Raw genomic sequence first — 55940 nt, forward strand, 5'->3', positions numbered from 1 at the left:
GCCGCTGGGTGGCGCGGGTCACCTCGTCGCGCCCGCCATAGTTCAGCGCGATCGTCAGGTTCGTGCCGGTGCAGCCCTCGGTCATCGCCTCGGCCTCGTCCATCAGCCCGCGCAGCTTCGCATCAAGCCGCGGCCGGTCGCCGATAAAGCGCACCCGCACGTTTTCCTTCACGAATTCCTGCATCTCTTTCATGATGTACCGGCGAAAGAGGCTCATCAGGCCCGCGACCTCGGTCTGGGTCCGCTTCCAGTTCTCCGTGGAAAAGGCAAAGATCGTCAGGTACTTGACCCCGAAATCAGGACAGGACGACACAATCTCGCGCACCCGGCGCGCGCCGGCATGGTGCCCGAAAAGCCGCGGGCGCCCGCGCTTCTGGGCCCAGCGTCCGTTGCCGTCCATGATGATCGCGACATGGCGCGGGCCCGTGCGGGGCGCTGTCTTGGCCGGGTCGCGGGGCTTTGCCATCTCAGACCTGCATGATCTCAGCTTGCTTGGCCTCAAGCGCCTCGTCCACGGCCTTGATATAGCTGTCGGTCATCTCCTGCACCGCGCTTTCCCAAAATTTCTGGTCGTCCTCGGACAACCCGTCGGCCTTGGCTTTCTTGATCCGGTCCATCCCGTCGCGGCGCACATTGCGCACCGCCACCCGGGCGCTTTCGGCATATTGCGCGGCCACGCGGCTCAGTTCCTTGCGGCGCTCCTCGTTCAGTTCGGGAATGGGCAGCATGATGATCGTGCCGTTCATCTGCGGGTTGATGCCCAGCCCGCTTTCGCGAATGGCCTTCTCGACCTTGTTCACAAGGCCCTTATCCCAGACATTGATCGTGACCATGCGCGGCTCGGGCACGTTGACGGTGCCCACCTGGTTGATCGGGGTCTTCTGGCCATAGGCCTCGACCATCACCGGCTCCAGCATGCTGGCACTCGCCCGCCCCGTGCGCAACGAGGCGAACTCCGTCCTGAGCGAGGCCATCGCCCCGTCCATCCGGCGCTCCAGATCGCCTGTGTCCAGTTCAAAATCATCCGCCATGAATGTTTGTCCTTCTTCCTGCCCGGCGCGTTTCGGCCCTTTTAGCCTCAGCCATGCACCTTTGTATAGGTGCCTGTTCCATCCAGAATCGCGCGGAACCCGCCCGGCTCGTCCAGGCTGAAGACGATGATCGGCAGGCTGTTGTCCCGCGCCAGCGCGATGGCGCTCGCGTCCATCACGTTCAGGTGCCGCGTCAGCACCTCGTCATAGGTGACGTGATCGAACCGCACCGCGTCGTCGTGAATCTTGGGGTCCTTGTCATAAACCCCGTCCACCTTCGTGCCCTTGAAGATCGCCTCGCAGGCCATCTCGTTGGCGCGCAGCGTGGCGGCGGTGTCGGTCGTGAAATAAGGGTTGCCGGTGCCGGCGGCGAAAATGCAGACCCGCTTTTTCTCCAGGTGGCGCACCGCGCGGCGGCGGATATAGGGCTCGGCGATCTCGTCCATGCGTATCGCGGTGATCACCCGGCAGTAGACCCCCAGCTTTTCCAGCGCGCTTTGCATTGCCAGCGCGTTCATCACCGTGGCCAGCATACCCATGTAATCTGCGGTCGTGCGTTCCATGCCCTGCGCGGATCCCTGCAGACCGCGAAAGATATTGCCGCCGCCGATCACCATGCAGATCTCGACGCCCATCTCGTGCACGATCTTCACCTCACGGGCGATCCGCTCGACCGTCGGAGGGTTCAGCCCGTATCCCTGATCCCCCATCAACGCCTCACCGGAAATCTTCAGAAGAACGCGGCGAAACTTGGTGGGCTCAGAGGCGGTATCGGGCATGGAAGGCTCCTGCGGTGGTTCGCTGGCGCAAAATGTCGGAAAAGCGGTCCGGGTTCAATCGTCAAACCGGACAGGGCGGGGAAATTGCCGATAATAACCGGTGTCACGGTCGCGTGCCCTGCCCGGCCGCGCCACACGCCGAAGTTCGTTTTGCGCGCGAGGGCCAATGCCAAAGCCGATCACACCCCCATTCAGCTTCCCTCAAAAACCCTCTAAACCACACCCATGCCGTCCCTGCCCGATATCCCTCATGATCAACCTGTGCTCATCGCCGGGCCGACTGCCTCGGGAAAATCCGCCCTTGCGCTCGCTATTGCCGAGACGGGCGGCGGGCAGATCGTCAACGCAGACGCGATCCAGGTCTTCGCCAATTGGCGCGTGCTCACCGCGCGTCCCACTCCCGAGGACGAGGCCGCCGTGCCGCACCGGCTTTACGGCCACGTGCCAGGCGATGCGGCCTATTCGGCGGGGCACTGGCTGCGCGAGGTGGCGCCGATCCTTCTCTGGGGACCGCGCCCGATCATCGTCGGCGGCACCGGGCTCTACTTTTCCGCCCTGACCGAAGGGCTGGCCGACATTCCGCCCACCCCGACCGAGATTCGGGCCGAAGCCGATGCGATGCTGGCCCGCGAAGGTCTGTCGCGCCTTCTGGCCGATCTTGACCCCGTCACCCTGGCGCGGATCGATCAACGTAACCCAATGCGCGTCCAGCGCGCGTGGGAAGTGCAGCGCGCCACCGGGCGCGGCATGGCCGCGTGGCAGGACGACACGCCGCCGCCGCTACTACCGCTCTCCGACGTTGCGGCCTTCGTCGTCGATGCGCCGAAGGCGTATCTCGACCCCCGTATCGAACGGCGCTTTGACGCGATGTTAAAGGCCGGCGCGCTCGACGAGGCCCGGGCGAATCTGCCCGGCTGGGACCCCGCCCGCCTGTCGGCCAAGGCCATCGGCGCGCCGGAGCTGATCGCCCACCTGAAGGGCGAGCTCGATCTCGACGCCGCGCGCGCGGCGGTTCTCGTGGCGACACGGCAATACGCCAAACGACAGCGCACCTGGTTTCGCGCCCGGATGAAAAGCTGGCGATGGATCTCCGCAGAGACCTTGTGACTTTTGTACATTTTGGCCAAACCGGGGTCTGAACCCTGTACAAATTGTACAAAACTCCTGTTTTTCCCGAGGCTCTCTTGCCCAATCACGCCCGCCTTCTCACCCTCGCTCAATGGACCGGGCCCGCCGCCTGGCGCGCCACCCTGCCCCACAGCAGCGCGCGCGCTGCTCTGGTTTGGATCACGCGCGGGCAAGGTCGCGCGCTCTTGGGCGGACGGCGGCGCGGGCTTGGTGTGCACACCGCGCTCGCCCTGCCCGCACGGACGCTTTTCGCGCTAGAGACCGGCCCGCAAAGCTTTGGTCTTGTTTGTGAATTTCCCGCCGGCTCGGCCTGGCCCATGCCGGACGAGCCGACCCTTCTGCGCGTGCGCGACACCCGCGCGCAGGCCGAACTGACCACACTTCTGGAGACGATGCAGCGCGAACAGAATGAAACGCGCGCCTTTCTCGACGAGGCGCTGAACGCCCAGGCCAGCCTTCTGACCGTCTGGCTGCGCCGCGCGATCCTCGCCCGGCAGGACGATCCCGCCAAGCCTTCGGCGGCCGAAACCCTCGCCGCCGCCTATGCGGCCCTGGTCGAGCGCGACTATGCTAAGGGTCTGGCAATGCAGGATTTTGCTCGCGGCCTCGGGGTCACGCCGACCCATCTGACCCGCATCTGCAAGACATCCTCGGGCATGACCGCCTCGGCGCTTCTTACCGGTCGCATCCTGCACGCAGCGCGCGACCTCTTGGAGACAACCGACCTGCCGGCTAACCGCATCGCCGCCATGCTCGGCTTCCGCAGCGCCGCCTATTTCTCGCGCTTCGTCCAGAAACACACCGGAACCCCCCCAACAACGTTGCGCAAAACGCCGCCGCGCGCCACGATCGCTTGATTTCCGGCGCGGCGCGATGTGAGATGGCTCCAACGCCCCGCGCCCGTGAGCCTTATGCCCCATCCACCGCATCCCGCCCTGTTCGACCTGACCCGCGACCTGCACGCCCGAAAGCTCTCCCGCCGCGAGTTTTTGACCCGCGCCACGGCGCTTGGGCTGACCGCATCCGCAGCCTTGGGTCTCTCAGGCGCGCCGCAAACGGCGCGCGCTGACACCTCCATCGCACGCGGCGGCACGCTGCGTATTCAGCAATTGGTCAAGGAACTGCATGATCCACGGCTCTATGACTGGAGCGAGAAAGGCAATCAAACCAGAGGCTTCCTTGAGTATCTCGTCCAACTGAACCGCGACGGCACGCTGCAGGGAATGCTGCTCGAAAGTTGGGAGGCCAACGCGGATGCCACCCGCTATGTGCTGCATCTGCGGCCCGACGTGACGTGGAGCAATGGCGACGGGTTCACCGCCGAGGACGTCGTGCACAATTTCACCCGGTGGTGCGATACCGCGACGCCCGGCAACTCGATGACGTCGCGCCTGGTCTCGCTGATCGATCCGCAGACCGGACAGATGCGCGCCGAGGCTGTGACAGTCGAGGACGACCTCACACTCACGCTTTCGCTCGGATCGCCGGATATCGCGCTCATCGCGAACCTGTCGGATTACCCCGCCGCCGTCATGCATCGCGCCTATGCCGGAGAGAATCCTTTCGACTTCGGGATCGGCACCGGCCCCTATCGCCCGGTCGAGAATATCCCGGGCACAAGATGCATCCTCGAACGAGACCAGACCCGTGCATGGTGGGGGGCCGAGGTCTATGGCGGACCCTTCGTGGATCGCGTGGAATTCCTCGACTACGGCACCGATCCCTCAAGCTGGCTTGCCGCCGCCGAAAACGACGAGATCGACCTGCTCTACGAATCAGTGGGCAATTTCATAGACGTACTGGACACGATTGGCTGGACCCGCACGGAAACGGAAAGCGCCGCGACAATGGTCATCCGCTGCAATGCGCGCGCCGAGATCGACGGTCAGACGCCGTATGCCAACGCCGCGACCCGCCGCGCACTGGCACTCGCGGTCGACAATGAGATCTGCCTGGAACTTGGCTATGCAGGGTTCGGCGAAGTTGCCGCGAACGATCACGTCAGCCCGATCCATCCGGCCCACGCCGAGATTGGCCCTCCGGAGTTCGATCCGGTCGAGGCCCGGCGGCTTTTGTCCGACGCCGGGATGGCGGATTTCGAGCACGAGCTGATCACCATCGACGACGAGTGGCAGCGCAACACCGGGGATGCGGTCGCCGCCCTATTGCAGGACGCCGGCATAAAGACCCGGCGCACGATCGTGCCAGGGGCCGAATTCTGGCAGAACTGGCAGACCTATCCTTTTTCGGCCACGCAATGGAACCACCGCCCGCTCGACGTGCAGGTCCTGTCGCTGGCATACCGATCGAATGCCGTGTGGAATGAAACCGGCTTCGCCGATCCCGAGTTCGACACGGCCCTCGACCGGGCGATGGCGCTTGGCGATGCTGATAGCCGCCGCGAGATCATGCGAGAGCTGCAAACGCGCATGCGCGATCAGGGCGTGATCATCCAACCCTACTGGCGCAGGCTCTACAACCACCACAACGGCAGACTGGTCGGTGCCGATCGGCATCCGTCAAACGAGATACATGTCTGCGAGATCGGGTTCACGGCCTAGGTCTTCAGGGGCGCTATCAGCTGCCCCAGATGATCTTCACGTAATTCCGGGTTTCCTTGTAGGGCGGCACGCCCCCGTGTCTTTCAACCGCTTTCGGCCCGGCATTATAGGCCGCTAGAGCGAGGCGCCAGCTGCGAAACGTGCGGAACTGCTCCGCCAGATAGCGCGCGCCGCCTTCGAGGTTCTCGTAAGGATCGTGAGGATCGACGCCTAGATAAGACGCCGTGCCGGGCATCAACTGCGCCAGTCCGATCGCGCCCTTGTGCGACCGAGCCCGGGCGTTCCAGCCCGACTCCTGCTGGACCAGCCGCAGGAACAGATCTTCGGGTACGCCGTGGCGGCGTGCGGCCTGACGCGCCATCCCCAGATACGGACCGTTGTAACGTCCCGCAAAGCCTTTTCTCGGCTCGTCGTCCCATTTGCTGGGGGTCTTCACACGCTCGGGCTGTAGACGCACAGACGCTTTGTACTGGTCGCGCGCCCGCGTATCGAGCACCTTGGTCTGGGACTTGAAAATCCGCGATTTACCCTGGGTGGAAAAGATGTCCGCCTGTCCGGCTATGGGCCATGTCATCGCCAAAGCCGTCACCGCAACCGCAAGTCTTCGCATACCACTCTCCACCCGGCCTTTCGCAGATGGGCGGCACTATACCGCGTTCACCTCAAATTGCCAGACCCACGGAGCTGGAAACGCGGTCTCTCAAAATCAAGTCGTTTTTTATCTTTCCTTCACCTCTTTGCGATGGTGTAACCGGAACCAACGCAAGTCTTTCGAACCGATCTGCAAGGAGGCGCCATGGCCGGCTCAGTCAACAAAGTCATTCTCATCGGCAATCTGGGCCGCGACCCCGAGGTGCGCACGTTTCAGAACGGCGGCAAGGTCTGCAATCTGCGTATTGCGACGTCCGAGAACTGGAAGGACCGGAACACCGGCGAGCGGCGCGAAAAGACCGAATGGCATTCCGTTGCCATCTTCAACGAGAACCTGGCCCGGCTGGCCGAACAGTATCTGCGCAAGGGTTCCAAGGTTTATATCGAGGGCAAACTGGAAACCCGCAAATGGCAGGATCAGTCAGGCCAGGACCGGTATTCGACGGAGGTGGTGCTGCGGCCCTACGCCGGCGAACTGACCTTTCTCGACAGCCGCGACGGCGGTGGAGGCGGCGGCAGTTACGGAGGCGGGAGCAGCGGCGGCTATGACCGAGACCAAGGTGGCCCGTCGGACAGCGGCCCGTCGCAGAGCAGCCCGTCGCGCGATTACGACGACGAAATTCCGTTCTGACAAACGGGCACTGCACGACCTCCATAGCCTTGCCTCCGCGGCAAGGCTATTTCCTGTTTCAAGCGCGGGACAACGTTGCGAAAGACCCGGCAGAACTGGAATTGACGCATATTCCCATGCGTCGTGCATTAACAGTGTCTTAGGCTCAGTCAGCCCTAATCTACGGCATGAGCCATGTACTGCTTTCAGAAGATCACCTGATCCCGCCACCTGCACCGGCCGCGCTTCAACAGCATTCAAACTACGGCGCGGCGTTGCGCGCACTTGGGGTTACGGTCAACCAGTTGCAAGCCGACGGCGCGACCGCGCTTCTGGTGCGGCGGCGGATCGGGCCGGTCGGCCTGTCTTGGTTGCCACGCGGGCCGGTCATTGCGCAGGACGGCAACGCCGCAAGACTTCTTGATCACCTGCCGCGTGGAGTATCTGTGGCGATCTCCGAGACCGATCAAGCGCTGAACACCTATCGCGCGGCGGGATTCCGCCCGATCCTTCAACCACGTCAGGTCGCCGAACTGAATCTTACGGCGTCCGTTGCTGCAAGAATGGCCGCTCAGCACGGAAAGTGGCGAAATCGCCTGCGCCGTGCCTTGGATGGCCCGCTTCAGGTGAGCCATCGCCGTTTCGATCCGGTGCGCGATGTGCCGTTTCTTGCCCTCGAAGACGCCCAAAGGCGGGAAAAACGCTACGCTGCCCTGCCCCGGGCTTTCACGCAGGCCTATGCTGCCACTGCGCCAGAAGCCACACGGCTTTTTCTCGCACATCATCACGGAGAGCTTGCAGGTTTCGTCTTGCTTCTTCTGCATGCACCTGTTGCCACATACCACATTGGCTGGACGGGAACCTTAGGAAGACGCCTCGGCGCACACCCGCTCTTGTTGTGGCAGGCGGCAGGTTGGCTTGCGCAGGACGGATTCACGCGACTTGATCTCGGTTCCCTCGATCGCGACATGGCACCCGGTCTGGCACGGTTCAAACTCGGGTTCGGGGCGGCCTCCCGTCCACTCGGCCCGACGCTGTTGCGCCTACGGCGCCTCACCCCGGCCCGTGCCGCCGCCTGAGATCCTTTTCCCTCTGGCCATTCTGGCCCCATGGCGATAGGGGCCGTGCGAAACCAACCGAGGACGCATCGCATGGACCTGCGTAATATCGCCATCATTGCCCACGTGGACCACGGCAAGACCACGCTCGTGGACGAATTGCTGAAGCAATCGGGTGCCTTCCGCACCGGGCAAGCCGTTGCCGAACGCGCCATGGACAGCAACGATCTTGAGCGAGAGCGCGGCATCACCATCCTCGCAAAGGCGACGTCGGTAGAGTGGAAAGGCACGCGGATTAATATCGTCGATACTCCCGGTCACGCCGATTTTGGCGGCGAAGTTGAGCGGATCCTGTCGATGGTCGATGGCGTGGTCTTGCTGGTGGATGCAGCCGAAGGTCCGATGCCGCAGACCAAGTTCGTGACGCAAAAAGCTCTGGCCCTTGGCTTGCGTCCGATCGTGGTGCTTAACAAGGTGGATAAGCCCGACGCTGAACCTGATAGGGCGCTTGACGAATGCTTCGATCTTTTTGCTTCGCTTGATGCCAACGAGGACCAGCTGGATTTTCCGCATATGTACGCCAGTGGACGCTCGGGCTGGGCCGATCACGAGCTTGATGGACCGAGAAAGGATCTTTCGGCGCTGTTCGCCCTCATCGTGAACCACGTCCCGAAGCCCAAGCAGCTTGCGCATGTGGACGAGGATTTCCGCATGTTGGCCACCACCCTTGGTGCGGACCCCTTTGTCGGTCGCATCCTGACAGGACGGGTCGAGTCGGGCCGCCTAAAGGTCGGCGCGACGGTGCAGGCACTCAGCCGCGTGGGCCAGAAGATCGAACAGTTCCGCGTGACCAAGATCCAGGCATTTCGCGGCCTGCAACTGCAAGACATCGAAGAGGCAAGCGCCGGCGACATCGTCACGCTCGCCGGCATGTCCAAGGCGACCGTCGCCGACACCATCTGCGCCTTGGCCGTCGATACGCCCATCGCCGCGCAACCGATCGATCCGCCCACGATTTCCGTCACGTTCGGCATCAACGACAGCCCGCTGGCGGGCCGCGATGGCAAGAAGGTTCAGAGCCGTGTCATCCGCGAACGGCTGATGAAAGAGGCCGAGACGAACGTGGCAATCAAGGTGACCGACACGCCGGGCGGAGAAGCCTTCGACGTCGCAGGACGCGGCGAACTGCAGATGGGCGTGCTTATCGAGAATATGCGCCGCGAAGGGTTCGAGTTGTCTATCTCTCGTCCCCGGGTGCTGATGCGCGAAGGGGATGACGGCAAAATGCTGGAACCTATCGAGGAGGTCACGATCGACGTGGATGATGACCACTCCGGCGCGGTGATCGAAAAGCTGACCGGCCCCCGCAAGGGCGAATTGACCGAGATGAAGCCATCGGGCACCGGCAAGACCCGCATCGTCGCACTTGTGCCGTCGCGCGGTCTGATCGGCTATCACGGCGAGTTTCTGACAGACACGCGCGGCACTGGCGTGCTGAACCGGGTGTTTCATTCCTGGGCGCCACACAAGGGTCCGATCCCCGGCCGCCGCGCGGGTGTTCTTATATCGATGGAATCAGGGGATGCCGTGGCTTACGCGCTCTGGAACCTTGAAGAGCGCGGTCGGATGTTTATCGGCCCACAGGAAAAGGTCTATCAGGGCATGATCATCGGTGAGCACAGCCGCGAGAACGACCTGGAAGTGAATCCGCTCAAAGGCAAGAAGCTGACCAACGTACGCGCCAGCGGTACGGATGAGGCCGTCCGCCTGACCCCGCATGTGCAGATGTCTCTGGAACAAGCGATTTCCTATATCGACGATGATGAACTGGTCGAGGTCACACCCAACGTGATCCGACTGCGCAAGCGGCACCTTGACCCGCATGAGCGCAAGCGCGCGTCGAAATCCGCTTAACCTCAAGGTCCGCGACGACACAGGTCGTCGCGCTTGCCCCGCCGGTTTGGTCACCCCATATATGATCCATGCTGAAGTTCACCCCGATCCTTCTGGCGCTCGCCTATGCTTTCGTAATGTATCATTTCTCGTCGTGGCGCACGCGACGAGAGCTTGACGAGCGATCGACCGAACTTGCCGATCCGCGGCTCAAGGCTCTGACGGACAGGCTTGCGTCTGCGCTCGATGTGCCGCGTATCAAAGTGCATATCTACGAGATTGACCCGGTGAACGGTCTCGCGGCACCTGACGGTCGCATTTTCATAACTCGCGGTTTTTACCGAAAATTCCAGAATGGAGAGGTCACTGGCGAGGAAATGGCGAGTGTCATCGCTCATGAACTGGGGCATGTGGCGCTCGGTCATTCGCGGCGGCGCATGATCGACTTTTCCGGGCAGAACGCCCTGCGAACGGCGTTGGCGATGATCCTGTCGCGATTTCTGCCCGGCGTGGGCGTCTGGATTGCAAACGCGGTGACGTCTTTGCTAGCAGCGCGACTGTCGCGCGGAGATGAATACGAGGCCGACGAATATGCCGCCGCACTGCTGACCAAGGCCGGCATCGGCACCGGGCCGCAAAAATCGCTTTTCGAGAAACTCGAGGCGCTAACAGCATCGCGTGCGGGCGCGATGCCCGCTTGGCTGATGTCGCATCCGAAGACAGAAGAACGCATCGCGGCCATCGAAAAACTGGAAGCCCGCTGGGGTTAAGCCGGTGCTCGGCCTTAATTTAATGCCGGTCGCGCCCTAATTTTTCCGCCATTGCACGTCAGGGTCCGGGCAACGAATTCCCAATTCGAGGCCATAAAATGCAGGCGACAGGCACGACCCAGACCGCGGACCGTTCGGCTCTTCTCATCCCGGCGCTGTTCATTGCGACCATTTTCCTGAGCGCGTCTCTGTTGTTCTTCGTACAGCCGCTTTTTACGAAAATCGTGCTGCCGCAGATCGGCGGTTCGCCGGCGATCTGGACCACGGCGATGCTGTTTTTCCAGACAACGCTTATTGCGGGATACCTTTATGCGCACCTTCTGACCGGCCGCCTTCCGGTGCGCGCGCAGGTCTGGGTGCATCTGGCGGTTTGGGCTGTCGCGCTCGTTTCGCTGCCGCTGGCCATTCCGGCGGCGTGGTCCTTCGATCCCGAAGGCAGCGCCGTCTGGCAGACGCTGCTTTTGTTTGCCGCCGGCGTCGGTCTTCCCTTCTTCGCGCTTTCGGCGAATGCACCGCTTATCCAGTTCTGGTACGGACGCTCCGGCGGGCCGTCGGCTCACGATCCCTATTTCCTGTATGGAGCCTCCAATCTTGGGTCGCTCGCGGCGCTTTTGGGCTTTCCGCTGGTGGCGGAGCCGCTGTTCGGTGCAACCAGCATCGGACTGGGCTGGGCCGCGGGCTATATCGCGCTCGGCGCGTTTCTGCTTTTGAGCGGGTTTTGCGCACAGGGGCCCGCTGCAATTGCCCCGGTGGCCGATCGCCCGGCAGCCGAACGACCGGGGATGCGGCGCATCGCCTACTGGGCCTTCTTGGCCTTCATTCCGTCTTCGCTCATGCTTGCGGTAACCTCGAAAATCAGCCTCGATCTGGGATCGTTCCCACTGATCTGGGTGGTGCCGCTAGCGCTCTATCTGCTCACCTTCGTGCTATCCTTCTCCAACCGTCGACTGATGGGCGAAACGCCTTTTCGCATCGTGACCGCGCTGGTCCTTGTGTTCATGGGCCTCAGCTTCTTCGGTCTTCTTGGGCGCACGCTCGACTGGACGTCGGTGGGTCTACTGATCGTCGGCTTCTTCATCGTCGCGCTTTTCGCGCATCGCAAACTTTACGAGGCGCGGCCAGACGCGGCGTACCTTACCACTTTCTACCTGACCATGTCGGTAGGCGGCGCGCTTGGCGGGCTGTTCAATTCGATCATTGCACCCGTCATATTCGACACGCTTCTCGAAGCAGGTGTCACGGTGGTGCTTGCCGGTCTATTGCTTCTCAAACTGGACGGGCGTGAGATGCCCCTGCCCCGCGCGCTTCTTCGCGGCGCCGCAATCGGGCTGGCGGCGGCAATCCCCGCCAATCTCATCGCCCTTCTGGTCGTGGCTGAGAATTGGACCAGTACGGTTCTCTTTCTGCTTCTGGGCGGGGTGATCTGCTTGCATGTCCTGCGGCGCGATGCGGTGCAGCTTTATGCCGCCACGGTCATGCTGTTCGCTATTGGGGCGCTCCACTTGCCAGAAACCTCTCTGCTGCGCGACCGCAGTTTCTTCGGCACGCATATCGTCGCCGAGGAAAAAGGTATGCGGATCTACGGCAATGGAACCACGGTGCATGGTGCCCAAAGGCTGAGCGACGATAACAGCGCCCGCCCCGAACCGCTTTATTACTACCACGCGAACGGACCAATGGGTCAGGTCATGACATCAGAGCGCGCCGGCGATGCGAGCTCAGTCGGCATCGTCGGGCTCGGTGTCGGGTCGCTGGCGTGCTACGCACGTGACCATCAATACTGGCAGTTCTACGAAATCGATGCGCTGGTGGACAAGGTGGCCCGTACATCCGAGTATTTCCGCTTCGTGAACACCTGCACACCGGACGCGCCCACCCATCTCGGTGACGCCCGTGTTGTGCTCGCCGCACAAGAGGAAGTGAAGTACGACATTCTCGTGATCGACGCCTACAGTTCTGACTCGGTTCCGGTTCATCTGACCACGTTAGAGGCGGTGCAACTCTATATGGACAGGCTGGCCCCCGACGGGGTGCTCGTCTTCCATATCTCGAACCGGTATTACAGGATCGATCGCCCACTTGGCCGTGCCGCTGCCGAACTGGGCCTCGTGGGCCGGTACCAGAACTACAAGGGCAACGCCTCGGTTGATCCGGGCGACACGGCCTCTGTCGTCGTGACCCTCAGCCGGTCGAAGGCCGCACTTGGCGATCTGTCGGAAGACCCAAGGTGGGAGCCGCTGCGCAATGATGGCGGTCGCGTTTGGACCGACGATTTTGCCAACCTCTTGTCAATCATGGAGCGGTAACCAGCGAGGCGGACGCACGCCCCCCGCGTCACGCGACTGCTTTTGCCAACCTCGGCAGGCGCGCTTTCTTCAATAGGGCCCGCATCTCCCACGGCTCACCGGAAAGACGGCGCGCCTCTTGCAGCACGGCCTGGCACACTTGCGTCACCATGTCCGGATGCGCCTCGAATACTTGCCGCAAATAGCCGTCGGGATCAGCCCGACCTATTCCTTCTTCAGCAAGAATATGACGCGGAAAATCCCTCTTGTTGACTGTGAGGATCATGTCAGCAGACCCGGCGATGGCCGCCGCGAGGACATGGATATCGGAAGGGTCCGGCAACCATAGGCGCGCCTCAAGCGAGGGCGGCCAAGTGACCTCGGCCAAAGGCCAGTCGCGCTGCAGCAAGGCCGCCTCCGCCTCGGCCTGTATCACGCCTTCCGGCCCCAGCTTTTGCGCCGCTCGCCGCCATTCCTCTATGATCCGCGCCGACCAGAGTGGTGTGAATACGCCATGTTTCGCGACGCCCAACAGGATCTCCCGCATCACCGTCGGATAGATCACGCAGGTATCGAGCAGCGCCCTCATAGGCGAAAGAACAGCGCCTTGAGGTAGCCGGTTTCCGCCAGTTGAGGATGCAGCGGATGGTCCGGCCCCGCAAAGCCGGTATGGATCAACGGCCCTGTGCGACCCGCCCGCCCAATCCCGCGTACGCAGGCGGTGCGAAACTTGTCCAATGAAGCCGCATGCGAACACGAACAGAGCCCGAGGATGCCACCATCTGCCACAAGACCTGCGGCCAGGCGGGCAACGCGTTCGTAGGCGCGCAACCCTACATCCAGGCTTGACTTGTTCGGCGCGAAGGCTGGTGGATCACAAACTACGAGATCAAACTCGCACCCCTCCTCAGCCAATTGAGTCAGGGTGTCGAAGGCATCTCCACGCCGGATGGAGAATTGCGCAGATCGATCCATGCGGGCTGCCCCTTCGGCGGCCAAGGTCAAAGCGGGCTCGGACCCGTCTACGGCCAGAACATCGCGCGCACCGGCGGCGAGACAAGCAAGACCGAACCCGCCCACATGCGAAAAGACGTCCAGCACCCGCGCACCATGGGACAATCGTGCAGCAAAGGCATGGTTCGGACGTTGGTCGAAGAAGAGTCCGGTCTTCTGCCCCTCAACAAGATCGGCCATGTAGATGGCGCCGTTCATCGGCACGGGAATTGCGGATTGTGGTGCGAAACCTGCCAGAACGGCGTTTTGATCATCGAGGCCTTCCAACAGCCGGGCCCGACCGGAGGCGTTCTTAAGAACGGTGGTCACGCCGGTCACCGCCTGTACCTGCGCGACGAGTTCCGGCAGCATCCGCTCGGACCAGGCCGCATTGGGCTGAATCACGACAGTGTCGCCGAACCGGTCGATCACCACACCGGGCAGGCCGTCACCCTCTGCATGGACGAGGCGATAAAAGGGCGCGTCGTAGAGCCGGTTCCGCAAGGCAAATGCCGCCTCAAGCCGCGCGCGCAGCCAAGCATCGTCGATCACAGCACCTATGTCGAGGTCGAGCACGCGCGCCATTATCCGTGAGGCCGGCGTGACGGCCACGATCGCCAGCGGTTCCCGCGCGGCATCCTCGAGCAGCGCAATCGTACCTGACTCAAGATTCTTCGTGCGGCGGTCGGTGACGAGTTCGTTATCGAAAACCCAGGGGAAACCGTGCCGGATGGCGCGCGGTTGGCTCTTGGGTTTGAGGCGGATGACAGGCAAAGGGGACAGCGTCATGCCGTCCCCTTAAAGCCTTTGATCGGGCCCGAAAAGCTCAGAGTTGGTTCAGCGCGCCGATCAGCCCCAGATTGGTCGCCTGGTATCCGCCCTCGCCCGAAAGCTCGGCCTGAATGACTTGGGCCAGACGCTGAGTGATGCGGTATTTTTGGGTCACGCCACGAGCTTCGGCAGCGATGGCCGCCTGACCACCCAGCCCTTTAAAATCGGCTTTGACGAAATGCGGCTCGCCGAGGGCAACACCGGTTTCGGGATTGCGCAGGACCATGTTGAACTGGATCGCGTGCACGCCGCCGATGGTATAGCGGGTCTTCTCGCTGAGCGCGTGAAAACGCGTGACTTCGACATCAAGAATGACCGGAACGAGGCCCGGCTTCATGGTCTCGACACCTTTGCGCAATGCATTCTCGACGATTGCCTTGACCTGAGCGTGACGGTCGCCGAGAGGATCTTCGCGCCAGACGATGTCGCCACCCGGGTAGTAGCGGTTCGCCTCGGAGACCTTGAGGCTCTTAGGCACGCTCACGCGGATGTCCTGTACGTTGTATGTCAGCTCGACCGGTGCGATATCGACCGCTGCGAGGGGCGCGTTTCGCGTCGCTGTCTCGACCGAGGCGCAACCGGAAACAGCGAGCCCCATCAGGGCGATTGCCATCATTTTCTTGACTGTCATGTTTTCCTCCACGGTCAAAGCCGCCAGATTTATTTGAGGAAACATGCCCGGAAAATAGGGCCGAATTTAGACAAACTCAGTGCGTCACCGTGTTCCTTCGTGATGAAAACGGGTCTGACAGACGCGGTTTTGATCGAAAATTTTTGCTCAAATGTGCAATTTCAGGATGTTTACGCAATTACTAAGTGCGTGTTTTACGTGTGCGAAGACAATTTTCAGGAGCGCTGCAACAGCCCGCTCTACCCAATCGGCTAAGCTCCATGCAAGGCGCGATCAGCCATAACCGCAGCCGAGGTTCGATTGTCTACGCCCATCTTGTGAAAGATCTGCTCGAGATGCTTGTTGACGGTGCGCGCGCTCAGCGACAGGATCTCGGCGATATCCCGGTTCGTCTTACCGTGGGACAGCCATAATAGCACTTGCGCCTCTCGCGCGGTCAGGTTGAAGGTTCTTGCCAGCCGCTCGTCCTCGGTGCCTGCCGTATCTTCCTTGATGCGCACCACGATCTCGCCCTGAACCTGCCCCAGATAGACAAGAGTCAGACGGTCGTTGGCATAAGGCTTTGCCGCCGACATCGGCTGTGAGCCAAGCCGCGAGAGCCACGTCTGCACCGCGGCGGTGGCGGCCCCGTTTTCGACGAGACCCGCCTCCGTCACGCGTTCGACAGCATTCGGTGTGCCCCAACTGACACGACCGTCCGTCGCGAAGGCGACCACGGTTTGCCCAGCATATTGCAGCGCGGCGCGTGCCGACTGAATCGCGCGGGCGTTCAGCACATGGGTCGTGATCCGCGCCAGCAGTTCCTCGATAACCACGGGTTTGGTGATGTAGTCCACGCCGCCCGCCTGAAGTCCGCGCAGGATATGCTCCGATTCCGACATCCCCGTCATAAAAATGACCGGCGCCGAGGTGGCATTTGGCGTGGCCTTGAGACGCCGGCACGTTTCGAAACCGTCGAGCCCCGGCATCACCGCGTCCATCAGGATCACGTCTGGCTGCACACGCTGAGCGAGCGCGATGCCCTCCTCGCCGGAGCGCGCCACAAGGACGGTCACGCCGTTTTCCTCCAAAGCGCGCGAGACCAGACCGAGGGTTTCGGGCGCATCGTCAATCGCAAGCGCAATGAAGCGTCCCATGGCAATGGGATTGTGAGCTACGTCAGGCGGCATGCTGCATCATCTCCTTCAGCATTCGGGCGACAGCTGGCAGATCGAATTCGGAAAGACGCAAACGCAATAACGCGACCTGCTCGGATTCGACCTCTTGTCCAGCGGTCAGTGCATCAAGCTCGCGCGTGATCCCGGCGGCGTGGCCGATCTCGGCAAGTCGGTACATCCGCGCAAGCGCGTCTGCGGGAACCGTGTGAGTGTCTTGGCGAATTTCCTCATCGGTGATCAGGTCGACCTGCAGAAGACCCGCCATCCGAGCAAGCACGTCACTGAGTGAATATGGCTTCACGATGAAGGCATCGTAGAGCTGCTGGCGATCGATGGATTGACGTGCTTCGAGCGCGTGACCTGTCACCATCATGATCGGCGTCGAACGATGTTCAGGCCGGTCGCGCAGTGCTTGCGCCAAATCCCATCCCGTCATACCAGGCATGTCGATGTCCAGCACGAAGAGATCCGGCTTAACGTCGTTGAGCGCGCTTATCGCCGCTTCACCCGTCGGCAAAACCTGTACGAGAAATCCGAGCGGGCGCAGCATGGTTTCCAAAAGCCGCAGATGGTCGTGGTCGTCATCAACCACCATTACCGTCTTGCGCGGGCCGAGATAGCCGGTTGCGTTGATCCTCTCCCGCAACGTCCAGGCCGAACTGGGAATCGCACTATCGCGCAAGGACGGCAGCATCAAGCGGACCGAGAACGTCGTACCTTCCCCGCGCAGACTGTCGACCTTTATCTCGCCCCCAAGAACTTCAACCAGAAGCCGGGTGATGGTCAGACCAAGACCGCTTCCGCTGGATGCCTGTTGCGCGAAACGCTCGAACGGCTTCCAGATGCGCTCAATATTTTCCTCTTCGATCCCAATCCCGGTATCGCTGACCTCGATCAGCGCGACCTCGTTGCGATAGTGTAGATGCAACGTGACGGTGCCAGTGGGCGTGTAGTTGATCGCGTTGGACAGCAGATTGATCAGGATCTGACGCAGGCGCTTTTCGTCAAACTCAATCCATTCCGGCGGGTTGCCGGAGGTCCGAATGCCGAAATCCAGCCCCTTCTCTCGCGCCTGACGCTGAAACACCGCGGCAATCTGCCGAAGAAGAGCCGGCAGGTTGATCCGGTCGCGATAGATTTCCAGCCGTCCCGCCTCGATCTTGGAAATGTCGAGCAGATTTTCGATCAGCGCCGCAAGATGTTCCGAGCCGCGCCGGATCGCAAGAACGGCCTCGCGGCGTCCGGCCGGCATGTCGCGATCCTGCTCCATCAACTGGGCGTACCCGTAGATGGCGTTGAGAGGCGTACGCAATTCGTGGCTGATGCCCGCCATGTAACGCGTCTTGGCAAGGTTCGCGGCTTCGGCCTTTTCCTTAGCCGCTTGAAGTTGCGCGTCCGTTCGATCGTGGGCACGGATTTCGCGCAAGAGACGCTGAGTCTGGATGCTTGCCTCGTCGCGAGCCTTGTTATGGCTTTCACGCACAAGAATGAAGGTCCACACAACGATGCCGTTCACCACCAGAAGCGTGCAGAACAGGATCGTCAGCACCGCATCGAACTGCGGGCTTTCGGCTTTTGCCCGGATCAATAACAGAACGCCGGCGACGATCGCCGAAGGCACGGCCGTGGCAATCATGAAGACGGATAACCGCGAGGTCAGCAGATCGAAAACTGATGTCGGCAAGACGCGCCGCAGCGTGCCCACCAACATCACACCAATCGTTGCATGCGGCTTGCAACTGTCGCGGCAGGAGGCATCGAGCGTGCAACACAGCGAACAGATCGGCCCTGCGTAGAACGGGCAGTCGGTCATGTCCTCCGGGTCGAACCGGTACTCGCAAACGCAACAGGTCTGCGTACCTTTGGGCTGGGCGGCCTGAGGCTCACTGACAGGCCGCGCGATATAATATTTGCCGCCTGTCGCCCAAGCGATCATTGGGGCAACTGCGAACGCTGTCGCGAGCGCAACCAGCGCCGAGAAGGGCTGCAAGGTTTCACCAAGCCCCCCCACAAGCGTGAGCACCGAGATCAGAACAGCGGCCAGCATTGCGCCAGTACCCACCGGATTGATGTCATAAAGGTGCGCGCGACGGAACTCGATCCCTTTCGGGCTGAGGCCCAGGGGTTTGTTGACAACCAGATCAGCGGTCAGCGCGCCTATCCAGGCGAGGGCCACGTGGGAATAGAGGCCGAGGATGGACTCGATGACGTGGAACACACCAAGTTCCATCAGCATCAGCGCGATGGACACGTTGAACACCAGCCAGATCACGCGCCCCGGATGAGAATGCGTTATCCGCGAAAAGAAATTCGACCAGGCAATCGAGCCGGCATAGGCGTTTGTCACATTGATCTTGAGCTGCGACAGAATGACGAACGCCCCTGTCAGGGCCAAAGCGACGTAGGGAATGGTGATGACTTGATCGAACGCCGCGAAATACATCTTCGTCGGATCGGTTGCATCGCGCGGAGGAACGTGAGCGGAAATCGCAAGTGTCAGTAGAAAGGACCCAGCAAGCATCTTCGCTACGCCGAGAACGGTCCAGCCCGGTCCCGCCGCCAACAACGCAAACCACCAGCGGCGCCGCTCGGACGGGGTTGTAGGTTCTCGAAGAAAGCGCAGGAAATCCACTTGTTCGCCGATTTGGGCGATCAGCGACAGCACAACGCCCATCGCTGCCCCGATCATCATGACGGTAGGTCCGTCCGCGCCCCGCTCCCCGACGAAGTCGGTCCAAGTGCCAAGGTCTACGCCAGAATAGGCAAGAAGCACGAAAGGCAGGATATGTAGGACAATCCAGAATGGCTGCGTCCAGGTCTGAAAGGTGGAGATCTTGGAGAATCCGTTAATCACAAGAGGAATGACCACCATTGCAGAAAGCAGGTATCCGATCCCGAGCGGCACGCCGAAGCAGAACTCCAGCGCGAAGGCCAGAATCGCGGCTTCAAGCGCGAAAAATATGAAGGTGAACGTCGCATAGATCAGCGACGTGATCGTCGAGCCGATGTAGCCGAACCCTGCTCCGCGGGTCAGCAGATCAATGTCGACGCCATAGCGCGCGCCATAATAGCTGATGGGCAGGCAGGTCAGGAACAGGATTAGGCCGGCCAGCATGATCGCGATGATCGCGGCGTCGAACCCGTAGATCAGCGTCAGTGCGCCGCCGATGGCCTCAAGCGCAAGAAACGAGATCGAGCCAAGTGCGGTGTTGGCCACGCGCGCATAGCTCCAGCGCCTCGCGCGACGCGCGGTATAGCGCAGAGCGAAGTCTTCCATCGTTTCATTGGCAACCCAGCGATTGTATTTTCGCCGTCCACCCGTGGCACTGAAAGAAATGGCCATGAAAGGTCCCAGTTTTTGCTCGGACCATGCCCTCCCCCTGGCACGGCAATTTTGCGCAGACACACGCGCAACACACGCATGGCAGGCCGCTCGAACAGGCCCTCCCGCCCGAACGTCCAAGCAACTCGTCATGCACTCTGCAGGGTAAAAACGCCCAATCAAATACGTCATTCGACGTATACTGCATTGCAGCATTTGCTGCCAGCCTTCCGGTCAGAGGCACATTCGTCCCGTCTCACCGACATCTGCACTGACAAGGAGGCATTATGTCCGACACGAAAAAACCAAATGGTATCAATAACCTGAGCCGCCGCGCCGTTCTCGCAGGCGGCGCCGCGCTTTCGGCTTCTCTCTTCACGCCCAAGATGCTGCGGGCTTCGGATTTTCCGACCGACGTCGTTAACACGACCGGCCTCGCGGTTACGGATACAACCGTGACATGTGGTATCCTGCACTCCGTTACTGGGACGATGGCAATTTCCGAGACCGGATCGGTTCAGGCCGAAAAGCTCGCCATCGAGCAGATCAATGCGCAGGGTGGTATTCTCGGGCGTAAGGTCGAATACATTCAGGAAGACGGCGCATCCGATTGGCCCACCTTCGCCGAGAAAGCGCGCAAGCTTCTCGTGAACGACAAAGTTGCCTCGGTCATGGGCTGCTGGACCTCGGCAAGCCGCAAAGCCGTTCTGCCGGTCTTCGAACAGCACAACGGCTTCCTCTACTATCCCACCTTCTACGAGGGGCTGGAGGAAAGCCCGAACGTCATCTACACCGGCCAAGAAGCCACCCAGCAGATCATCGCGGGCCTCGACTGGGTCAACCAGACAAAGGGCGCAAAGTCGTTCTATCTACTTGGGTCGGACTACATCTGGCCGCGCACGTCGAACAAGATCGCGCGCAAGCACATCGAGAACTTCATGGATGGCTGCAAGGTCGTGGGCGAAGAGTACTATCCGCTCGGCCACACGCAGTTCAACTCGGTCATCAACAAGATCCGCCTGCGCAAGCCCGACGTGATCTACGCAATCGTCGTGGGCGGCTCGAACGTGGCCTTCTACAAGCAGCTGAAGGCGGCCGGTATCGACCCATCCGAGGAAAGCCCGATCGTTCTGACCATTTCCGTGACCGAGGACGAAATCCGCGGCATCGGCGGCGAGAATGTGGATGGCGCCTATGCCTGCATGAAGTACTTCCAGAGCCTGGAGAACGAGAACAACCAGGAATTTGTCAAGGCTTTCAAAGAGATGTGGGGCGAAGACATGGTCATCGGCGACGTGACGCAGGCCGCCTATCTTGGTCCGTGGCTGTGGAAAGCCGCCGTCGAGAAGGCCGGGTCCTTCGACGTCGACAAGGTGCGCGAGGCCAGCCCCGGCATTGAATTCACCGGCGCGCCTGAAGGCTATGTGCGCATCCACGAGAACCACCACCTCTGGTCCAAGACCCGGGTGGGTCGCGCCAAGGCGGACGGTCAATACGAAGTGGTCTACGAGACCGCGGACCTCGTCGAGCCCGATCCTTTCCCCGAAGGCTACCAGTAAGGGCTGTCTCCCCTCCGGCCCGTTTGCGTGACCGGGCCGGAGACCAGAGCCCAAACCTGCGCCGCGTTCGTCATACGCGCGGCGCAGGCCCGTCCTTCCATCCTCCCGCTGCTTCCAGACACGGAAAGACATCCCATGTTCTCAGACTATTCCATGAGCGAGCTGACCGCGATCTTTGCCATGCAGGGGTTCGCCGGTCTCATCCTGTTTTCGGTCTTCGTGCTGATGGCACTCGGCCTTGCAATCATTTTCGGCCAGATGGGCGTTATCAACATGGCGCATGGCGAGTTCATGATCCTCGGCGCCTACGTGACTTACCTGATGTCGAACCTGTTCGCCGACTACATGCCGGCGCTTTTCGGCATGTATTTTTTCGTGGCGATGATCTTCGCCTTTTTCGCGTCAGGCGCCCTCGGAATGTTGGTGGAATGGTCGCTGATACGTCACCTTTACAAACGCCCGCTCGACACGCTTCTGGCCACGTGGGGACTGAGCCTTATCCTGCAGCAGGTTTACCGTTCAGTCTTTGGCGCACGTGAAGTGGGCGTAAGTATTCCGAACTGGATGATGGGTTCTTACCCGATCACCGATCTTATCGAAATTCCGATCAACGGAATGTTCGTGATGACACTGGCCATCAGCATTTCACTCGCAGTGTACATCATGATGTACCGCTCCGGCTGGGGTAAACAGGTGCGCGCAATCAACAACAACCGTCAGATGGCTGATGCCGTGGGCATCAACACCGCCTGGACGGACCGCATGACCTTCGGCATCGGCTGTGGCGTGGCAGGCGTGGCCGGATCAGCCTTTACGATGATCGGCTCCACCGGACCAACCGCAGGTCAGCTCTACATCGTCGACACCTTCCTTGTGGTCGTGTTCGGCGGCGCGGGTAGCCTTCTGGGCACCATCGCCAGCGCCTTCTCGATCAGCCAGGCCCAGTCGATCATGGAATTCTTCCTGTCGGGCTCGATGGCCAAGGTGCTCACCCTGCTGGTCGTGGTCGGCATCCTGATGGTGCGTCCGCAGGGCCTCTTCACCCTTAAGCTGCGCAAGTAAGCGGGAGGCAAAGATGCAAAAAGCTCAAATCAAACACCCCTTCCTGACCCGGCGAGACATTATCGGGTACGCCATCCTCGCAGCCGTTATCTTCGTGCTGTTCCCCGCGATCCTCGACAGCTTTCGCCTGAATCTCTTCGGCAAGTACCTCACCTACGCCTTCGTTGCGGTCGGTCTCACGCTTTGCTGGGGCGTGGGAGGAATCCTGAGCCTTGGTCAGGGCATCTTCTTCGGCCTAGGCGGCTACTGCATGGCGATGTTCCTCAAGCTTGAGGCCTCGACGCCGGAAAACACCGCCATCCAGTCCACCCCGGGTATCCCGGATTTCATGGACTGGAACCAGCTCACAGCACTGCCCTGGTGGTGGGAGCCGTTCTACTCCTTGCCCTTCGCCCTTCTGGCGGTGGTCGCGGTGCCGGTCATCTTCGCCTTCATCATCAGCTTCGCAATGTTCACGAGGCGCGTGAGCGGCGTCTATTTCGCAATCATCACGCAGGCTGTCGTCGCGATCCTTGCCATCCTGATCATCGGACAACAGGGCTATACCGGCGGCGTCAACGGGATCACCGATTTGCGCACGCTGCTTGGCTGGGACATCCGCACCGAAGAGGCCAAGACGACGCTCTACTTCGTCAACGCGGTCCTGCTCTTTACCGTGCTCTTCGTTGCGCAGTTCGTACGCAAGTCGAAGATGGGCCGCCTTCTGATCGCCATGCGCGACCAGGAAGACCGCGTGCGCTTCTCGGGCTATAACGTCGCCAGCTTCAAGATCTTCATCTTCTGCCTCGGCGCGGCCTTCGCCGGGATCGGCGGGGCGATGTTTACGCTTCAGGTCGGGTTCATGTCGCCCACCCTGATCGGTATCGTGCCCTCTATCGAGATGGTGATCTTCTGCGCTGTAGGTGGCCGGATGTCGATCATCGGTGCGGTCTATGGCGCCCTGCTTGTAAACTGGGCCAAGACAACCTTCTCCGAAAGCTTCCCCGAGCTCTGGCTCTTCGGTCTAGGCGCGCTTTTCATCGCGGTCGTGATGGCCTTCCCGAACGGTCTGGCCGGTGTCTGGGTCGAAAAGATCGAACCGCTCATCAAGAAATTCTGGCCCGGCGGCGCGAAGGACACGGTCGCGCCCGCCGCAAAGCCTAACCCTGCGGAATGAGGTGAGCCATGCTGGACATGAACAACAAGAACTTCGTGCTGATGGTCGAGGACCTCACGGTTTCCTTCGACGGGTTCAAGGCGGTCAATGACCTCAGCTTTTATGTCGAACCCAACGAGTGCCGAGTGATCATCGGCCCGAACGGCGCAGGCAAGACAACTGTCCTTGACCTCATCTGCGGGCGCACGCGGGCCACGTCCGGGTCCATCGCCTTCAAGGGCAAAGACCTTTTGAAGATGCGCGAGGACCAGATCGTGCATGCCGGAGTTGGTCGGAAGTTCCAGACGCCTTCGGTGTACGAGGACCTCACCGTTTTCGCCAACCTCGAGCTCAGCTATCCGAAGGGCCACAGCGTCTTTGGCGCTCTCTTCTTCAAGCGGGACGAGGCAGTGCGTCAGCGGATCGAAGAAATCGCCGAGATGATCTTTCTCAGCGATCTGCTCACCCAAAAGGCCGCGTTTCTCAGCCACGGACAAAAGCAGTGGCTGGAGATAGGAATGCTGCTCATCCAGGACCCGGAACTTCTGATGCTCGATGAACCCGTGGCGGGCATGTCCGTCGCCGAGCGCAAGAAGACTGCCGAGCTGCTCAACCGCATTATCGCCGACCGCTCGGTCATCGTCATTGAGCACGACATGAGCTTTGTCGCCGATATCGCGACGCGCGTCACCGTCCTGCACCAGGGACAGGTGCTGTCGGAAGGCTCGATGGAGCATGTCCAGAACGACCCGAAAGTCGTCGAAGTCTACCTCGGTCACTGAAAGGAAAGCTGATGTTGAACGTCAAGGAACTCCGCTCGGCCTATGGCGAAAGCGAGGTGCTTCATGGCCTCGACCTTGAGGTCAAGCCGGGAGAGATCGTCGCGATTATGGGCCGCAACGGCATGGGCAAGACCACGTTGATGAAGACGCTCATGGGGCTGATGCCCACCAAGTCCGGAGCTGTCAGCGTCGAGGGCAAGACGGTCACCGATCTCAAGCCGTATCAGCGCGTCGCCAATGGCATCGCCTATGTGCCGCAGGGCCGCATGATCTTCTCTAGCATGACGGTACAGGAAAATGTCGAGACGGGTCTGACCTCGACAGGCGAAAAGACCGTGCCCCAAGATATCTACGAACTTTTTCCCGTTTTGCTGGAGATGAAGTCGCGCCGGGGCGGCAATCTGTCGGGCGGTCAGCAGCAACAGCTTGCAATTGCCCGTGCGCTCGCCTCTCGTCCCAAGGTTTTGCTTCTCGATGAGCCGACCGAAGGCATCCAGCCGTCGATCATCCGCGAGATGGCGCGCACGCTGCGCAAAATCCGGGATGAAAAGGGCCTGTCCATCGTGGTGTCCGAACAGGTCCTGACCTTCGCGCTCGACGTGGCTGATCGGGTGGTGGTGCTCGAAAACGGCACCTTCGTCCATGACAGCCCGCGCGAAGGCATCGATGAGGCGAAAGTCTCGAAATTCCTATCCGTCTGACCACAACTGAAGAGAGGACAACATGGCAGATACGCTTATCTCGGTCGATCTTTCCGAAAGCCCGCATACCAACGAGGCGGTGCACAACCGGTGGCATCCCGACATCCCGATCGCAGTCTGGGTCGAGCCGGGCGACGATTTCAAGATCGAAACCTATGACTGGACCGGTGGTCAGATCAAAAACGACAATGACGCCGCCGATGTGCGCGACGTGGAACTGGAACAGGTGCACTACCTGTCTGGCCCCATCGGGGTGAAGGGCGCTGAGCCGGGCGACCTGCTCAAGGTCCACATCCTCGATATCGGCGCCAAGGAAGAGATGAACTGGGGCTTCAACGGCTTCTTCTCCAAGCAGAACGGCGGCGGGTTCCTTACCGATCACTTCCCCGAGGCGCAGAAATCCATCTGGGATTTCCATGGCATGTTCACTTCGTCGCGCCATGTGCCGGGCGTGAAATATGCGGGCCTCATCCACCCTGGCCTGATCGGCTGTCTGCCTGACCGCAACATGCTGGATATGTGGAACAGCCGCGAGACGGCGCTTTTCAACACTGATCCGGACCGCACCCCTCCGCTGGCCGCGCTGCCCAATACCCAATCGGCCCATATGGGCAAGCTCACCGGCGACGAGAAAGAAAAAGCTGCCGCCGAGGCTGCCCGTACCGTTCCGCCGCGCGAACATGGCGGCAACTGCGACATCAAGGACCTCAGCCGCGGCTCGACCTGCTATTTCCCGGTCTATGTCGATGGCGCGGGCCTTTCGATGGGCGATCTGCACTTCAGCCAAGGCGACGGCGAGATCACCTTCTGCGGCGCCATCGAAATGGCCGGCTGGCTGCATATCCAGGTCGAGCTGATCAAGGGCGGGATGGAGAAATACGGGATTAAGAACCCGATCTTCAAACCCTCGCCGATCACGCCGAAGTATGACGACTACCTGATCTTCGAAGGTATCTCCGTCGATGAAAGCGGCGAGCAGCACTATCTCGACGTGCATGTCGCCTATCGCCAGGCCTGTCTCAACGCCATCGAGTATCTCAAGAAGTTCGGCTATTCCGGCGCACAGGCCTACGCGATTCTCGGCACGGCACCGGTGCAGGGGCATATCTCGGGCGTGGTGGACATCCCCAACGCCTGCGCCACGCTATGGCTGCCGAACGAGATCTTCGATTTCGATATCATGCCCGGCTCGGACGGCCCGACCAAGCATCTCGACGGTTCAGTCGATATCCCGCTCGCGCCCGATCTGTAAGCTCTTTACGGGCGGGCCGATCGCGTCCCGCCCGACCCCAAGACACGCGGAGACACCTATGCCCTATTACGACTATAGCTGCCCCGACTGCGGACCCTTCACAGGCTTCGCCGCAATGGCCGATTTCGACAAGCCCTGCCACTGTCCCAGTTGCGCCGCACAATCACCGCGCGTCCTATTGCGAGCCCCGGCCTTTGCCAACATGGACGGCACGACGCGCACCGCGATCGCAACCAACGAACGCGCGCAACATGCGCCCAAATCGACCAGGTCACATGGCCCGGGCTGCTCTTGCTGTTCCTCTTCCTCCAAGAAATTGCCCAGCCGCACTCTGCACAGGCCGGACGGTTCGAAAAGCTTTCCCTCCGCTCGCCCCTGGATGATCTCTCATTAGGGCGGCACAATGGACACAGGAGACGCACACGAAAGTGAGCAGAGTATTCCGTGGCCTTGAAACGGCCTAGTTGCGCGTCAAACGACTTTCGCCCGGAAATCGGCCGAGATCCGGGCCAATATCGCCTTAAACAGATGTTAATCTTCGTCTCTCACGGTAAATTAAACACCGGGGGAACGGTAATGGACACGATCACTTCGCGCGATCTAGCGCGCCACGCCAAGCTCTTCGAGCTGTTGCGTCAGCAGAACATGGCCAAAGCGACGCGAAAAAACCTTAAGGAAACGCGGACCACTGCAGTTTTGGAGGGTCAACGTTTTCAAGAGATGGCCGCACAGTCGCTTGCAGAACAACAAAAGAGCCTATGATCAAGCTTCGCGGCGAAACCCTGTCGCGACCACGAATTTTTCCGAGCTGTCAGAGCGGGACGCGGGCGGCTTGACATTGGCGACCTTGGCAAAACGCTGTTTGAGCAGTTTTTGAAGCTCACCTTCAGCCCCGCCGGCCAATACCTTGGACACGAAAGTCCCACCTTCGCTGAGGACGTCGAAGGCGAAATAGGCTGCCGCCTCGCACAGCGCGATAATACGCAGATGATCGGTCTGTTTATGGCCGGAAGACGCGGCCGCCATGTCGGACATCACCACATCCGCCTCGCCACCTAGCCACGCCTTCACAGCGTCGTCGGCACCGTCCTCCATGAAATCAAGCTGATGTATCTCGGCCCCGGCGATCGGCTCGACCTCCTGCAAATCGATGCCGAGCACATAGCCCCGTGCCTTGCCGGATTTCTCGCCAAGGGCGTTGACGCGAGGCACCACGACCTGGCACCAGCCACCCGGCGCACAGCCCAGATCGACCACGCGCGCGCCGGGGACCAGAAAGCGAAATTTGTCGTCGAGTTCCATGATCTTGTAGGCCGCACGCCCACGATAGCCCTCGGCTTGGGCGCGTTTCACATATGGGTCATTCAATTGCCGCTGCAGCCAACGGGTAGAGCTGGTGCGGCGGCCCTTCGCTGTTTTGACTTTGACGGTCAGGTCGCGCTGACCTCGGCCAGAGGTGTTCTTGCCGGTCGGTTTCTTGGCCATCTCACGTCCCGTTCGTTACTGTGATGCCCTCGTAGGCAAGGTCGATGCTCTCTACGGCCACCACGCTGTCCTCGACCTTTTGATCCGTGCCCAAAATTTTGACTGAAAAGGCATTATGCAAAGTCCAAGTCATGGCCGGGCTGCCGGTTGCGTCCAAAAGGGAAATCGAGGCAGGTTTGCACGCATGATCTTGTTCGTCTTGATGGCGTTCAACCACGCCCAGACATCATCGGCTTTGGGAAGGATGCCCTTCTTCAGCGTAACATTCGAATGCTTTTCGATGCCCGGCATTTTGAATGCAGAGAAGATCGGCCGATTGCCGGTGCGATGTTCGAATGTCTGAGTTTCTACATCCAATCCCGCGACCCTTTGGAATTGGGGGTCGATATCGTCAAATGACACGCGGAAATAAAACCTTGGTAAGGGCCAGACAGACCGACTTGAGAGAGAGGTGTCACCAGTCATATCTCCTCGCCTTGCGTGAGTACGCCATCGGCGGCCATTTGGGCATAAAGCATTCCTTCGCGCAGCCCCCGGTCCGCAACCGAGAGACGGTCGGTGGGCCAGCAGCGCAGCAGCGCCTGCAAAATAGCCGCGCCCGACATGATCAACGCCTGCCGATCAAGTCCGATACGCGGATCGCGCCGCCGTCCCGCAGGGCCCATCGCCAGGTAATCCCGGATCACCTTGTCAATCTCCTCACTGGTCATGCGCAGCCCGTCCACCTTGTTGCGATCATAGCGTTTGAGGCCAAGATGCGAGGCCGCCACAGTTGTGACCGTTCCGCTGGTGCCTACGATCTGGAACCCTTCTCGCGGCGGTTCATCCTTGTAGGGTGCGAACTCGGCGAGGTTTTCCTCGAAAAACCAGCTCATGAGCGCGAAGCGAGCCATGTCGTCCTCGACATCTCGGAACTGGTCGCGAAGCGTGGCTACGCCAAGCGGCACGCTGATCCAGTCAACCACCCGCGCCGTGCCGCCACTTTCGGTCGGCACAGGAAAGCCGCCGTGCATCCGCATGATTGCCCGGGCACGCTCGCGCGGTTCCACATTCTTAAGATCAATCCAGACAAGTTCGGTCGAGCCGCCTCCGATATCGACCACGAGGAGCTGCTCTGTCTTGCGACTGACGAGCGGCGCGCAGGACACAACGGCAAGCTGCGCCTCTTCCTGCGGTTCGATAATATCGAGCTTCAATCCTGTTTCGCGCTGAACCCGCGCCATGAAGTCCGCGCCGTTACTCGCACGGCGGCAGGCCTCGGTCGCGACAAGCCGCATCCGCGTAACCTTGTGGCGTTTGATCTTTTGCTGGCAAACGCGCAGCGCCTGAATGGTGCGGTAAATCGAGGAGCGCGACAAACGCCCGGATTCCTCGAGCCCTGTCCCGAGTTGAACGGATTTCGAAAAGCTGTCCACAACTTTGAACTGCGCGCCATCAGGGCGGGCAATCAGCATACGACAGCTATTCGTGCCCAAATCCAGCGCCGCATAAAGCGGACCGGATCCAGGCGTGATCAGTGCGGGGCTCTCTACCAGAGCGCGGTCTTTCGACCTAGGGGAAGCGCCCGCACCAGCAGGACGCCTGGGCGCCATGTCACGCCCTCCAATTCGAGTTGAGTTAAAGGTAGTGGCAGAAAGGTGTTCGCGCAAGCTTTGCTATAATGACAACACCATCTTGAATCATTTTCGTATTCGCGACGGTGGTACGCCGTAACGTCAGCCGATATGATGGCACTGTCGCTGGTGCACGCCGTTAAGTCGAAAAACGACGCCGTGTGTGCCCTGCCCTGCTTTAGAGAAAAGCCACCGAGACGCGAGATTCGGGACGAAAGGTCGAAAATGGTTGATGTCACAATCGTCTACTGGCGCGACATTCCTGCGCAGGTCATCGTCGGCAAAGGCCGCCGGGGAGCGAAGAAGCAGCTTCCCGAGCGCTTCGAGCAGGCCATCGACCGTGCAGCGATGAAGACCGGTGCGGCCGGAACCAACGAATATCTCGCCGAATGGCGCAAGGCTGCGCCTTACACGGTTGAAGGCGACGCCGACGACGTGGCCGCGTCTGAGGCCGCGCGTCTCGATGCGGAATATGATCAGGACCGCATCAAGTCCCTGATCGCAAACGATGGCTGGGCATGAGCCCGAATTCTCTCTGGGAGGCCGCGATGGCTCTTTTGAACTTCAAGAAGCGTGAGAAAACCGCACCCGCTGGCAATGCCGAGCTTGAGGCCTTTCTCAAGGGCTATTCGATCGAGGTGATGCCGCGCACCGCCGAGAAGGTCGAGAATTTCCGCGACCTTCTGCCCGCGGGCACGCGCGTTTACATCGCCCATATCGAGGGCACGCCCATCGAGGATATGGTCGCCACCGCCAAGCGTCTCTCGTCCGAGGGATACAACGTGATGCCGCATTTCCCGGCGCGTATCATCAAGAACAAAGCGACGCTGGAGGACTGGATTGCCCGCTACCAAGGCGAGGCTGGCGTCGAACAGGCGCTGCTGCTGGCCGGTGGCGTGACCACGCCCCATGGCGATTTCGACAGCTCCATGCAGCTTATGGAAACTGGTGCCTTTGACCGCGCGGGCTTTAAGCGACTGCACGTGGCCGGCCACCCCGAGGGCAACCGCGACATCGACCCCGATGGCGGCATGAAGAATGTCGAAGATGCGCTCCGCTGGAAGCAGGCGTTCTCCGAGCGCACGGACGCGGAGATGGCGCTTGCCACGCAGTTCGCCTTTGATGCAGGTCCGATCATCAAGTGGGCCGACAGCCTGCGCGAGGCCGGGATCACCCTGCCCGTCCATATCGGCATCGCCGGTCCCGCGAAGCTCCAGACGTTGATCAAGTTCGCTATCGCCTGCGGCGTGGGCCCGTCGCTCAAGGTCCTGCAGAAGCGCGCGATGGACGTTTCAAAGCTGCTGCTTCCCTATGAGCCGACCGAAGTTCTGACCCAACTCGCGGCGCACAAAGCCAAGAACCCTGACTTCAACATCGAAAACGTGCACTTCTTCCCGTTGGGCGGCATCAAATCGAACGCTGAATGGGCCATCAACAACGGTGGCGAGGCCACCAAACCAGCCAACGCATCCTGAAAGGCGCTTCATGACCCGCACTATCGTCGAAAGCAAAACCAAGACCGCCGTCATCGGCTTTGACGAGCCGTTCTGCGTCATTGGCGAGCGGATCAATCCCACCGGCCGCAAGAAACTGGCCGCAGAACTCGAGGCCGGCGATTTCTCGACCGTCGAGGCCGATGCCGTGGCGCAGGTCGCCGCCGGGGCGACCGTGCTCGATGTGAATGCTGGCGTGGTCTACAACTCGAACCCCAACCCGAACGAGACCGAACCGCCGCTCATGACCAAGATGATCGAGCTGGTGCAGGGCCTCGTTGACGTGCCGCTTTGCATCGACAGCTCGGTGCCCGCAGCCCTTGAGGCCGGGCTGAAGGCTTGCGAGGGCCGCCCGCTGCTGAACTCGGTCACGGGCGAGGAAGAGCGGCTGGAGTTCGTGCTGCCGCTGGTCAAGAAATACAACGTGCCGGTCGTGGCGATCTCGAATGACGATACCGGCATTTCCGAGGACCCCGACGTGCGCTTTGCCGTGGCCAAGAAGATCGTCGAGCGCGCCGCCGATTTCGGAATCCCGGCGTATGATATCGTGGTCGACCCACTGGTCATGCCGATCGGCGCCATGGGCACTGCAGGCCAGCAGGTATTCACGCTTGTTCGCCGTCTGCGCGAGGAACTTGGCGTGAATACCACCTGCGGCGCGTCGAATATCTCGTTTGGCCTGCCCAACCGGCACGGCATCAACAACGCGTTCCTGCCGATGGCTATGGGCGCCGGCATGACCTCTGCGATCATGAATCCGGTGGCTCTCCCGGTGAAACAATCCGAGATCGACGCGAAGAAGGCTGAAGCCGCCGCCGCCGGCCTCGTACTGCCGGAGGAACTGGACGACGAGACCTTCTGCCAGCTCTTTGGTCTTGGTTCCACCAAGTCGCGTCCGGGCAAGGAGATGGAGGCCATCCGCGCCGCCAACTTCCTAACTAACAATGACCCGCACGGGGCAGAGTGGATCAAGTTCAACAAGGCCCCGCCAAAGCCCGGCGAAGAAGCCGCAGGCCGCGGTGGCCGCGGTGGACGCGCAAGCGGACGCCGCCGCCGGGCCTGATCCAGAATTCAAGCGAATAAGAGAGCACCGCGTCCGTCGTGGGGCTTTTCGTTTGACGCAGCCTGTCTCGTCGTGGCCTCCTGCGCGCAAGGCAACGGGAGGTGCGCCATGACCATGTTTCACAACAAGAATCGCGAATTACAGGATCGCTATGGCGGCCGTTCAGTGGCCGACCGGATCGTCGACATGGTCGAAAGCGACGAGATCACGAGCGACTTCAAAGAGTTCATCGAAGCACAACCGTTCTTTTTTCTCGCCACGGCTTCGGCCACCGCGACGGACTGCTCCTTCAAAGGCGGCGCACCGGGCTTCGTGCGGGTCACAGGGCCGAAAACGCTGCTTTTTCCCGATTATGACGGCAATCGAATGTACAAGTCTTTGGGCAACATCCTCGAAAATCCGCAAGTCGGCCTGCTCTTCATCCGCTTCGGGGCGGAAGAGGGCCAAGGCGCGCTTTTTCTGCGGGTGCGGATCAATGGCCGGGCGACTTTGCATGATGATCATCCCGCCCTAGAAACCTATCCGGGTGCATCCCGGCTTATTGAGGTTGCGGTCGATCATATCTATCCGAACTGTCCGCGCTACGTGCCCCAGATGGACACAGTCGCGGCCTCGCGCCACATTCCGCAAGCGAACAGGGATCAGCCGGTGCCGGCATGGAAAGAAATTCCGGAAATCAAGGAGCTGCTTTAGGCCGCCGATCGATCTTCCAAAGAGCGGAAACGTCAGACGAGACCAAGGTCGCGAGCCAGCATGGCCGCATGGGTACGGTTTTTCGCACCAAGTTTGCGCGATAGCGTTTTCACGTGAAGCTTGACCGTGACTTCCTGAATGTCGAGATCCCGGGCAATTTCCTTGTTGAGCTTGCCTTCCGTGACCCCCAACAGCACGTCGCGTTCCCGGGGTGTAAGCTGAACGGTCGCGTTCTCGGTGTCGCTGTCGGCGAGGAATTCCAGCGGCAGATACACCTGCCCTGTCATCATCTGGCGTACCGCCGAGAGCATCGCCTGCGGCGTCAAGGTCTTCGGCACGAAACCCGCCGCGCCCGCGCGCAACGCGCGGCGCGCCACATCCGGCGGCGCGGTGCCCGACAGGATCGCGACCGGACATCCCGCCTCGGCCTGCATCCGGGCCACGCCATCCAGGGCCTCCATGCCAGGCATCTTGAAATCTAGCAGGATCAATCGGAACGGCCCTTGCGCCGCATTGATCGCAAGAGCGGTTTCGAAACTGTTCGCCTGCGCCACGTCGAAACCACCCTCTCGCCGCAGGTATTCCGACAGCGCTTCGCGCACCAGATCGTGGTCATCCGCCAGTAAAAGCTTGTCCATTCGCCCTTTGTCTCGTGGCACCTTCGTGAGTGTTCTCTTGCCGGTATATATTGGCTGATCTGGACTTCCAGACCAAACGATGATTTCGATATATGATCGAGGATCGGAGTACTTTGTTGATCGTGATACGTTTTTGCCTGATAAGTCTGCTCTTTGGCGCAGCAACGGCTTCTTTAGCGGCGGCCGATTGCAAAGATCAATTCGCCCTGCCTCTCAAGATGGAGTTCTCCGACCACGACGCGGAGAGTGTCGTTCTCTGTCCAGGGGATCTCGATGCGCTGCCTCAAGCAAGCTTCGAGACGACAACTCTCTGGACAAACGGCACGCAACGGTTCGAAGGCGTCTGGCTCGCTACGCTGCTTGAAGCGATTGGCGTGATCGATGGCGAAATCACGCTGCGCGCGATCAATGACTATGCGGTCACCGCCCGCGCGGAGACATTCGAAGAAGGAGGGGCTCTTCTGGCCTATCGTCGCAATGGCCAACCGATGAGCACACGCGACAAAGGGCCATACTGGCTCGTCTGGAATTACGACGCCAATCCCGACTTCAGAACACAACAGATTTATTCGCTAAGCATCTGGCAACTGGACCGGATCACGGTTTCGCGGTAGCAACAAAGAAGCCGCCGCCGCAGACGGGCTTTGTCATGCTGTCCCGCTTTCGTTTCAAACGCTTCTCGCGACGCCCTTTCGTTCTGTCGATTTTGACAGGCCTTGCGGCCGTGTTTCTACTGGGCTGCGCGTTTCTGACCTTACAGGTCTACTTCCGGCTGGACGATCTTACCGCGGCGCGTAGCGACAATATGCAGTTCACGATCTCCCGGCTGGAAGTTGAACATGTCAAACTTCAGAGTGCGGCGGAGAACCTGAATAACGCCGATCCGACCGCAACGGACACCTTCCGCCGCCGCTTCGATGCCTTCTACAATCGGGTCAACACGCTTTTGGCGAGCCCGCTTTACACAGGGGCCCTGTCCAATTCTGGGATGGCCCAAGATCTCCGGTCAATCCGGACGTCACTGGATGAAATGACCGCGCTGGTCGATCAGCCTGATGACGTGCTGAGACCGGCGAGGGACGCTCTGCTTGCGGGAATTGCCCCATTGTCCGAGACGATCCAGAGCATTTCATGGGCTTCGCTCGGCATCGCGGCCGAACGGTCGGAAGCGGAACGCGCGGCGCTGGCCCGAACCCTTCTTCAGCTTGCGGTGATCAGCCTGCTGCTGATCGCGGCGCTTGTCGCGCTTTCCTTCCAGCTCTGGACACTCTTCAGGCGCTATCGGCAACGGGCGCTGGAAAATCGCACCACGCTCAATCGGCTTAGCACGATCCTCAATACATCGCTCGACCATATCGTCGTCATTGATCCCGATAGCCGTATCATCGAAGCCAACGCGGCCGCGGATGTGGCCTTTGCCCTTTCCGGACCAGATGGCCAGCGCAAGCCGATTACGGACGTGCTTTTGCGCCGCAATGACGCAGGCACGACCGAACCGGTCAGCGGCGCGCGGCTGATCGAGGCCTGTCGCAACGGGCCGAACCGCTGCGCGAAGGTATTGGCCCGTCGGGCCGATGGCCTGCTCTTTCCGGTCGAGATGTCCGCGGCGCTTGCGTATCAGTCGGGGCGCGAAGTCTGCGTCTGCTATCTGCGCGACATCTCGCAAAGGCTTGCAGCACAAAAGGAAATCGAGGCAGCGCGCGACCGGGCTTTGGCCGGAGAGCAGGCGCAAGCGCGGTTTCTCGGCATGATCAGCCACGAAATGCGGACCCCGCTCAACGGCATTCTGGGCGTGGTGGATCTTCTGGACGAGACCGTTCTCAACGTCGAACAGCGTCGCTACCTACGGATCCTGCAAAGCGCCGGTCAGCAACTGCTCACGCAAATCAATGACGCGCTCGACCTGACCCAGGCAGGCAACGGGCGGGTGACGCTCGATCGAGGCGTTTTCGATCTGGATGCGCTCTTGGAAGAAGCCATTTCAGGGTTGATTGCGCAAGCCGGGGCGCGCGACACGCAGATCGAACTGCGTATCCCCGACGGCCCGCTCGGTCTTGTGGAGGGCGACCGGGCGCGCGTGCTTCAGGTTCTCGTCAACCTTCTTTCGAACGCGGTCAAGTTCACCGATGGCGGTCAGGTCACGGTCGAAGCGACCCGGCCCGAGCCTGCGCAGCCTTGGGTCGAGGTACAGGTCGCCGATACCGGGCGCGGAATTCCGGATGAAGATTTACCGCACATTTTCAACGACTTCGTACGCGCGGGCAATATCGCGGGCGGGGACGTTCCCGGCAGCGGCTTGGGGCTTGGTATCGTGCGGACGCTGGTTCAAGCCATGGGCGGCCGCGTAGGCGTGGAAAGCATCGAGGGCGAAGGCAGTCTCTTTTGGGTGCGCCTTCCCCTCGATGTGGCGTCCGAAAACTCAGTGCGCGCGCCGGCGCCAAGCCCGACCGGCGGCGATGTTCCCCCTTTGCGGGTTCTCGTCGTGGAGGATAACGACGCAAACCGCTTTGTGGCCACGCAAATGCTGCTCAAGGACGGACACCGGGTTAGCGAGGCGAGGAGCGGCGAGGAGGCACTGCGGCTGACGCAGGACGCCCGGTTCGACCTTATCCTCATGGATATCCGTATGCCTGGACTTGACGGTCTGGAGACCGCCCGCCGCATCCGGACCCGACCCGGACCAGCCCAGGCGGCGCGACTGATCTTCCTGACCGCGCATATTCAGACCGAAAATTATCAGGAAATCAATGATTTGAATATCGAAGCTATACTGGCAAAGCCGCTTCGCCGGACCGTGCTGCGCAATGTTCTGGCCGGGCGAATTGGCGGGGTCCCACCAGCCAACTCGCACACGGTCGATGCCCGGGTGATGGAGCAGCTGCGCGACACGCTGCCAGCCACGACGCTGGAGGCGCTTCTGGCGCGGTTTACGGAAGAGGGTGACCGGTTTGTCGACGGGTTGCAGAAGGAGATGGGTAAACCTTCTGAGGTGGACATTTCGCGGGTCCACAAGTTCGCAGGTTCCGCTGCCACCTTCGGAGCAAGCCGGTTGCAAGAACGGCTTGGACAGCTAGAAGATGCGTTATATCAAGGGGATACGCGACGGGTACGGCAGGAGTTGGCGGGTTTGCCGAAGCTGTGGCGGGATACCCGCGCGCGATTGACGGGCGCACGCGACGCCGCCTAACCCAAGGTTCAGCCTGGAAGCGCGGTTTCAGGACCCTCGGCATAGACGGCGATCAAACAACCGGTCTCGGTATAGGAACTGTGCTCGGTCCCGGCGGCGAGCCAAACCATGTCGCCTTGCCGGTATACCGTGCCATCATTGTCGATTAACTCCCCGTCCAGTATAAGAAATTCCTCGGCGCCGCCGTGGCGATGCGGGGTAGAGCGCGCCCCGGGCGCCATGCGGTAGACATAGAATCCGACATCTTTCGGCTGGTCTGGATTGAGCTTGAGAAAGCTCGTGCCGGGTTCGGATTCGGCGTCGAAGGGCTTGAAGAGATCAAGGTCGCCGATGTTGGCCACGCGCCGCTCCGAGGTATGGATCGTCTTCATCTCTGCGACACCCCCGCACAGGTTGTTTTGCTACATTTTGTACAGACTATATTTACGCAAAGTCCAATTTGTACAAAATTCGTGAGCGCCCATGACCCTCACCCGACGCCATCTTATCACCTCCGGGCTTGCCTTTGCCGCCCTTCCCGCGACGACGCTCAACGCGGCCACCGATCCTACCTTGCGCACGATCCCGTCGACCGGCGTGAAAGTGCCCGCAGTCGGGCTTGGCAGCTGGATTACCTTCAACGTGGGCAACGACCCGGAGTTGCTGCGCGCCTCGACCGAGGTGATTGCCGCTTTCCTCGACGAAGGGGGCGGGATGATCGACAGCTCTCCGATGTATGGCTCGTCTCAGGACACAATCGGGCACGCGCTGGAACAGCTTGGGCGGCGCGACGCGGTTTTTGCGACCGACAAGGTCTGGACCGGGTCCATGGCAGACGGGCCGGAGCAGATTGGCGCGACCCGAGACAAATGGGGCGTGACCCGGTTCGAGCTATTGCAGGTGCATAATCTTGTGGAATGGCGCGGACATTTGGACACGCTTTTCGAAATGAAGGCCGCTGGGCAGCTGGGGCATGTGGGCATCACCACCTCGCATGGTCGCCGCCACCGGGAGATGGAGCGGATCATGAAGGACTACCCGCTTGATTTCGTGCAGCTGACCTACAATCTGGCCAATCGCGACGCCGAAGCACGGCTTTTGCCGCTGGCGCGGGAAAAGGGCATCTCGGTGATCGCCAACAGACCCTTTGAGCGCGGGGCGCTGCCGCGGCGGCTGGAGGGCGCGCCGCTGCCCGGCGTAGCGGCAGAGCTTGGCGCGGACAACTGGGCGCAGCTCTTGCTGAAATTCGTGCTGTCGCATCCGGGCGTCACGATTGCGATCCCCGCGACGACGCGGGTGGAGCATGTGCGCGAAAACAAGGTTGCAGGGCGTGGCCCCCTGCCCGACGCCGCGCAGCGCCGGGAGATCGTGGCGCATTTCCAATCGCTGTAATGGCCGACTGGCTGTCCTACAGAGCGTCGGATTTCCTGCTTTTTTCGGAGCGCGTGTATTGGCGGCTGTTCGAACGGCTGAACGAGGCGATATGGCTGTGGCCCCTCGCCGCGACGACCGCGGTGCTGGCAGGACTGGTTCTGCTCTATCGTAGACCGAGGCATGCACAGCGCGCGATGCTGGTTTTGTTGTCCGTCTCATGGGCCGCAAGCGGGCTGCTTTTTGTCTGGCAAATTTATGCGCCGGTGCATTTGGGCATGCCGTATCTCGCGCCGTTCTTTGCGGTTGAGGCTGTGCTCTTGCTGTGCGCGGCCGCGGCAAGGACTGAAACTTGGTTCAGTCGTACGGGCCTACTCCTCATTTCCGGGGCGTGCCTGTGGCCAGTGCTGGCACCGGTTTTCGGAAGACCATTCGTACAAGCTGAAGTGTTCGGGACCGCGCCAGATCCGGTCGCCGTGGCGACGCTTGGTCTGGCTTTGTGCCTGCGGTCTGCACGGTGGCGGTTTGGGCTGATGCTGATCCCCGCGCTCTGGCTTTTGCAAAGTGCCGTGACGCTTTGGGTTCTTTCCGGCTGGGCCGCGTTGCCGCCTGCCGCAGCGGTTGCTGTCGCACTGGTCGGGGCGCTCTGGCGGACAAAAGCCCGGCAACCTGCCTAGCGAAGCGGCAGATAACGCTTCGGGTGCTGTGCGGGCCGGTGCAGGGCATTGGTTCTCTGGGGTCTTGCCTGTAAGACTGGGATGGAAGAGGAGCATTGCGATCATGCCGCTGAACCCCACCGTTGCGCGCGTTACCGAGAATATCATCGAGCGAAGCAAGCCCGCCCGTCAGGCCTATCTGGAGCGTATGAAGGCGGCGCGAGACAAGGGGCCGGCGCGCGGGCATCTGTCGTGCAGCGGGCAGGCGCATGCCTATGCCGCGATGGGCGAGGACAAGGAGGCGCTTGCCAAGGGCAGCGCGGGCAATCTCGGCATCGTCACGGCCTATAATGACATGCTGTCGGCGCATCAGCCCTTCGAGCGGTTTCCCGATCTCATCCGCCGCGCCGCGCGCGAGGCGGGTGGCACGGCGCAGGTCGCAGGCGGGGTACCGGCGATGTGCGACGGGGTGACCCAAGGCGAGCCGGGCATGGAATTGTCGCTTTTCTCGCGAGACGTGATCGCACTCGCGACCTCGGTCGCGATGAGCCACAACACCTTTGACGCCGCCGTGTTTCTTGGGGTCTGCGACAAGATCGTGCCGGGGCTGGTGATCGCCGCGCAGGCCTTTGGGCATCTGCCCATCGTCTTTCTGCCCGCAGGCCCGATGGAAAGCGGGCTTGGCAACGAGGAGAAGGCCAAGGTCCGCCAGCAATTCGCCGCCGGGGAAGTGGGGCGCGAGGCCTTGATGGAAGCCGAGATGGCCGCCTATCACGGACCGGGCACCTGCACGTTTTACGGCACCGCGAACACCAACCAGATGCTGATGGAGTTCATGGGGCTGCACCTGCCCGGGGCAAGTTTCGTCAACCCGAACACACCCCTGCGCGACGCGCTGACGGTGGAAGGCGCCAAGCGCGCGCTGAGCCTGAGTGATCTGGGAAATGACTATCGCCCGGTCTGCGACATCCTTGACGAGAAGGCCTTTGTGAACGGGATCGTGGGGCTGAATGCGACCGGGGGGTCGACGAACCTGCTTATCCACCTTGTGGCGATGGCGCGGGCGGGCGGGATCATCCTCGATTGGAAGGATTTCTCGGAGCTTTCTTCGGTGACGCCGCTGCTGGCGCGGGTCTATCCCAACGGGCTGGCGGATGTGAACCATTTCCATGCGGCGGGCGGCCTCGGCTATATGATCGGCGAGCTTCTGTCGGCGGGCCTTTTGCATGACGATACGATGACGGTCGGTGGTCAGGGTCTCGGGCTTTACACCAAGGAACCGGTGCTGGAGGGCGATGGCGTGGTGTGGCGCGAGGGGACACGCGAGAGCCTTAACGACAAGATCCTTCGGCCTGTCGCGGACCCGTTCCAGCCCACCGGCGGGCTGTCGCGGATGGCGGGGTCGCTGGGTACGGCGGTGATGAAGGTCTCGGCCGTGGCGCCCGAGCGCCGGCTGGTCGAGGCGCCCGCGCGGGTGTTCTCGGATCAGGACGCGGTCAAGGCGGCCTTCAAGGCCGGGGAGCTGGAGGGCGATCTGGTGGTCGTGGTGCGCTATCAGGGGCCGAAGGCCAACGGGATGCCGGAGTTGCACAGCCTCACGCCGATCCTGTCGATCCTGCAGGGGCGTGGTCAGAAAGTGGCGCTGGTGACGGATGGGCGGATGTCGGGGGCGTCGGGCAAGGTGCCCGCGGCGATCCATGTCTGCCCCGAGGCCAAGGACGGCGGGCCGATTGCGCGGCTGCGCGACGGCGACGTGATCCGGGTGGACGCGCAGGCCGGTGTCCTGCAGATCCTGACCGAGGGCTGGGAGGACCGCCCCCTGCCCGAGCCGGACCTGAGCGGCAATGAATTCGGGCTTGGCCGGGAGTTGTTTGCGACGTTCCGCCAGGCCGTGGGCGCGGCGGATTCAGGTGCGTCGATTTTCGGGGGCGGCGCATGACCCCGCAGGAGGCAAGCCACCGCACCGCCGAGATCTGCAGGCTGGCGCCGATCGTGCCGGTGCTGGTGATCCATGACCTGGCCCATGCGCGCCCGCTGGCCGAGGCGCTGGTGGCCGGGGGCCTGCCGGCGCTGGAGGTCACGCTGCGCACGCCGGTGGCGCTTGACGCGATCAGCACGATGGCCGGCGTGCCCGGCGCGGAGGTGGGCGCGGGCACGCTTATCACGCCGCAGGACGTGGCCGCCGCGAAAAGCGCGGGCGCCACTTTTGGGGTGTCACCCGGCGCGACCGACCGGCTTTTAGACGCGTGCGAAGCGGCGGATCTGCCGCTTTTGCCGGGGGCGGCGACGGCGACCGAGGCGATGCGGCTTTTGGAGCGAGGCTATGCGGTGCAGAAATTCTTTCCCGCCGAGGCCTCGGGCGGCGCGCCGGCGCTGAAGGCGCTTGGTGCGCCTTTGCCGCAGGTGGCACTCTGCCCCACGGGCGGGGTCAGCGCAGCCAACGCGGCGAGCTACCTTGCGTTACCCAATGTGCTTTGCGCAGGCGGAAGCTGGGTGGCGCCTGTCGAGCTTATGGCGGCGGGCCGCTGGGACGAGATCGAAGCGCTGGCGCGCGAGGCCGCAAGGCTGGGCACGGCGTCAGCCTGAGAGACCCAGATCGCGCAGGATCGACGGGATCTTCTTCTTGAGGGCGAAAAAGCCGCGGGTGGCGTGCGGCCAGACGAGATCGTCATAGCGCCGGCGGACGCGGCACAGATCGAGACCCGCCTGCCCGAGCGTCCCCTCAGCTTCGGCAAGCGCCTCGGCGACCGGCCCGACGGGCGGATAGGCGGTGACGATGCTTTGCACGCCGGCCTTGCGCGCCGCCGAGATCAGCGCCTCGGTCCAGTCGCCCGATGCGACCGGCACGGAAACACCATAGTGCTTTGCCACGCGCGCGGCGGCATCCCCAAGGGCGGCGTCGGCGAAGGCGCGGGCCTTTTGCCCGATCTCGCGCGGAGACCGCCGCGCCGTTGCACCGAGCGCGAGACCGGCGATGGGCGCGGTCGACAGCCAGGTTTCGGGGCTGCAATCCTCTTCGGTCACAAGCAGCAGAAACGGACGGTCTGGCAGCCGGTCGGCAGTCGGCAAGGACTGTTTGGGATGCTCGGCCTCATCCTCGAGCGGTTCGATCTTCGAGGCGAGCGCGTGGCCGGGATGAAACCGTCCATCGGTATACTTGGCGATATTGGACGCGCGCGCCTGATAGGCTTTGCCCTTGGTGTGCAACCCGCCGACCCAGCGCCAGCTGAGCGTGTTGGAGGCCGGATCGCCGTCCATCAAGTGACGCAGGAAGAAATCCGCCCCTAGCTGCCAGGGCAGGCCAAGCGTGAAGATCCAGATCGAGGCGAACCACATGCGGGCGTGGTTGTGCAGATAACCTGTCTCGACCAGTTCCTGCGCCCAGTGATCGAAGGCGTCGATTCCGGTGCGGCCCTCGATTGCGGCGCGGTAGTCCTCGGCAAGGCCCGCGTCGTCGTCGAGCGCCGCGAAGAGATCGTCGAGATCGCTGCGGTAATCCTGCCAGACGCTGGGACGGTGTTCGAGCCAGCCCTTAAAGTATCCGCGCCAGAACACCTCCTGCACGAATTTCTCGGCTGTGGAGGGCGCGTGGCGCGCCAGCGTGGCGCGCAGGACCTCGTCTTCGGCGATCAGGCGGTGGCGGATCCAGGGCGAGAGCGTGGAGACATATTCGTGCCGGCCCGGGCCGAAATCGTAGTTGCGCGCGCTGGCGTAACTTTTGCCCGCGCGCGGCGCGAACCCGTCGAGCCGGGCCAACCCACCCTCACGAGTCGGCGCGGTTTCGCGGGGTGCGGTCGTGTCATCAATGCCCGGCAGAAGCGGAGCGGTCGTCGAACTTTGTGCCATGTCACCCTCATTGGCTTCGTTGTCCAGCGAGTTAGGCCGGTTCGCGACGATGTCCGCGCCGAAGGCGCCAGCCGCGACACAGAGACGCTCCTGCCGGTGCAGCTGCGGCGTTTTTCCCTGATTTCCCGCTTTCCATCGCGGCGCGACGCCATAGGTTGAGGCGTGGAAAAGACAGACATGTTACTCGAACTCAGATCCCTCAAAAAATCCTTCGATACGGCAGACGGCCCGGTGCCGGTGCTGCGCGGCGTGGATATGGAGCTTGCCGCCGGCAAGACGCTGGCGCTGACGGGCGAGTCGGGGTCCGGCAAGAGCACGCTTCTGCATCTCGTGGCGGGGCTCGACACCGCGGATGGCGGGACGATCCGGCTTAACGGTCAGGAGGTGACCGAACTGGACGACGCGGGGCGGGCGAATTTGCGCCGCGGCACCGTCGGCGTGGTGTTTCAGCAATTCAACCTGATCCCGTCGCTGAGTGTGGCGGCCAATATCGCCTTTCAGGCGCGCATGGCGGGCCGGCACGACCCCGAGCGTGACCGGGCGCTGGCCGAGGCACTTGGGCTGACCGAGCAGCTTGGCAAATACCCCGAGCAACTGTCGGGCGGACAGCAGCAGCGGGTGGCCATCGCGCGCACGCTGGCGGTGCGCCCGCGTCTTGTCCTGGCCGACGAGCCCACGGGCAATCTGGACGAGGCCACCGCCGGGGCGGTTCTGGACGAACTTCTGCGCCTTGTTGCCAACACCGGGGCTGCTCTGATGATGGTGACGCATTCCACGACCCTGGCGGCGCGGATGGACCGGCGTCTGCATCTCAGCCAGGGACGGATTTCATGACACGCGCCGGGCTGGCCGCGCTCTGGTCGCATTGGCGGCGCAATCCGCTGCAGCTTTTCACGCTGATCATCGGTCTTGCGCTGGCGACGGGGCTGTGGTCGGGCGTGCAGGCGATCAATGCCGAGGCGCGGGCAAGCTATGACGCCGCCGCGGCGAGTCTTGGCGAAGGGCGCTACGATCAGCTTTTGCCGCGCGCGGGCGCACGGTTCGACCAGGAGATCTACATCGCGTTGCGGCGCGCGGGCTGGCAGGTGGCCCCGGTGCTGGAAGGACAACTCTCCGTGCCAGAGGGCCGCGTGCGGCTTATCGGGCTTGATCCGCTGACCGCGCCTGCAGGGCTTGTGCCGCAGGACGACACGGGCACCGGGAGCGCGGGGCTTGCGGCGTTCATGCGCGCCGACACAGTCTTTGCCCATCCCGGCATCGCGGACGCTTTGCGCGCGTCAGTGCCGAACGCGGTCGTTGCGGCGCGCAGGCTGGCCCCTGGGACGGCGCTGGCCGATATCGGCGCGGCGCAGCGGCTGCTGGACCGGCCCGGCCAGCTGTCGCGGCTGATCGTCCTGCCGAAGCAGGCGGTGGGGCTGCCGCCGATTGACAGCGTCGCGCCAGATCTGCGTCGACAGCCAGCCGGACAGGGATCGGATGTGGGGCGGCTCACCGACAGTTTTCACCTCAACCTGACCGCCTTCGGCCTTTTGAGCTTTGCGGTCGGGATTTTCATCGTGCATGGGGCGATTGGCCTTGCCTTTGAACAGCGGCGTGGGCTTGTGCGCAGCCTGCGCGCGCTTGGTATGCCGTTGCGCCGCCTGATCGCGCTTCTGGCGCTGGAACTGGTGGTGATCGCGCTGGTCGCGGGCAGTCTGGGGGTGGTGCTGGGCTATGTCGTGGCGGCGACGCTTTTGCCGGATGTGGCGGCGACGTTGCGCGGGCTTTACGGCGCGTCGATCTCGGGCGATCTGCAGTTGCGCCCGTCCTGGTGGCTGTCGGGCCTCGCGATCGCGCTTTTGGGCACCGCGTTGGCGGCGTCGGGGGCGCTCTGGCGAATTGCGCGGATGCCCCTGCTGGCAAGCGCGGGCGCCCGGGCCTGGGCGATGACGGCGGGGCGCGCGCGGCGCTGGCAGGCCGCGGGAGCGGCGGTGTTCCTGCTGGCGGCGTTGGCCTTGGTGTGGCTGGCCGAGGGTCTGATCCTGAGCTTTCTTTGCCTCGGTCTGTTGTTGATCGGGGCGGCGCTGGCGCTGCCGGCGATCCTCGACCGGGTGCTGGCGCTGGGGACGCGGGGGGCGCGCAGCATGCGGTGGGAATGGTTCTGGGCCGACACGCGACAGCAATTGCCGGGGCTGAGCCTGGCGCTGATGGCGCTTCTTCTGGCGATCGCGGCCAATGTGGGCGTGTCGACCATGGTGTCGAGTTTCCGGCTGACCTTTACGGCCTTTCTCGATCAAAGGCTGGCGGCCGAGCTTTACGTGAGCCCCGCCACGCCAGAGGAGAGCGCCGAGATGCAGGCCTTTCTTGCGCCGCAGGTCGAGGCGGTGTTGCCGATCCTTTCGGTCGACACGACGCTGGCGGGGCTGCCGGCCTCGCTTTACGGCGCGCGGATCGGCCCGACCTACACCGAGAACTGGCGGTTCCTTCAGGCAGGGCCCGAGCCCTGGCCGCGCGTGGCGCGGGGCGAGGCGGTGATCGTCAACGAACAGCTGGCACGGCGCGCGGATCTGTGGCCCGGCGATACGCTGCGGGTGGCCGAGGGCTTGGCGCTCCCCATCGCGGGGGTCTTCGGCGATTACGGAAATCCCGTCGGGCAGGCGATCGTTGGCGAAACGCTCTTTCGCGATCTTTACCCCGAGGTCCGATCGGTGCGCTTCGGGTTGCGCACCGGGGATCCGGACGCGATTCGCGCGGCACTTACCGAGCGGTTCGGTCTTAGCGAGGGGCAGATCATCGACCAGGCGGGGATCAAGCGGCTGTCGCTGCAGGTCTTCGAGCGGACCTTTACCGTCACTGGCGCGCTGAACGTGCTGACGCTGGCGGTGGCGGGGTTCGCCATGCTGATGAGCCTTTTGACGCTCGCCAATCTGCGGTTGCCGCAGCTGGCACCGGCCTGGGCATTGGGGCTGACACGGGCCGAACTGGGCCGGCTGGAGCTTTTGCGGGCGATCTTGCTGGCGGCGCTGACGCTTGTGCTGGCTCTGCCCCTCGGGCTGGCGCTGGCTTGGGTGCTTCTGGCGCTGGTGAATGTCGAGGCCTTCGGCTGGCGCTTGCCGATGTATCTCTTTCCGCTCGATTACCTGCGGCTGTCGGGGCTGGCACTTCTGGCCGCGCTTCTGGCTGCCGCGTGGCCCGCGCGGCGGTTGGCGCGGACGCCGCCGGCGGACCTGCTGAAAGTCTTTGCCCATGAACGCTAGGATTTTTGCGATCCTGTTGGCCCTGATGCCGCTGCCCGCGGTCGCGCAGGGCTTTGCCGGGATGGGCACCGAGGCCGAGGGCTTTGCCACGCCCGCCCCCGATCCGGTGTTCGACTTTCCCGCCGATCACGGCCCGCACCCCGCTTACCGGATCGAGTGGTGGTACCTGACGGCCAATATGACGGGTCCCGACGGCACGCCGTACGGGTTGCAATGGACGCTGTTCCGATCGGCGCTGGAGCCGGAGGAGCGTGAAGGCTGGGAGAGCCCGCAGATCTGGCTGGGTCACGCCGCTGTCACCACGCCGGAAACACACCTGAGCGCCGAGCGGTTTGCCCGGGGCGGGATCGGTCAGGCGGGCGTCACTGTCGCACCTTTTGAAGCGTGGATAGACGACTGGCGGATGGCGGGCGAGACGTTCGACGAGGTGACGCTGACGGCGCGGGGGGCCGAGTTCGCCTATGATGTGGAGCTGTCGGCGGAGGGGCCGCTGGTGTTTCACGGCGAAGATGGGTTTTCGGTGAAATCGGAGGCGGGACAGGCGAGTTACTATTACTCGCAGCCGTTCTATGCGCTCGAAGGCACGCTGACCCTGCCCGGGGGCGAGGTCGCAGTGACGGGCAATGCGTGGCTTGACCGGGAATGGTCGTCGCAGCCGCTGGCCGCCGATCAGGACGGGTGGGACTGGTTCTCGCTCAGCTTTGAGGATGGCACGAAGCTGATGGCCTTCGAGCTGCGCCAGAGCGACGGGACGAGCTATGCCTCGGGCACGTGGATCGAGCCGGATGGGCAAACGACCGCCCTACCCGATGGCGCGTTGCAGGCAACGCCGCTGGCGGGCAGCGAGGTGGCCGGGCGTGAGGTGCCGACCGAGTGGCGGGTCGAGGTTCCGGGACGTGGAGTGGATGTGACTGTGCGGGCGATCAACGCGCAGGCCTGGATGGAGGTGACGCCGCCCTATTGGGAAGGGCCGGTGACAGTGACCGGGAGCCATACCGGGCGTGGATACTTGGAGATGACGGGGTACGAGTGAGCCGCGCCATCGCGAGACCGCGGGATGGCAACCCATCCTTGGTGCAATGCACTTTATGTCCAAAAGACCGCAAAACCTGAGAAATAAGCCCCTACGTCAAACAATCGCCAGTCCGGGGGGCGGTCTGGCGATGGCGCGGCGGCCTGCGGCCTTGATGCCGCGCCGCTCCTGTCGCCTCACCGGGCCTTCAGCCGCTGCCGGTGGTATTCCCACCAATCGGCCCACGACTCTCCGGCCCGCGTCTTGCCTCGTATGTAAGCCAGTTCGCGGCGGCGCAGATCGGGGCGCACGCCCGCGCTGACCTGACCGGGATGCAGCCGGTTGAGCACCAGCGTTTCCGGCAGGATCGCGGGCGGTCCGAGCTCTGTGTTGAGCCGGTGATACATCTCGACATCCATGAGCCAGATGAGGTTTTCGTCGAAAAGACGCAAGTCGTCGGCGCGCATGGCCAGAACCGAGGGGCTGCTGACGGTGTTGCGGCCAAAGCGCATGGCCGGAGTGAGACGCGGCACCATCGGGTTGTCGGCGCGCTGCCCATCCGGCGTCGTGGCCGAGCCGCAGAGGCACCAGCGGGTGCCGGGGTCGTCAAAGGCCGCTTCGGTGAGCGCGAGCGCGTCGTCGCGCGCCAAAAGATCGTCCTGGAACAGGATCTTGAGCACCCTTCCCTGCGCATGCCGCAGGGCGTTGTTGGTATTGGCCGAGGCCTGTCGCGGGCCGTTTCGGTAATCAACCCGGCGCAGCGTCAGCCGGTCCTGAAAGCTATCGCAAACCTGTGCCACGGCGTCGGTGTCGGACTGATCGGAGACGACGACCTCGATCCCCTGCAGGGTTTGCGACGCAATCCGGTTCAACGAGGCGGCGAGGAAATCACCGCCCTGCCCGCCCATGTCGTAGGCGGGGATACAGACGGAAAGCGTGGGGGTGTCGCCGGTCATGGGCCGGTCTTGCCGCAAGCCACGGGGTCCGGCAACAGAAAAACGGGGGGCACGATGGCCCCCCGGTCAGAGTTTCGCCGCTCAAGCTCACTATTTATACCGCCCGGTTTCTGCCTGCGGCCTGAGCGTCGTCAGGGGCGAGCGCACCCGCCCCGTGTCAGGATGGGTCAGAGCGATAGTCTGCCCCCACCCTAGTCTTTAGACCTTGCGTAAAAGTTTACGCTGTTGGTCTGTCTCGTCGGGGCGGCCCGGGATGGGCCGTCCCCTGACGCCCCGGCGGGGCGCTTTTCCTTAGCTGCAGCCCGAGGTGCCGCCGCAGGTGTTGCACTTCATGCAGGTGCCGTTGCGCACCAGCGTGTAGTTGCCGCACTCGCCGCAGGCTTCGCCCTCGTAGCCCTGCATCTTGGCCTTGGTGGCCGCGTCCATGCTGGTGGAGACGGTGGCCGAGGCCATGGTGATCGTGGCCGAGGTGGTTTCCGGCACCAGTGTCTGCAGCGCGACCTCGGGGTCGGTGCCGGTGGCCAGCGCCTGACCGCCCTGCAGCACCACCAGTTCCTGAGGCAGGCGCTTGCGCAGGTAGCCGGTGGAGCTGATCTGCTTGAGCACTTCCAGCGACCGCGAGGCGGATTCGCCCGAGATCTCCTTGATGTTGCTCACGCCTTCCTCTTCGCCGCGACCGAGATCATCGAAGCTGTGGCCCTCGGGCTTCACATGCGCCAGATCGGTGCGGTCGAGGTAGCTGACCGCCAGTTCGCGGAAGATGTAGTCGAGGATCGACGTCGCGTTCTTGATCGAATCGTTGCCCTGCACCATCCCTGCCGGTTCGAACTTGGTGAAGGTGAAGGCGTCGACGAATTCCTCGAGCGGCACGCCGTACTGAAGCCCGACCGAGACGGCGATGGCGAAGTTGTTCATCATCGCGCGGAAGCCCGCGCCTTCCTTGTGCATGTCGATGAAGATCTCGCCCAGCGAGCCGTCCTGATATTCGCCGGTGCGCAGGTAGACCTTGTGCCCGCCGACGATGGCCTTTTGCGTGTACCCTTTGCGGCGCTCGGGCATCTTTTCGCGGTGGCTTGCCTTGATGACCTCCTTGACCACCACCTTTTCCACGATCTTCTCGGCGAGCACGGCGGCTTTTTCCTGTGCCGAGCCGCTTTCGAGGATCTCGGCGGCCTCGTCATCATCCTCGACAAGGGCCGAGGCGAGCGGCTGGCTCAGCTTGGAGCCGTCGCGGTAGAGCGCGTTGGCCTTCACCCCGAGAGACCAGCTGAGTTCGTAAGCCTTCTGGCAGTCCTCGATCGTGGCGTCGTTGGGCATGTTGATCGTCTTGGAGATCGCGCCCGAGATGAAGCTTTGCGCCGCGGCCATCATGGTGATGTGGCTGTTGACCGACAGGAAGCGCTTGCCCTTCTTGCCGCAGGGGTTGGCGCAGTCGAAGACGTGGTAATGCGCCGGGTCAAGATGCGGCGCCCCTTCGAGCGTCATGGTCCCGCAGACATGGTCGTTCGCGGCGTCGATATCGGCCTTGGAATAGCCCAGCGAGGCCAGCAGATCGAAGGTTGGATCGTTCAGCTTTTCGGTCGGGATGCCCAGCACGTTGCGGCAGAACTCCTCGCCCAGGGTCCACTGGTTGAAGACGAAGCGGATGTCGAAGGCGCTGCCCACGGCGGCGTCGATCTTCTGCAGTTCGTTGGGGCCGAAGCCGTGACCGGCCAGCGAGGTGTGGTTCACGCCCGGCGCGTTGCCGATGGTGCCGTGACCCACGGCGTAAGCGACGATCTCTTCGATCTGCGCGCTGCCATAGCCCAGCTTTTCAAGGGCGGCGGGCACCGACTGGTTGATGATCTTGAAGTAGCCGCCGCCGGCAAGCTTTTTGAACTTCACAAGCGCGAAGTCGGGCTCGATCCCGGTGGTGTCGCAGTCCATCACAAGACCGATGGTGCCGGTGGGGGCAATGACGGTGGACTGCGCGTTGCGGTAGCCGTGCTTTTCACCCAGCTTCAGCGCCTCGTCCCAGCTGGCCATTGCCAGTTCACCCAGCCGTGTGTCGGGCACGTTGGCCAGATCGAGCGGTACCGGCTTCACCGCCAGCTTGTCGTAGCCTTCGGTCGCGCCGTATGCGGCGTTGCGGTGGTTGCGCATGACGCGCAGCATGTGGTTCTTGTTGCGCTCGTAGCCTTTGAACGCGCCGAGTTCCTTGGCCATCTCGGCCGAGGTGGCGTAGGCGACGCCGGTCATGACCGCGGTGAGCGCACCGCACATCGCGCGGCCCTCGTCGCTGTCATAGCCGAGCCCCATGTTCATCAGGAGGCCGCCGATATTGGCGTAGCCGAGGCCCAGGGTGCGAAACTCGTAGCTGAGCTGCGCGATTTCCTTGGACGGGAACTGAGCCATCAGCACGGAGATTTCCAGCGTCACGGTCCAGAGGCGCGTGGCGTGAATATAGGCATCCGCGTCGAACCGCTCGCCGTCGTAGAAGCGCAGCAGGTTCATCGACGCGAGATTGCAGGCCGTGTCATCAAGGAACATGTATTCCGAGCACGGGTTCGAGCCGCGGATCTCGCCATCTTCCGGGCAGGTGTGCCAGGCGTTGACGGTGTCGTGGTACTGAATGCCGGGATCGGCGCAGGCCCAGGCGGCGTGACCCACGTCTTCCCACAGATCGCGCGCCTTGATCGTCTTGGCGACCGAGCCGTTGGTGCGATTGAGGAGCGCCCAGTCGTCATCGTTGCGCACAGCCTCGAGGAAGGCATCGGTGACGCGGATCGAGTTGTTCGAATTCTGGCCCGAGACGCTGGCATAGGCGTCGGAATCCCAGTCGGTGTCGTAGGTCGGGAATTCGATGCTGTCATAGCCCTGACGCGCGTAGTCCAGCACGCGTTTGACGTAAGTTTCGGGGATCGCGGCCTTTTTCGCGCCCCGGATGGCATCGCGAAGCTGCTCGTTCTTCTTGGGGTCGACGGCGTCTTCGCTGCTGCCGTCCCAGACGCGGATGGCGGCAAAGATCTCGTTCAGCTTTTGCTCGTGCATCTTGGAACCGGCGACGATCGACGCCACTTTCTGTTCCTCGATGACCTTCCAGTTGATGAACTGTTCGATATCGGGGTGGTCGACATCACAGATCACCATCTTGGCCGCGCGGCGCGTGGTGCCGCCCGATTTGATCGCGCCGGCAGCGCGGTCGCCGATCTTGAGGAAGCCCATCAGGCCGCTCGACTTGCCGCCGCCCGACAGGGCTTCCCCTTCGGCACGCAGGGAGGAGAAGTTCGTGCCGGTTCCCGATCCGTATTTGAAAAGACGGGCCTCTCGCACCCACAGATCCATGATGCCACCGTCGCCGACAAGGTCATCCTTGACCGACTGGATGAAACACGCATGGGGCTGCGGGTGCTCATAGGCGCTGCTCGACTTGGTTAGTTCGCCCGTTTCAAAATCCACGTAGTAGTGACCCTGGCTGGGGCCATCGATGCCATACGCCCAGTGCAGGCCGGTGTTGAACCACTGGGGGCTGTTCGGCGCTGCCATCTGGCGGGCCAGCATGTAGCGCATCTCGTCATAATAGGCGCGGGCGTCGTTCTCGGTAGAGAAATAGCCCCCCTTCCAGCCCCAGTAAGCCCAGGCGCCGGCGAGACGGTCGAAGACCTGCTTGGCCGAGGTTTCGCCGGTCTTCTCTGTTTTGTCCGAGGCCGGAACCGAGCGCCAGAGGAACTCGGGCACGCCGCTTTCCTTGACCTTCTTCAGTTCGACCGGCACGCCGGCCTTGCGGAAATATTTCTGCGCGATGACGTCGCTGGCGACCTGGCTCCAGCCTGCGGGCACCTCGACCGAATCGAGCTTGAATACGGTGGTACCGTCGGGGTTGCGAATCTCTGAGCTGGTGGTGACGAACTCCAGCTCGGCATAGGCATCCTGACCCGACTTGGTGAATTTTCTTTCAATCTTCATTATCGCTGCCCCATATTCAGCTTTTCCAGTCTCCGAACGCCCCAGAGCGCCCTGCAGGGTGGCGAACCGGAGAGAAAAGAAACCCCTGCCCTGCCCGCACCATGTGCCGCAACGCGTTGTCCCGTGAACTTCGGGAAAATCTTGGTGGTGTCTGTCCCTGTCCGGCTTTCTGCCACTATATCTTGTGGCTTACTGACCCGCCCACACAACCTGACGTATTCGGGTCCAGACGGTCAACGGAAATTTTACGATGTTTCCGGAAAAATTCGATTGACCGGACTTGTCCACAGGACCGGGCCCGGACCGCAGGTGATTCATCGCACCGGTCCAGATCGTCGCGCGCGCCCGGTCGATCCGAAAAAGTGCTTATTGCACGGTATTTTAGGATGCGCAGCACGCAATTTCGCGCCCTTGGGGCGCGGATCGAGGCGACTGTGCACACCACATCTGGTGTGCAAACGCAGCATTCCCACCAGATGCAGAAACGCCACGGTCAACCGCCGCCTCGGGCCACGACAGGCAGAGAATCACGCTATGAGGAGATGGTCGGGGCGGCGAGATTCGAACTCACGACCCCCTGTACCCAAAACAGGTGCGCTACCAGACTGCGCCACGCCCCGGACCATGGCCGCCCGTGTAGACCGCTTTGCGTGATTTGAAAAGCCTTGGCGTGGGATCGGCGGAACGTGGACGTCGCCCTGCGTGAAACCGGTGAGACTCGGATCACTCGTCCGGCGTCGTGCAGGACCAGGCGACCTCGTCCCCGGCGATGGCCGGGTGGCGCATTTCGCTGCCACGCGCGATGCCGAGCTGCCGGGCCAGCCCGCCATTCACCTCGAGCACATACTGGATGTTGTTGCCGCCATAAATGAGGTCCTCGCTTAGAGGTTCGGCCTCGTGGTGGACATAGCGCACGATGCCCTTGCGGTCGGCGAAGATCATGTCGAGCGGGATGAGCGTGTTGCGCATCCAGAAGCGGACGACGCGGGGACGGTCATAGACGAAGAGCATGCCCGCGCTTTGCGCCATCTCCTCGACATTCATGAGACCCTGCGCGCGCTCGGCGTTGTCGTCGGCGACGTCGACCGTGAAGCGCGCCTGCCCCCAATCGCCGCGAAGGTGGATCTGATCGTCGCGGCAGGCCGTCTGAGAGACCGCGACCGCCGGCATGCACAGAAAAAGCGCCGTCAGGACTCGCTTGATTGCTTTACCGCCATTTCCCATCCACACACCTCCGTCGCCATACGACCACGTTTACCTTCTATGACGCGGATGGCCAATGCCTCGCCCGGCTGGAGGTCGGCCAGGCCCGAGCGGCGCAGTACTTCGATGTGGAGAAACACGTCGGCCTCGCTGCCGAACGTGTTGGCGAACCCGAAACCTTTGCCCTTGTCGAACCATTTGACACGTGCCGGTTGAAGGGGGGCGGCGCGCAACTCTTCGGGGTCGATATCCTGCAAATCGGCAAGGCCGCCGGACTCGGTATCCTGGGGCGGATCGATTCGAAGAACCTCGACCGCCTGCACGCCGCGTTCGGTCCGCGTGACCTTCAGCTCGACGCCCGCGCGGTCCGCCACGGAGCTTTGGCCGAAATTGCGCAAGACGTTGGCATGCAAAAGAATATCCGGCCCGCCCTCGTCGGCAACCACAAAGCCGAACCCCTTGACCGGATCAAACCATTTCACATGGCCATGCACCTGCCGCGTTATGTCAGTGTCGTCTTCCAAGCCGTGTGTCCACCAAAGTTCCGCTATCTCCCGATCCTCTTAATTTGCGCCATAATGCATATGAGATTCAAGGAAAAACCCCTTTCAAAACAATCGACTTGCACTTTACGTGACGCGAAATTCATGGATTCAACCTATGGATAGTCCAATCCGTCTCCGGCGTCTCGCGCCGCCAGACGAAGCGATCGTGCAAGCGGTAGGCCCCGTCGGCCCAGAATTCGATCTCCACCGGCGTGACTCGGAACCCGCCCCAAAATGGCGGGCGCGGCGGATTGGGCCCCTTTGCCGCCGTGATCTTCGCCACTTCGGCCATCAGTGTCGCGCGGCTGTCGAGCGGCTGCGATTGCTTCGACGCCCACGCGCCCAGACGGCTTTTGAGCGATCGCGACTTGTAATATGCATCGGCCTCGGGGCCGTCCTCGCGGGTTACTGTACCACGAATCCGCAGTTGGCGGCGTAAGGATTTCCAATGAAGCACCATCGCGGCCTTGCCGGAGGCGGCGAGTTCCTGGCCCTTGGCGCTGTTATAGTTGGTGTAGAACCAGAAGCTATCGTCGGTGATCTCCTTGAGCAGCACCATGCGCACATTGGGAAGGCCGGTTTCGTCGACAGTGGCGAGGGCCACCGCGTTGGGGTCGTTGATCTCGCTCTCTTCGGCCTCGGCCATCCAGCGCTTTGCAATCTCGAACGGGTTGTCGCCCGCGAATTTTCCGTCTCTTTCCGCCATTTTGCACTTTCAGTCATTTATAAGGGATCGGTAGAGGGGTGTCGGACGCCATTCAAGACCGAATTTGTGTCAAGTCGGTGCCGGGACCCATCCTGCGTGACCCTTGAAGCAGGGGAACCGATCGCCTAAAGGAGGTCAGACTGCAACGTGGGCCGGGGGCATTCCATGTCAAACCAACTGATGGCGGGCAAGCGCGGACTGATCATGGGCCTGGCCAATGACAAGTCGATCGCGTGGGGCATCGCCAAGGCCTGCGCGGACGCAGGCGCGGAGCTGGCCTTTTCCTACCAGGGTGAGGCGTTGCTCAAGCGGGTCGGGCCGCTGGCCGAGCAGCTGGGCTCGGACGTGGTGCTGCCGTGTGATGTCGGCGACATGGCGTCGGTCGACACGCTGTTCAGCGGGTTGGAAAGCCGTTGGGGCAAGCTCGACTTTCTTGTCCATGCGATCGGGTTTTCCGACAAGAACGAGCTGCGCGGCCGGTATGTGGACACCAGCCGCGACAACTTCCTGCGCACGATGGACATCTCCGTCTATTCATTTACCGCCGTGGCGAACCGGGCCGAAAAGCTGATGCGCGACGGCGGTGCGATGCTGACGCTGACCTATTACGGCGCCGAACAGGTGATGCCGCATTACAATGTGATGGGCGTGGCCAAAGCGGCGCTGGAGGCGAGCGTGAAGTACCTGGCCGAGGATCTGGGCAAGGACGGGATCCGCGTCAACGCGATCAGCGCCGGGCCGATCCGGACGCTGGCGGCCAGCGGCATCGGCGATTTCCGCTATATCCTGAAATGGAACGAGCTGAACTCGCCGCTGCGGCGCAACGTGACGATCGAGGATGTGGGCGGTTCGGCGCTTTATCTTCTTTCCGATCTGGGATCGGGCGTCACGGGCGAGAACCTGCATGTCGACGCGGGCTATCATGTGGTCGGCATGAAGGCGGTCGACGCGCCGGATATCGACAAGACCTAAGCCGATGGAGGCGGGTCACCTCATCGCATTCAACCTGACGCTTCTGGCGGCGATGGCCGCGCCGGGTCCGGCGCTTTTGTTCGCGATCCGGCAATCGGTTGTGGGCGGCTTTCGCGCCGGGTTCGCGACCGGCGCGGGTCTGGGCCTTGTCGCGGCGGGATGGACCGGGGCCGCGCTTTTGGGGCTGGGGGCGGTCTTTGCTTTGGTGCCGGTGGCCTATACGGTGCTGAAACTGCTGGGCGCACTCTATCTCATCTGGTTGGCGTGGGGCATGTGGCGCGATGCGCGCAGCCCGATCGCGCAGGAAGCCGCGCCGGGCAAAAGGGCCTTTCTGGGCGGCGTGCTGGTTAACTTGAGCAATCCCAAGTCGGTGCTTTTCGCGGCTTCGGTGCTTCTGGTGATCTTTCCCGCAGGGTTAAGTGTGACAGACAAGGCTCTGATCGTGCTAAATCATTTCCTGGTCGAGCTCGTGGTCTATGCCTGTGTGGCCGCGATTCTGGCCTCGCCGCCGGCGCGGGCGGGTTATCTGCGGCTGAAACCGGTGCTCGACCGCGCTGCCGCGCTTGTCCTGGGCGCGTTGGGGCTGCGCCTGCTTTTCGACCGGACCTGAGAGGACGCATCAAAATGACCGACCGCCTGCCGCATGAAAAAGGCTTTCACGTGAGCTGGGACCAGTTGCACCGGGATGCGCGCGCGCTGGCCTGGCGGCTGCAGGACGAGGCGCCCGAGGAGGGCTGGCGCGCGGTCGTGGCGATCACGCGCGGCGGCATGGCGCCGGCGATGATCGTGGCGCGCGAGCTTGATATCCGCGCGGTCGATACGATCAGCGTGAAATCCTACGACCATCAGACCCAGAGTGAACCGCGGGTGATCAAGCGTCCCGATCCCGATCTCGTGGGCGACGGCACCGGCGTGCTGATCGTCGATGACCTTGTGGATACGGGCAAGACGCTGGAAGTTGTGCGTGCCGCCCTGCCCCGCGCGCATGTCGCCACGGTTTATGCCAAGCCGATGGGCCGCGAGCTTGTCCACACCTTCGTCACGGAAGTGAGTCAGGACACGTGGATCTTCTTTCCATGGGACATGGCGCTGCAATACGTGGAGCCCTATCGCGGTCGGTAGGGCCTGCGTTTCGTACGACATCAGACCC

53 protein-coding genes and 1 tRNA gene (1 of these 54 only partly in view) are annotated in these 55940 nt (G+C 62.3%); 32 read left to right on the plus strand and 22 right to left on the minus strand.

Annotated elements, in window-relative coordinates; genetic code table 11:
* The 3 genes in view from EZV60_RS09450 to pyrH are tightly spaced (at most 47 nt apart) and all read right to left on the minus strand, a layout consistent with a single transcriptional unit that may run on beyond the window.
* Nucleotides 1-466, minus strand: the 5' portion of a protein-coding gene (locus EZV60_RS09450) for an undecaprenyl pyrophosphate synthase (protein WP_135504805.1). Its footprint begins 275 nt before the window's first position; only the first 466 of its 741 coding nucleotides appear in the window; it begins with the start codon at nucleotides 464-466; its stop codon lies off the left edge, out of view.
* 1 nt (nucleotide 467) lies between these two features.
* Nucleotides 468-1031: a ribosome recycling factor gene (frr, locus tag EZV60_RS09455; protein ID WP_135504807.1), complete on the minus strand. Its 564-nt coding sequence runs from the start codon at nucleotides 1029-1031 to the stop codon at nucleotides 468-470.
* A 47-nt stretch (nucleotides 1032-1078) separates the two neighbouring features.
* Nucleotides 1079-1810: a UMP kinase gene (pyrH, locus tag EZV60_RS09460; RefSeq protein WP_135504809.1), complete on the minus strand. Its 732-nt coding sequence runs from the start codon at nucleotides 1808-1810 to the stop codon at nucleotides 1079-1081.
* A gap of 225 nt (nucleotides 1811-2035) precedes the next feature.
* Here pyrH and miaA point away from each other — a divergent pair, with 225 nt between their 5' ends.
* From miaA to EZV60_RS09475, 3 genes are all read left to right on the plus strand, one after another.
* Complete coding sequence (gene miaA / locus EZV60_RS09465) at nucleotides 2036-2917, plus strand: tRNA (adenosine(37)-N6)-dimethylallyltransferase MiaA (RefSeq protein WP_135504811.1); 882 nt, start codon at nucleotides 2036-2038, stop codon at nucleotides 2915-2917.
* 77 nt (nucleotides 2918-2994) lie between these two features.
* Nucleotides 2995-3795, plus strand: a complete 801-nt coding sequence (locus tag EZV60_RS09470) for an AraC family transcriptional regulator (protein WP_135504813.1) — start codon at nucleotides 2995-2997, stop codon at nucleotides 3793-3795.
* Between the two features lie 54 nt (nucleotides 3796-3849).
* Nucleotides 3850-5499, plus strand: coding sequence for an ABC transporter substrate-binding protein (locus EZV60_RS09475; RefSeq protein WP_135504815.1), 1650 nt, complete (start codon nucleotides 3850-3852; stop codon nucleotides 5497-5499).
* A 16-nt stretch (nucleotides 5500-5515) separates the two neighbouring features.
* Here the strand turns inward: EZV60_RS09475 and EZV60_RS09480 are convergent, their stop codons facing one another.
* Complete coding sequence (locus EZV60_RS09480; RefSeq protein WP_135504818.1) at nucleotides 5516-6109, minus strand: lytic transglycosylase domain-containing protein; 594 nt, start codon at nucleotides 6107-6109, stop codon at nucleotides 5516-5518.
* A gap of 186 nt (nucleotides 6110-6295) precedes the next feature.
* On the opposite strand from EZV60_RS09480, the gene ssb reads away from it, so the two are divergent.
* The 5 genes from ssb (at nucleotide 6296) to EZV60_RS09505 (ending at nucleotide 12787) form a co-directional block, all read left to right on the plus strand.
* Nucleotides 6296-6781 carry a single-stranded DNA-binding protein gene (gene ssb / locus EZV60_RS09485; protein WP_135504820.1) on the plus strand — a complete coding sequence of 162 codons (486 nt, stop codon included), beginning with the start codon at nucleotides 6296-6298 and terminating at the stop codon, nucleotides 6779-6781.
* Between the two features lie 167 nt (nucleotides 6782-6948).
* Nucleotides 6949-7839, plus strand: coding sequence for a GNAT family N-acetyltransferase (locus EZV60_RS09490; RefSeq protein WP_135504822.1), 891 nt, complete (start codon nucleotides 6949-6951; stop codon nucleotides 7837-7839).
* 72 nt (nucleotides 7840-7911) lie between these two features.
* Nucleotides 7912-9732, plus strand: coding sequence for a translational GTPase TypA (gene typA, locus EZV60_RS09495; RefSeq protein ID WP_135504824.1), 1821 nt, complete (start codon nucleotides 7912-7914; stop codon nucleotides 9730-9732).
* Nucleotides 9733-9800: 68 nt separating this feature from the next.
* Entirely contained in the window at nucleotides 9801-10481 is a 681-nt protein-coding gene (locus EZV60_RS09500; RefSeq protein WP_135504827.1) for a M48 family metallopeptidase, read from the plus strand.
* Between the two features lie 98 nt (nucleotides 10482-10579).
* Nucleotides 10580-12787, plus strand: coding sequence for a fused MFS/spermidine synthase (locus EZV60_RS09505; RefSeq protein WP_135504829.1), 2208 nt, complete (start codon nucleotides 10580-10582; stop codon nucleotides 12785-12787).
* 28 nt (nucleotides 12788-12815) lie between these two features.
* Here the strand turns inward: EZV60_RS09505 and EZV60_RS09510 are convergent, their stop codons facing one another.
* The 5 genes from EZV60_RS09510 to EZV60_RS09530 form a co-directional block, all read right to left on the minus strand.
* Nucleotides 12816-13355: an RSP_2648 family PIN domain-containing protein gene (locus tag EZV60_RS09510; RefSeq protein WP_135504831.1), complete on the minus strand. Its 540-nt coding sequence runs from the start codon at nucleotides 13353-13355 to the stop codon at nucleotides 12816-12818.
* The gene (locus EZV60_RS09515; protein ID WP_135504833.1) at nucleotides 13352-14548 is read right to left on the minus strand and encodes an RSP_2647 family RNA methyltransferase; all 1197 of its coding nucleotides are present in this window, start codon (nucleotides 14546-14548) and stop codon (nucleotides 13352-13354) included. Before EZV60_RS09515 ends, EZV60_RS09510 begins: the two co-directional genes overlap by 4 nt.
* A 37-nt stretch (nucleotides 14549-14585) precedes the next feature.
* Nucleotides 14586-15221 (minus strand): DUF6778 family protein, encoded by a 636-nt coding sequence (locus EZV60_RS09520; protein ID WP_135504835.1) that lies wholly within the window; start codon nucleotides 15219-15221, stop codon nucleotides 14586-14588.
* A gap of 251 nt (nucleotides 15222-15472) precedes the next feature.
* Nucleotides 15473-16390, minus strand: a complete 918-nt coding sequence (locus tag EZV60_RS09525; RefSeq protein ID WP_245306259.1) for a response regulator transcription factor — start codon at nucleotides 16388-16390, stop codon at nucleotides 15473-15475.
* A complete protein-coding gene (locus EZV60_RS09530; RefSeq protein ID WP_135504837.1) occupies nucleotides 16380-19721 on the minus strand; it encodes a hybrid sensor histidine kinase/response regulator in 3342 nt (1113 codons plus the stop codon). Before EZV60_RS09530 ends, EZV60_RS09525 begins: the two co-directional genes overlap by 11 nt.
* Nucleotides 19722-19987: 266 nt before the next feature.
* On the opposite strand from EZV60_RS09530, the gene urtA reads away from it, so the two are divergent.
* The 8 genes from urtA to EZV60_RS09570 all read left to right on the plus strand — a co-directional run bounded on the left by urtA (nucleotide 19988) and on the right by EZV60_RS09570 (nucleotide 26953).
* Entirely contained in the window at nucleotides 19988-21259 is a 1272-nt protein-coding gene (gene urtA / locus EZV60_RS09535) for an urea ABC transporter substrate-binding protein (RefSeq protein WP_135504839.1), read from the plus strand.
* A gap of 153 nt (nucleotides 21260-21412) precedes the next feature.
* Nucleotides 21413-22321 carry an urea ABC transporter permease subunit UrtB gene (gene urtB, locus EZV60_RS09540; protein WP_245306260.1) on the plus strand — a complete coding sequence of 303 codons (909 nt, stop codon included), beginning with the start codon at nucleotides 21413-21415 and terminating at the stop codon, nucleotides 22319-22321.
* 13 nt (nucleotides 22322-22334) lie between these two features.
* The gene (gene urtC, locus EZV60_RS09545; RefSeq protein WP_135504843.1) at nucleotides 22335-23477 is read left to right on the plus strand and encodes an urea ABC transporter permease subunit UrtC; all 1143 of its coding nucleotides are present in this window, start codon (nucleotides 22335-22337) and stop codon (nucleotides 23475-23477) included.
* An 8-nt stretch (nucleotides 23478-23485) separates the two neighbouring features.
* On the plus strand, nucleotides 23486-24238 hold the full coding sequence (gene urtD / locus EZV60_RS09550; RefSeq protein WP_135504845.1) for an urea ABC transporter ATP-binding protein UrtD: 753 nt from the start codon (nucleotides 23486-23488) through the stop codon (nucleotides 24236-24238).
* 11 nt (nucleotides 24239-24249) lie between these two features.
* Entirely contained in the window at nucleotides 24250-24939 is a 690-nt protein-coding gene (gene urtE, locus EZV60_RS09555; RefSeq protein WP_135504847.1) for an urea ABC transporter ATP-binding subunit UrtE, read from the plus strand.
* Nucleotides 24940-24961: 22 nt separating this feature from the next.
* Nucleotides 24962-26191, plus strand: a complete 1230-nt coding sequence (gene fmdA / locus EZV60_RS09560) for a formamidase (protein WP_135504849.1) — start codon at nucleotides 24962-24964, stop codon at nucleotides 26189-26191.
* A gap of 58 nt (nucleotides 26192-26249) precedes the next feature.
* The gene (locus EZV60_RS09565; RefSeq protein ID WP_135504851.1) at nucleotides 26250-26585 is read left to right on the plus strand and encodes an FmdB family zinc ribbon protein; all 336 of its coding nucleotides are present in this window, start codon (nucleotides 26250-26252) and stop codon (nucleotides 26583-26585) included.
* A 182-nt stretch (nucleotides 26586-26767) separates the two neighbouring features.
* Nucleotides 26768-26953, plus strand: coding sequence for a hypothetical protein (locus EZV60_RS09570; protein ID WP_135504853.1), 186 nt, complete (start codon nucleotides 26768-26770; stop codon nucleotides 26951-26953).
* Here the strand turns inward: EZV60_RS09570 and EZV60_RS09575 are convergent, their stop codons facing one another.
* From EZV60_RS09575 to EZV60_RS09585, 4 genes are read right to left on the minus strand one after another with little or no spacing between them, the layout of a single operon-like run.
* A complete protein-coding gene (locus EZV60_RS09575) occupies nucleotides 26954-27676 on the minus strand; it encodes an RlmE family RNA methyltransferase (RefSeq protein WP_135504855.1) in 723 nt (240 codons plus the stop codon).
* 1 nt (nucleotide 27677) lies between these two features.
* A complete protein-coding gene (locus EZV60_RS19250; protein WP_245306262.1) occupies nucleotides 27678-27809 on the minus strand; it encodes a phage tail protein in 132 nt (43 codons plus the stop codon).
* A complete protein-coding gene (locus EZV60_RS09580; protein WP_210115079.1) occupies nucleotides 27806-28141 on the minus strand; it encodes a phage tail protein in 336 nt (111 codons plus the stop codon). The genes EZV60_RS19250 and EZV60_RS09580 overlap by 4 nt, the downstream gene beginning before the upstream one ends.
* Nucleotides 28138-29268 (minus strand): Ppx/GppA phosphatase family protein, encoded by a 1131-nt coding sequence (locus EZV60_RS09585; RefSeq protein ID WP_135504857.1) that lies wholly within the window; start codon nucleotides 29266-29268, stop codon nucleotides 28138-28140. Before EZV60_RS09585 ends, EZV60_RS09580 begins: the two co-directional genes overlap by 4 nt.
* 246 nt (nucleotides 29269-29514) lie before the next feature.
* On the opposite strand from EZV60_RS09585, the gene EZV60_RS09590 reads away from it, so the two are divergent.
* From EZV60_RS09590 to EZV60_RS09605, 4 genes are all read left to right on the plus strand, one after another.
* Complete coding sequence (locus EZV60_RS09590; RefSeq protein WP_135505251.1) at nucleotides 29515-29811, plus strand: virulence factor; 297 nt, start codon at nucleotides 29515-29517, stop codon at nucleotides 29809-29811.
* Between the two features lie 26 nt (nucleotides 29812-29837).
* The gene (locus EZV60_RS09595) at nucleotides 29838-30764 is read left to right on the plus strand and encodes a methylenetetrahydrofolate reductase (RefSeq protein ID WP_135505253.1); all 927 of its coding nucleotides are present in this window, start codon (nucleotides 29838-29840) and stop codon (nucleotides 30762-30764) included.
* 10 nt (nucleotides 30765-30774) lie between these two features.
* Nucleotides 30775-31845 carry a methyltetrahydrofolate cobalamin methyltransferase gene (locus tag EZV60_RS09600; RefSeq protein WP_135504859.1) on the plus strand — a complete coding sequence of 357 codons (1071 nt, stop codon included), beginning with the start codon at nucleotides 30775-30777 and terminating at the stop codon, nucleotides 31843-31845.
* A 108-nt stretch (nucleotides 31846-31953) separates the two neighbouring features.
* Nucleotides 31954-32538 (plus strand): pyridoxamine 5'-phosphate oxidase family protein, encoded by a 585-nt coding sequence (locus tag EZV60_RS09605; RefSeq protein ID WP_135504861.1) that lies wholly within the window; start codon nucleotides 31954-31956, stop codon nucleotides 32536-32538.
* Between the two features lie 32 nt (nucleotides 32539-32570).
* On the opposite strand, the gene EZV60_RS09610 is transcribed toward EZV60_RS09605, so the two are convergent.
* Complete coding sequence (locus tag EZV60_RS09610; protein WP_135504863.1) at nucleotides 32571-33176, minus strand: response regulator transcription factor; 606 nt, start codon at nucleotides 33174-33176, stop codon at nucleotides 32571-32573.
* 92 nt (nucleotides 33177-33268) lie between these two features.
* Here EZV60_RS09610 and EZV60_RS09615 point away from each other — a divergent pair, with 92 nt between their 5' ends.
* Together EZV60_RS09615 and EZV60_RS09620 are read left to right on the plus strand one after the other, a co-directional pair.
* Nucleotides 33269-33790, plus strand: a complete 522-nt coding sequence (locus EZV60_RS09615; protein ID WP_135504866.1) for a putative pterin-binding protein — start codon at nucleotides 33269-33271, stop codon at nucleotides 33788-33790.
* 35 nt (nucleotides 33791-33825) lie between these two features.
* Nucleotides 33826-36363 (plus strand): ATP-binding protein, encoded by a 2538-nt coding sequence (locus tag EZV60_RS09620; protein WP_135504868.1) that lies wholly within the window; start codon nucleotides 33826-33828, stop codon nucleotides 36361-36363.
* Between the two features lie 8 nt (nucleotides 36364-36371).
* Here the strand turns inward: EZV60_RS09620 and EZV60_RS09625 are convergent, their stop codons facing one another.
* Entirely contained in the window at nucleotides 36372-36734 is a 363-nt protein-coding gene (locus tag EZV60_RS09625; protein ID WP_135504870.1) for a cupin domain-containing protein, read from the minus strand.
* A gap of 91 nt (nucleotides 36735-36825) precedes the next feature.
* Between EZV60_RS09625 and EZV60_RS09630 the strand changes: the two genes are divergently transcribed.
* The 4 genes from EZV60_RS09630 to eda all read left to right on the plus strand — a co-directional run bounded on the left by EZV60_RS09630 (nucleotide 36826) and on the right by eda (nucleotide 40955).
* The gene (locus tag EZV60_RS09630) at nucleotides 36826-37734 is read left to right on the plus strand and encodes an aldo/keto reductase (protein WP_135504872.1); all 909 of its coding nucleotides are present in this window, start codon (nucleotides 36826-36828) and stop codon (nucleotides 37732-37734) included.
* Entirely contained in the window at nucleotides 37734-38390 is a 657-nt protein-coding gene (locus EZV60_RS09635) for a DUF6064 family protein (RefSeq protein WP_135504874.1), read from the plus strand. Before EZV60_RS09630 ends, EZV60_RS09635 begins: the two co-directional genes overlap by 1 nt.
* A gap of 103 nt (nucleotides 38391-38493) precedes the next feature.
* On the plus strand, nucleotides 38494-40308 hold the full coding sequence (edd, locus tag EZV60_RS09640; RefSeq protein ID WP_135504876.1) for a phosphogluconate dehydratase: 1815 nt from the start codon (nucleotides 38494-38496) through the stop codon (nucleotides 40306-40308).
* Entirely contained in the window at nucleotides 40305-40955 is a 651-nt protein-coding gene (gene eda / locus EZV60_RS09645) for a bifunctional 4-hydroxy-2-oxoglutarate aldolase/2-dehydro-3-deoxy-phosphogluconate aldolase (RefSeq protein ID WP_135504878.1), read from the plus strand. The genes edd and eda overlap by 4 nt, the downstream gene beginning before the upstream one ends.
* Here the strand turns inward: eda and EZV60_RS09650 are convergent.
* On the minus strand, nucleotides 40947-42215 hold the full coding sequence (locus EZV60_RS09650) for an FAD-binding domain-containing protein (protein ID WP_135504880.1): 1269 nt from the start codon (nucleotides 42213-42215) through the stop codon (nucleotides 40947-40949). The two genes, eda and EZV60_RS09650, sit on opposite strands and share 9 nt — an antisense overlap.
* A gap of 177 nt (nucleotides 42216-42392) precedes the next feature.
* On the opposite strand from EZV60_RS09650, the gene EZV60_RS09655 reads away from it, so the two are divergent.
* From EZV60_RS09655 to EZV60_RS09665, 3 genes are read left to right on the plus strand one after another with little or no spacing between them, the layout of a single operon-like run.
* The gene (locus tag EZV60_RS09655) at nucleotides 42393-43049 is read left to right on the plus strand and encodes an ABC transporter ATP-binding protein (protein WP_135504882.1); all 657 of its coding nucleotides are present in this window, start codon (nucleotides 42393-42395) and stop codon (nucleotides 43047-43049) included.
* Nucleotides 43046-45451 carry an ABC transporter permease gene (locus EZV60_RS09660; protein WP_135504884.1) on the plus strand — a complete coding sequence of 802 codons (2406 nt, stop codon included), beginning with the start codon at nucleotides 43046-43048 and terminating at the stop codon, nucleotides 45449-45451. The genes EZV60_RS09655 and EZV60_RS09660 overlap by 4 nt, the downstream gene beginning before the upstream one ends.
* Nucleotides 45441-46484 carry a lipocalin-like domain-containing protein gene (locus EZV60_RS09665; protein WP_135504886.1) on the plus strand — a complete coding sequence of 348 codons (1044 nt, stop codon included), beginning with the start codon at nucleotides 45441-45443 and terminating at the stop codon, nucleotides 46482-46484. The genes EZV60_RS09660 and EZV60_RS09665 overlap by 11 nt, the downstream gene beginning before the upstream one ends.
* A gap of 176 nt (nucleotides 46485-46660) precedes the next feature.
* Here EZV60_RS09665 and EZV60_RS09670 read toward each other — a convergent pair whose 3' ends face one another.
* The 6 genes from EZV60_RS09670 to pdxH all read right to left on the minus strand — a co-directional run bounded on the left by EZV60_RS09670 (nucleotide 46661) and on the right by pdxH (nucleotide 53818).
* Nucleotides 46661-47419, minus strand: a complete 759-nt coding sequence (locus EZV60_RS09670; RefSeq protein ID WP_135504888.1) for a glycosyltransferase family 2 protein — start codon at nucleotides 47417-47419, stop codon at nucleotides 46661-46663.
* 291 nt (nucleotides 47420-47710) lie between these two features.
* Nucleotides 47711-51364 (minus strand): vitamin B12-dependent ribonucleotide reductase, encoded by a 3654-nt coding sequence (locus EZV60_RS09675; RefSeq protein ID WP_135504890.1) that lies wholly within the window; start codon nucleotides 51362-51364, stop codon nucleotides 47711-47713.
* A 543-nt stretch (nucleotides 51365-51907) separates the two neighbouring features.
* A tRNA-Pro gene (locus EZV60_RS09680) sits at nucleotides 51908-51984 on the minus strand.
* Between the two features lie 103 nt (nucleotides 51985-52087).
* Nucleotides 52088-52534, minus strand: coding sequence for a DUF192 domain-containing protein (locus tag EZV60_RS09685; RefSeq protein WP_245306263.1), 447 nt, complete (start codon nucleotides 52532-52534; stop codon nucleotides 52088-52090).
* 17 nt (nucleotides 52535-52551) lie between these two features.
* Nucleotides 52552-53091: a cold-shock protein gene (locus EZV60_RS09690; protein ID WP_135504894.1), complete on the minus strand. Its 540-nt coding sequence runs from the start codon at nucleotides 53089-53091 to the stop codon at nucleotides 52552-52554.
* 121 nt (nucleotides 53092-53212) lie between these two features.
* Nucleotides 53213-53818: a pyridoxamine 5'-phosphate oxidase gene (gene pdxH / locus EZV60_RS09695; RefSeq protein ID WP_135504896.1), complete on the minus strand. Its 606-nt coding sequence runs from the start codon at nucleotides 53816-53818 to the stop codon at nucleotides 53213-53215.
* 165 nt (nucleotides 53819-53983) lie between these two features.
* Here pdxH and fabI point away from each other — a divergent pair, with 165 nt between their 5' ends.
* The 3 genes from fabI to gpt are packed head-to-tail and all read left to right on the plus strand — an operon-like array spanning nucleotide 53984 to nucleotide 55912.
* Nucleotides 53984-54790 carry an enoyl-ACP reductase FabI gene (fabI, locus tag EZV60_RS09700; protein ID WP_135504898.1) on the plus strand — a complete coding sequence of 269 codons (807 nt, stop codon included), beginning with the start codon at nucleotides 53984-53986 and terminating at the stop codon, nucleotides 54788-54790.
* Nucleotides 54791-54794: 4 nt separating this feature from the next.
* The gene (locus tag EZV60_RS09705) at nucleotides 54795-55400 is read left to right on the plus strand and encodes a LysE family translocator (RefSeq protein WP_135504900.1); all 606 of its coding nucleotides are present in this window, start codon (nucleotides 54795-54797) and stop codon (nucleotides 55398-55400) included.
* A gap of 14 nt (nucleotides 55401-55414) precedes the next feature.
* A complete protein-coding gene (gene gpt / locus EZV60_RS09710; RefSeq protein ID WP_135504902.1) occupies nucleotides 55415-55912 on the plus strand; it encodes a xanthine phosphoribosyltransferase in 498 nt (165 codons plus the stop codon).
* Nucleotides 55913-55940: the final 28 nt, after the last annotated feature.

The organism is Roseovarius aestuariivivens (assembly GCF_004761875.1).
In the GTDB taxonomy this organism is placed as follows: domain Bacteria; phylum Pseudomonadota; class Alphaproteobacteria; order Rhodobacterales; family Rhodobacteraceae; genus Roseovarius; species Roseovarius aestuariivivens.

What these genes read in the sequence shown, in the direction of transcription:
- urtA (WP_135504839.1), top strand. Translation starts at nt 19,988, where the DNA reads ATGTCCGACACGAAAAAACCAAATGGTATCAATAACCTGAGCCGCCGC.
- EZV60_RS09705 (WP_135504900.1), top strand. Translation starts at nt 54,795, where the DNA reads ATGGAGGCGGGTCACCTCATCGCATTCAACCTGACGCTTCTGGCGGCG.
- EZV60_RS09665 (WP_135504886.1), top strand. Translation starts at nt 45,441, where the DNA reads ATGAACGCTAGGATTTTTGCGATCCTGTTGGCCCTGATGCCGCTGCCC.
- EZV60_RS09585 (WP_135504857.1), bottom strand. Translation starts at nt 29,268, where the DNA reads ATGGCGCCCAGGCGTCCTGCTGGTGCGGGCGCTTCCCCTAGGTCGAAA.
- fabI (WP_135504898.1), top strand. Translation starts at nt 53,984, where the DNA reads ATGTCAAACCAACTGATGGCGGGCAAGCGCGGACTGATCATGGGCCTG.
- EZV60_RS09520 (WP_135504835.1), bottom strand. Translation starts at nt 15,221, where the DNA reads ATGACAGTCAAGAAAATGATGGCAATCGCCCTGATGGGGCTCGCTGTT.
- urtB (WP_245306260.1), top strand. Translation starts at nt 21,413, where the DNA reads ATGAGCGAGCTGACCGCGATCTTTGCCATGCAGGGGTTCGCCGGTCTC.
- EZV60_RS09525 (WP_245306259.1), bottom strand. Translation starts at nt 16,390, where the DNA reads ATGCCGCCTGACGTAGCTCACAATCCCATTGCCATGGGACGCTTCATT.
- EZV60_RS09595 (WP_135505253.1), top strand. Translation starts at nt 29,838, where the DNA reads ATGGCTCTTTTGAACTTCAAGAAGCGTGAGAAAACCGCACCCGCTGGC.
- EZV60_RS09500 (WP_135504827.1), top strand. Translation starts at nt 9,801, where the DNA reads ATGCTGAAGTTCACCCCGATCCTTCTGGCGCTCGCCTATGCTTTCGTA.
- EZV60_RS09675 (WP_135504890.1), bottom strand. Translation starts at nt 51,364, where the DNA reads ATGAAGATTGAAAGAAAATTCACCAAGTCGGGTCAGGATGCCTATGCC.
- EZV60_RS09605 (WP_135504861.1), top strand. Translation starts at nt 31,954, where the DNA reads ATGACCATGTTTCACAACAAGAATCGCGAATTACAGGATCGCTATGGC.
- EZV60_RS09630 (WP_135504872.1), top strand. Translation starts at nt 36,826, where the DNA reads ATGACCCTCACCCGACGCCATCTTATCACCTCCGGGCTTGCCTTTGCC.
- EZV60_RS09530 (WP_135504837.1), bottom strand. Translation starts at nt 19,721, where the DNA reads ATGGCCATTTCTTTCAGTGCCACGGGTGGACGGCGAAAATACAATCGC.
- gpt (WP_135504902.1), top strand. Translation starts at nt 55,415, where the DNA reads ATGACCGACCGCCTGCCGCATGAAAAAGGCTTTCACGTGAGCTGGGAC.
- EZV60_RS09480 (WP_135504818.1), bottom strand. Translation starts at nt 6,109, where the DNA reads ATGCGAAGACTTGCGGTTGCGGTGACGGCTTTGGCGATGACATGGCCC.
- EZV60_RS09655 (WP_135504882.1), top strand. Translation starts at nt 42,393, where the DNA reads ATGTTACTCGAACTCAGATCCCTCAAAAAATCCTTCGATACGGCAGAC.
- urtD (WP_135504845.1), top strand. Translation starts at nt 23,486, where the DNA reads ATGCTGGACATGAACAACAAGAACTTCGTGCTGATGGTCGAGGACCTC.
- EZV60_RS09600 (WP_135504859.1), top strand. Translation starts at nt 30,775, where the DNA reads ATGACCCGCACTATCGTCGAAAGCAAAACCAAGACCGCCGTCATCGGC.
- EZV60_RS09570 (WP_135504853.1), top strand. Translation starts at nt 26,768, where the DNA reads ATGGACACGATCACTTCGCGCGATCTAGCGCGCCACGCCAAGCTCTTC.
- eda (WP_135504878.1), top strand. Translation starts at nt 40,305, where the DNA reads ATGACCCCGCAGGAGGCAAGCCACCGCACCGCCGAGATCTGCAGGCTG.
- EZV60_RS09625 (WP_135504870.1), bottom strand. Translation starts at nt 36,734, where the DNA reads ATGAAGACGATCCATACCTCGGAGCGGCGCGTGGCCAACATCGGCGAC.
- typA (WP_135504824.1), top strand. Translation starts at nt 7,912, where the DNA reads ATGGACCTGCGTAATATCGCCATCATTGCCCACGTGGACCACGGCAAG.
- frr (WP_135504807.1), bottom strand. Translation starts at nt 1,031, where the DNA reads ATGGCGGATGATTTTGAACTGGACACAGGCGATCTGGAGCGCCGGATG.
- EZV60_RS09650 (WP_135504880.1), bottom strand. Translation starts at nt 42,215, where the DNA reads ATGGCACAAAGTTCGACGACCGCTCCGCTTCTGCCGGGCATTGATGAC.
- EZV60_RS09515 (WP_135504833.1), bottom strand. Translation starts at nt 14,548, where the DNA reads ATGACGCTGTCCCCTTTGCCTGTCATCCGCCTCAAACCCAAGAGCCAA.
- EZV60_RS09575 (WP_135504855.1), bottom strand. Translation starts at nt 27,676, where the DNA reads ATGGCCAAGAAACCGACCGGCAAGAACACCTCTGGCCGAGGTCAGCGC.
- EZV60_RS09635 (WP_135504874.1), top strand. Translation starts at nt 37,734, where the DNA reads ATGGCCGACTGGCTGTCCTACAGAGCGTCGGATTTCCTGCTTTTTTCG.
- EZV60_RS09510 (WP_135504831.1), bottom strand. Translation starts at nt 13,355, where the DNA reads ATGAGGGCGCTGCTCGATACCTGCGTGATCTATCCGACGGTGATGCGG.
- EZV60_RS09685 (WP_245306263.1), bottom strand. Translation starts at nt 52,534, where the DNA reads ATGCCGGCGGTCGCGGTCTCTCAGACGGCCTGCCGCGACGATCAGATC.
- EZV60_RS09590 (WP_135505251.1), top strand. Translation starts at nt 29,515, where the DNA reads ATGGTTGATGTCACAATCGTCTACTGGCGCGACATTCCTGCGCAGGTC.
- EZV60_RS09490 (WP_135504822.1), top strand. Translation starts at nt 6,949, where the DNA reads ATGAGCCATGTACTGCTTTCAGAAGATCACCTGATCCCGCCACCTGCA.
- EZV60_RS09660 (WP_135504884.1), top strand. Translation starts at nt 43,046, where the DNA reads ATGACACGCGCCGGGCTGGCCGCGCTCTGGTCGCATTGGCGGCGCAAT.
- pyrH (WP_135504809.1), bottom strand. Translation starts at nt 1,810, where the DNA reads ATGCCCGATACCGCCTCTGAGCCCACCAAGTTTCGCCGCGTTCTTCTG.
- EZV60_RS09565 (WP_135504851.1), top strand. Translation starts at nt 26,250, where the DNA reads ATGCCCTATTACGACTATAGCTGCCCCGACTGCGGACCCTTCACAGGC.
- edd (WP_135504876.1), top strand. Translation starts at nt 38,494, where the DNA reads ATGCCGCTGAACCCCACCGTTGCGCGCGTTACCGAGAATATCATCGAG.
- EZV60_RS09670 (WP_135504888.1), bottom strand. Translation starts at nt 47,419, where the DNA reads ATGACCGGCGACACCCCCACGCTTTCCGTCTGTATCCCCGCCTACGAC.
- EZV60_RS09610 (WP_135504863.1), bottom strand. Translation starts at nt 33,176, where the DNA reads ATGGACAAGCTTTTACTGGCGGATGACCACGATCTGGTGCGCGAAGCG.
- ssb (WP_135504820.1), top strand. Translation starts at nt 6,296, where the DNA reads ATGGCCGGCTCAGTCAACAAAGTCATTCTCATCGGCAATCTGGGCCGC.
- EZV60_RS09475 (WP_135504815.1), top strand. Translation starts at nt 3,850, where the DNA reads ATGCCCCATCCACCGCATCCCGCCCTGTTCGACCTGACCCGCGACCTG.
- fmdA (WP_135504849.1), top strand. Translation starts at nt 24,962, where the DNA reads ATGGCAGATACGCTTATCTCGGTCGATCTTTCCGAAAGCCCGCATACC.
- urtE (WP_135504847.1), top strand. Translation starts at nt 24,250, where the DNA reads ATGTTGAACGTCAAGGAACTCCGCTCGGCCTATGGCGAAAGCGAGGTG.
- urtC (WP_135504843.1), top strand. Translation starts at nt 22,335, where the DNA reads ATGCAAAAAGCTCAAATCAAACACCCCTTCCTGACCCGGCGAGACATT.
- EZV60_RS19250 (WP_245306262.1), bottom strand. Translation starts at nt 27,809, where the DNA reads ATGACTTGGACTTTGCATAATGCCTTTTCAGTCAAAATTTTGGGCACG.
- EZV60_RS09580 (WP_210115079.1), bottom strand. Translation starts at nt 28,141, where the DNA reads ATGACTGGTGACACCTCTCTCTCAAGTCGGTCTGTCTGGCCCTTACCA.
- EZV60_RS09620 (WP_135504868.1), top strand. Translation starts at nt 33,826, where the DNA reads ATGCTGTCCCGCTTTCGTTTCAAACGCTTCTCGCGACGCCCTTTCGTT.
- miaA (WP_135504811.1), top strand. Translation starts at nt 2,036, where the DNA reads ATGCCGTCCCTGCCCGATATCCCTCATGATCAACCTGTGCTCATCGCC.
- EZV60_RS09505 (WP_135504829.1), top strand. Translation starts at nt 10,580, where the DNA reads ATGCAGGCGACAGGCACGACCCAGACCGCGGACCGTTCGGCTCTTCTC.
- pdxH (WP_135504896.1), bottom strand. Translation starts at nt 53,818, where the DNA reads ATGGCGGAAAGAGACGGAAAATTCGCGGGCGACAACCCGTTCGAGATT.
- EZV60_RS09615 (WP_135504866.1), top strand. Translation starts at nt 33,269, where the DNA reads ATGATCGAGGATCGGAGTACTTTGTTGATCGTGATACGTTTTTGCCTG.